Raw genomic sequence first — 56,265 nt, 5'->3', positions numbered from 1 at the left:
AGAACCATGAGGTCCTGGACCGCGATCTGATCCATAAGCCGGACGCGATCGGAGCCGGCGACAGCGATGCCGCGACGTTTCAGGGCCGCAACCATAGGCACCGCGAATGGCATGCGCTTGCGCACGAGGATCAGAATATCGCCTGGCGTGATCGGCCTATTCTCGGATTGCAAGCGCTCTTTGTTAGCGATCCAGGTTTTGATCGTATCCGCGATACGGTCCGCCAGGCGGTTCGCCGGGGACTGCTCCTTCACGTCAGACAGCGGCTGCCAAGGATCCGCGTCAGGGGCGTCCTCGAACTTCTCGGTCTCCCAGATCTCGACCAGTCCCGCATGTCCGATACGATTGGCAACATGGCCTACAGCGGAATTGTCAGCGGTCAATCCGGGTGCTCGCGTCGGATCGCGGAAGACGAGATCGACAGCGGAGAGAACCGGGGCGACGGTGCGGAACGACAGGGTGAGCGGGATGCGCTTCCAGGTTCGCTCAGCCTGCATGGCGAGTTCGGCGAAGGTCTGTCCCATCTTCGCGAACATCTCAGGCGCGGCGCCCTGGAAGGAATAGATCGATTGCTTCTCATCGCCGACGGCAAAGACCGTGCGTGTCATCGCGCCGGCGCCGACATCGGAAAAAAATTCCTTCGCAAGGGCAGCCACGATCTCCCATTGCTCGGGGCTGGTATCCTGCGCTTCGTCGACGAGGATATGATCGAGCCCGCCATCGAGCTTGAACAGCACCCATTTCGTCTGGCCGTTCTCGCTCGTGAGAAGATCGCGGGTCTTTAGAATGAGGTCATCGAAATCGAGCGCACCGGCGGCGTTGCGGGCAGCAGCGTAGTGCCGAAGCACGTGACCTGCGACCTGATAAAGCGCAAGAGAGGCTTCAACGAGCGCTAGCGCTCGCAACTCCTGGGTGAGTTCGAAGAAGTTTTCTTGTGCGCGCTGGCAGCGATCATGGAGCCCCGGCTTCGACTGTGCGAGCGCCTTCGCCAGCAGGCTCTTACGTTTTGCTTCGCCTTTCTCGATCAGGAAGTAGTCTGCAAGAAGCTCGGCTTTGCGGCGATGGTCGGTTTCTGCCAACGCTTGCGCGAGTTTTGTGCCGTGGCCATTGTCAACGCTGCCGCCGGTAGCGAGAAGTTCGCAAAGCTCACGAAGTTCTGCTGCCGATAGAACACCGGCACATTCGCTATGAAGATCGGATGCTGCGACGCCGGAACGAACCCGCAATTCACGCCGCAAAAAGGCATCCATTGCACGCAGTTCTTCAACGAACTGGGGCGATCGCCCGTGCGCTGCAGCCTCGAGCCATTTGCGCTCTTCGACGGCTTTGGAGATGAGCTGATCGAACTGCGAGTCAGCCGCGTAGCGAATGATGACGTTCAGCGCTTCACCTAGAGGCGACATGGGATTGGCCGTTGCTCGCGTCAGCACGGCTTCTATGGCGTCGGCCTTCAGATCGCCGGCAGCGACGTCGTCAAGGATTTTGAAATCTGGAGCTACGCCTGCTTCGATCGGAAACCGTTGGAGGAGACGCTCAGCGAAGGCGTGAATGGTTTGTACTTTCAGGCCTCCCGGCGTTTCGATGGCATGGGCGAAGAGCGTGCGTGCGCGCGCGAGCAAGTCGCCGGATGGTTCGCTGGCGGTTACCGTTCGAAGATCGGCGCGCAGGGCTTCGTCATTCATCGTGACCCAGCTTGCGAGCCGATCGAAGACGCGCTTCGACATCTCGGCTGCCGCGGCCTTGGTGAACGTGAGGCAAAGAATGCGCTCGGGGCGGGTTCCGGCAAGCAGCAGCCGCAAGACCCGCAGAGTCAGAACGTGCGTTTTGCCGGTGCCCGCGTTCGCGGCAACCCAAGCGGAATTCTCAGGATGTGATGCGGCGTTCTGGTTTGCGTTGGTATCGAGACGAATCTCGTCGATCGTTATTCTTTTTACTTCGAGGTTCATGTCGAAACCTCATCTTCGACGTGGGCTGACCATTCCGCCACGCGGGCGAGATGAGCGTAAGCGTCATAGTCGTAGCGATAGCCAGGTCGCCGGATGGCGCGGTAGGGCGTTTCGGGATCGTCGAAGCTTGCGATCAGCTGCGCAAGACCTTGCTGGGATTGCTCGGCTAACGCGGCCACGTCGTCGACTTTCACGATGCGCTCTTCGCCCGGTGGTTCGCTGCCCGACGCGCGGATGTAGCGAAGCGCGTCGATCGTGCGGCCGGCAAGGTGCGGGAATCCTGAATCGCCGAGCGCAATCGCGGCTTCCAGCGGCAACTGGGGCGAACTGCCGGATTTGACCGCGGCATCGCTTGGTGCTGCGCCCGTCTTATAGTCCGTGATGATGATTGATCCGCCCTTGTCGTCGATCCGGTCAGCGCGCGCCGTTAGCCGAAATGGCCCGCCCGGAGCATCGAGCACGAGACTACCGGATGTCTCGGCAATAACGCTCCTCACGCCATGCCGGCGCGCGGCCTCGGTGAGCGCGAACCAGTCGAGAAAGCGCTTGAGGCGTGGCACCCAGAAGGCCGCAATACGCGCTTGACCCGTAAAACGCTGAAGGACGGTCGTCGCGATTTGTTCGAGTTCGGCTGAGGGATTGTTGGGAAGATCCGAAGGAAATTTCTTCGCAAAGTCCGACATCACCTTATGAACGAGGCCGCCTCGGAGACTTGCGTCCGGCGCAGCGCCAAGTTCTGGGAGCGGGTCCACCTTCAGTATGTGCCGCGCGAAGATGGCGTAAGGATTGCTCGTCCAGCGTTCGATTTCGGTGACGCTCATCTTTCGCGGGCGAACAGAGACGGGAGGTCGAGGTTCGGGAGCGAGAATGGTTCGTCTCTTGGCCGGATCAATGTGATCGCGTGCCCGCGCCCATGCGAGCCAAGGTTTTTTCGCATCGAGAACGTGCTGCAAGTCCATTCCTTCGAGGAGGGCGGCGATGCGCATCAGCCAGCGCGATGGAACTGTTGGCACGCCGTCGATTTTTTCAGCGCGCGTGAGATAGACGGTGTCGGCGCCAAGCAGAGAGACGAAGTCATGAGCGGCGCGGCCCGTTTCCTCTTCCGGTGAAGGAAGTCCGAGTTCGCTTCGCATCGGGCGATTGAGCCAGGCTCCTGGCTCAGCGGCTTCGGGCCAAGTGCCTTCGTTCAATGAGCCGACCACGAGAACGTCGGGCTGCTGCAATCGCGCTTCGAACGGGCCCCAGATCGCGATACGTGGGTGGACAGGTCTTCGTTCGCGGACATTCTCCCGCGCGAGGAGGGTGGCATAGAGATCGGCATAATCAGAAGCCTGGATCTCGATGTTCGGCGTCTCCGGTTTCAGAAGGTCGGCGAAAAAGCGGGAAGCAACATCACCGGCTTCGCCCTGCCAAAGCGGATTTGCTTCGGCCGGACCATCACTTTCGTTCTCGGCGGGTAATGATGCCAGCGCTTCAGCGGTCGCGGCATGCGCGCGGGCGAGATCGGCGAGGCGATGTTTGGCATCGATTTCATAGAGGTCGTTCAAAGGCTGGAACGCTTCGGTCATTTTCGTAATGACGGCACGGGCGCCCTGGATATCTTCTGGCCACAGCCGTTCGGCTGCCCTGTGTTTGCGGTGATCTTCGTCCAGATCCGCATTCTCCAGCCCGGCCAGGATACCTTCGATGCCGCGGCCAAGATACGGCCGCCGAAAAGCGCTGATTTCCAAGGCGCGCGCAAAGCGGCGAATATCGAACGTCGCAAAGCCCATGCGGCACAACGGATGGCGAAGCAGCGCCATCGTCTCGGCAGGTGCAAATCTCGAAACCACGGCGTTGATCACCAACGCAAGGAAAGCGCCGGGGACAGTCTTGGCGAACGGGCGGCCGGCGCTGTCATCGACGCGAATACCCCAAGCTTCCAGACGTATGGCAACGCGACGCGCGAGCAGGCGATCTGGGGAAACGAGCGCGGCTGTCCGGCCGGGCGTTTCGATAGCTTCTCGCAAAATGAGTGCAATTAATTCGGCTTCGTCTTGAGCGGACGGGGCGTTGATCCGAGATACGGATGATAATGCGCGAGAGAGTGCAGCGCGATCGACGTGGCTCGTGAAGTCATGCCAACGATGCGTGGTTGCGGACGGACGCATTGCTTCGCTGAAGAAGACAGATCGCGTTCGGCGTTCGGCGTCGATAGCTATGCCCGCAAGATCCTGGACGTCGCTCCGATCGATTGCGAGTTCGTCGAGCAGCTTTTTCAATCCGAATTGCGGGTGCTCCGGATGAGTGGGCCTGATGGCGTTCCAACTCTCGATGTCGAGCGTTTTGTCCAGCGCGGGCAGAACGACCGCACCGGAGGCGTGGGTGGAAACTGCGCGCATCAGCTCTACGGTCGCGGGAATAGACCCGGTGACGCCCGCGACGATAACGACATCGGTTGGCTTCAGCTTCGAAATGCGCTGCGTTTCGGCGAGGATCGCCGCATTTCGGCGGGCCTCGGGCGAAGTCAAACCGTTTTGTCCCAAATAGGTGGGCCAGAATTCGGTGACGATTTTCAGGAAGTCGACCGTCTTCTTCCAATGTTCGGAATAGGTTTCCGGGACGAGCGCTTGAATTCCTGAAAGAGAAACGTTCTCGCGTTCGATATCGTCCATCAACTTCGCAAGCTCGGCGGCGAGTTGGGCGGCCTGGGCAGGCGTTGAACCCAAAGACGTCTTGTTCGTAGCAGACTCAGCGCCGGCGAGCGTTTTGCGCCAATGGGCGACAAGCTGCATCAGAACCAGCATCCGATCGAGCGCACTGATCGCGGGGATCTGCTCCAATGCATCGATCCCTGATGGCCCCAGTTCGACGAGGTTCGAGATCAGCGAGCTGTCGCCGTCACTTTCTGAGATCGGGCGGATGCGGGGCATTACCAGTGCGCGCGTTTCGGCGACCGAAAGGAATGCTTCGCGCGCCGCACGCGCGGCACGGCGGGTCGGCAACAACAACGTAATCTTCGGCAGTGTAAGGACATCCGGCCGTTTGCCACCGGCTTGCGGCAGATCGCCGTTTAAAATCGCACGCGCCAGCGCTTCGAGAAAGGGCACGCCGAGCGGAAGGGTGAAGACGTTGGGTGACATCAATCGGAGCTCGTCGTCAGCGGCTCGGTCAGAGTAGCTTCAGCTTCCGCGAGCGCGTCCGGAGTGCCGACATGCATCCAGATGCCTTCGAGGCGAAGACCAAACAATCTTCCCCGATCAATCGCCTTGTCCCACAGCTTGTTCAGGGAAAACGCGCCCGTGGGTGCGCCATCAAACAAGCGCGGATGGGCGATCGAAACGCCTGCGAACACGAACGGCGCCATCTTCGGTCCCGTCTGTCGCGTCAGCCGTCCTGCCGGATCCATTTGGAAATCGCCGAGCCCATCGTAGCCGATGCTTGCTGCAAGTGGAGCCACAAGCATCAGACTATCCATCGCGTCCGGATCCCATGTGCAGAGAAGCCGGTCGAGATTGGACCCTAAGCCCTCGATCCAAACGGAATCTGAATTGTGGATGACGAACGGCCCAGCTCCGAGCTTTGGCAACGCGTGAATTACGCCGCCACCAGTATCGAGCAAACGCTTTCGCTCATCCGAAAAAACGATCTTTGGTTTCGTCCGCTTCGAGAGATGGGATTCGATTTTATCCGCCAGATAGTGGACGTTGACGACCACCTTTTTGATGCCAGCGGCTGAGAGCCGATCCAGGACGTGATCGATCAGCGGCTTACCGCCCAAGGCGACGAGAGGCTTTGGAATAGTGTTCGTCAGGGGGCGCATTCGCTGCCCCATACCGGCAGCAAGCACGAACGCGCTGGTCGGGGGAGGGGGCGAAGTCATTAGCGATACGCTCCGAAAATCGATTTATATACTCAAGGCTTCCCGGCGTAGGTTCCGAGGCAGGTTCGCGTCATACCACGCCCGGAGCGGCGCGAGAGCCTCATGCTGAAGGTCGCGTTCGAGATACCCCCAGATCCGTGGCATATGCGCCAAATATTGGCGTTTGCCGTCACGCATCGCGAGGCGCGCGAAGATCCCAAGGATCTTGGTATTCCGCTGTGCGCCGAGAGCGGCATATCCGAATAAGAATTCTTCTTTGTCGAAGGCTGGATCCCGCACGGACATCGCGGCCAGATAGCGATCGAGGAGTCGCTTTTCCAAACTATCCGAAACGTCGACACGCGCATCCTGCAGGAGGGAGACGAGATCGTAGGCGGCCGGGCCGATCATCGCGTCCTGAAAATCGATGATTCCGACGTCTTGCGGCGGGTTTCGATCGTCGAGCGCGATAAGATTGGGCGAGTGGTAATCGCGGAGCAGCCAGGTCTTGGGCTGCTTCAGCACACGATCGAAGACTGGTTGCCATAACCGCTTGAATTCGGTGCGGGCGTGTTCGGGTGCGGGGCTCGTTCGAAGCGCAGGCCAATACCAGTCCAGCAGCAATTCCGTCTCGATTTCGAGGACATCGGTGTCCGCCAATGGGAGTTCGAATATCGTATCGTCAGTCACAGGGAGGCGTGCCGGCGGTGGCGAAGCTTGTACCGCGAGCAGCGCATCGACGCCGCGTCTCCAAAGATCTTCTTGGTTGCGCCCCTGCCTCACTTCGGACCCGAATACCTTGTCGCCGAAGTCTTCGATCAACAGCAGGCCATTGCCAAGATCTTCAGCGAGAATGTGCGGCACCGAAAGTCCGGCCGCTTCGAGCGTTCGATCGATGGCGACGAAGGCATCGACACTTTCCGCAAGGTGGGCGATAGCGCTGTAGGATTTGCCTCCGCGGATGGCTGGTCCGTCCGGCCGCTGAGGCGAGTCCATCAGAATGGCGCGCGTCCCATCGCCTTTGATAAGTCGAGCGTAGCGGCGCGGCGAGGCATCGCCCTGGAGATAGCTGAAGGCGGTCGATGCACCACCCCAGCCCGCGCGGTCGAGAAATCCATGAATTGCCGCGAAGCGATCCAAGCGCGTGGCAAACTCGCCGTTGAAGCTCATCGAAATGTTGCGGCGGTCGATTTCGGATGCTTCGTCCAGTCTGAGCGTTACCCTCTCTAGCGGAATGCGTCCCTCCGCTCGGGAAGGCCACTCGATGAGTGCAATCCCGCGCGCCAACGCGGCATCGAGGCCGAGTTCGTCGATTTCGTTCGGGTCTGACAAGCGATAGAGATCGAAATGCGCTATCTCGAAGCGCGCGGTCTCATAAGATTGCACGAGCGTGAAAGTTGGGCTTGGGATCTCCAGTTCGGAATTGCCGGCTATCGCGCGAATAAGGGCGCGGGCAAACGTCGATTTGCCAGCGCCGAGATCTCCCTCGAGAGCAAGCGTGTCGCCTGGCTGGAGAAGAAAGGCGACCTCCTGCGCGAGGCGGCAAACGTCATCTTCCGTCAGTTCAGTGAATGAATATCCAGTCTGTGTCATCGCGCCCGTATTTACGCTGCGCGCGCGCCGCCCGCCAGCCGGTTAGCGTTGTTTTTCGTGCCATCCCGCGCCTTGACAACCGGCTGTTCGGGGATGCGAACGATGACGCGGGTGCCACGTCCTTCCTCAGACGTTATTTCGATGGTGCCGCCATGAAGCTCCACGAGGCTTTTGGCAATTGAAAGGCCGAGCCCCGCGCCGCGGTGTTCGGACCCGCGGCTGCGGCTCTCGAACCGCTGGAACACGCGCCCGATCTGATCCTTCGGAATGCCGATGCCTTCGTCGTCGATCCGAAAGTTGATCGTGCCGTTGTCGCGCCAGCAGGCGAGGTGCACTGTGCCGTTGACCTTCGAAAAACCCACGGCGTTGGAAAGGAGATTGTACAGCACCTGACGCATGCGCGCCTCGTCGACCATGATTTCCGTAACATCGTCGGCGACGGCAATATCGATCGTAAGGCGCGAGCGTATCGCACGCTCCCGAATGCCGAGGATGGCGGCGTCAATGATGGCGCGGACACCCGCAGGTGCGAGTTTCAACTCCAAGCCGCCCGCCTCGATTGTGGTCAAGTCCAAGATGTCGTCGATGATGGCGAGCAATGTCTTCGACGAGAACATGATATCCGCGAGGTACTCGCGTTGCTTGGCGTTAAGCTCGCCCAACGCCGGGCTTGAGAGCATATCCGAGAAGCCGATGATCGTCGTCAGCGGCGTCCTCAGCTCATACGAGATATGGCCAATGAAGTTTGTCTTCAGCCGGTCGGCGGCAACGAGCGCTTCGTTGCGTTCAACAAGCGCACGCTCGGCAAGCTTGGCGCCCGTGACGTCGGCGAACGTGAGCAGTGTTGCGCCATCCGGAAGTGGCATCAGGGCATAGTCGACGACCAGGTTGTCAGTGCGATCCATCTGGCCCGAAAGCGTTTCGCGTTCGTCCTGGAATGCGGTGACAGCGCGCCCAATGCGAAGCCAAGTGCCCGCATCTGGAAACAAAGTCTGAACGGCGGCGATGATCTCTCCGATGTGGGGAAGCTCCCCGAGCTTACGCGGCGGGATTTGCCAGATATCGCAAAAGGCCCGATTGAAAAGCTTCAGACGTCCATCGGTGCCAAACACTGCGACCGCCTCTTTTAGGCTGTCCAGAGTTTCACTCTGCACGTCGATGAGTGCGTTATAGCGGCCCTCGAGCGCGATACGGTCGGTCTCGTCGGCGAACAGATAGGTGACGCCGCCGTCGGCCCGCTGCTCGGCGATGACTTTTACAATCCGGTCGTCGGTCAAATGCCATGTGTCTTCAAGGGGCGTTCCTGCTCTCGAGCTCGCGAGGACCTGCGCTTTCCAATCGCGATGGCTGACGACGGGTGGGAGAACGCCGATTTCACGAAGCCTGTCGAGAATTTCGCTGTCCGTCGGGCGTGCGGCAAGCCACTCCGGATCGAGGGACCAAAGATTAGAGAAGGCTGCGTTGTGGAATACCAGCCGCCGGTCGCGGTCAAAGAGTGCGACCGCTGTTTCAACGCGGTCCAGAGTGCGGTCGTAAGCTGCGACTTGGCGATCAAGTTCTCCTTGCGCCGTTTCGATGTCCGTCACGTCGACCGCCGCGCCAGCCGTCATTCCGTCAACGGGGAGAATGACGATTTCGTGCGGCTTGCGCTGGCCGCCGGCTATGAGATGAACACGGGCCTTATAACTCTCGCCAGCTGCCACCGCTTTGGCGATATGCCTGCGTTGGCGCGTCTCGAGCAATTCGATCTGGCGTTCGAGGACGTCAAGCTCGCTTTCGGACTCCACGGCTTTGACGTAGGCGGAATTGACCCAAACGAGGCGGCCTGCGGAATCGCGAAGCCAGACTGGCATCGGAAGTGTTTCGAGAAGGGCGCGGCTCGAACGAATGTCGCGCGCCAGGGCCGCGTGTTGCTCATCGATGCGCGCAATCTCGGCCTTGTAGGTCGACACATCCTTGAAGCGCAGGACCGCGCGGCCGCCTGCCGCCCGTCCCTCGGCTTCGACCCGGCCACCGGCCTGGGTTTTCACGATGACGTTGAACGTGCGCCCGTTGGCGAAGAGCTTGTCGAGCGAGTTTTTCAGGGCGTCGGCGGATTCGGGCTCGAGCCATTGCCCAAACCGCAGGATTTCCGCGTGCTGATCAGGCAGGCCAAGAATGCCCGTGAGCGTGTGAGACACAATGCGGACGGCCTGGCCCTGCTCCCAGAAAATCAGCACCTGCGGCTCGGCGCGTATGATGGCCTCGGCGGCGGCGAGGTTGCGGCGGAGTTGCTGGCTTTCCGCCTTCGCGCGCCGGGCCTCCTTTCGCGCCACACCCGCCATATGCCAGGTAAGGAGGCCGGCGATGAAAATCGCTCCGGCGACGAGACCACCGGTCGCCAGTTGCCGGGCGTTCAAAACTCCCGGCTCGACGTCGCGGCCGCCCACAAAGATGGCGAGCAACGCCGCGACGCAGCCCATGGCAGCGAAGAGGAGAAGTGCCAATTGGAGCTTGGTCGTCGAGCGTCGACCAGGTGTAGGCGTGCCGGGCATCGCATTCCATGTCTGTGAGTTCGTCGGCATGACCGCCACGCGGAGGCGCCAACCCGCTTCGCGCGCCTTCCATGCGAATCACCTGTGAGTATGGGGTGCGCCAACGCTGGCCGCTACCGCACTTGGCCGATGCAAAATGAAACGGCGCCAGGGTGTTCCCCTGACGCCGCGAATGGCACTGATTCGTTGGGCCCGACTATCAATAGCGATAGTGGTCGGACTTGAAGGGGCCTTCCGGCTTCACGCCGATGTAAGACGCTTGATCAGGACGAAGCTTCGTCAGATTCGCACCGATCTTGGCGAGGTGAAGCATCGCAACCTTCTCATCGAGATGCTTCGGCAACGTGTAAACCTTCTTGTGGTACTTGCCTTGGTTCGTGAAGAGCTCGATCTGGGCCAGCGTCTGGTTCGTGAATGATGCCGACATGACGAACGAGGGATGCCCCATCGCGTTGCCGAGGTTCACGAGGCGACCTTCGGACAGCAGGATGATGCGGCGGCCCGTTGGGAATTCAATCTCGTCGACCTGTGGCTTGATGTTGTTCCATTTGAAATTCTTAAGCCCGGCGACCTGAATCTCGTTGTCGAAGTGACCGATGTTGCAGACGATCGCCCGATCCTTCATGGCACGCATGTGATCGACGGTGATGATGTCTTTGTTGCCGGTTGCCGTAACGAAGATATCGGCGCGCGGAGCAGCATCTTCCATGGTCACGACTTCGTAGCCTTCCATCGCCGCCTGCAGCGCGCAGATCGGATCGATTTCCGAGACCATGACGCGGCAGCCAGCATTGCGGAGCGAAGCCGCGGAGCCTTTGCCGACATCGCCGAAGCCGGCGACCATGGCGACCTTGCCGGCCATCATGACGTCTGTGCCGCGGCGAATACCATCGACGAGGCTTTCACGGCAGCCGTAGAGGTTGTCGAATTTCGATTTGGTGACGCTGTCGTTGACGTTGATCGCTGGGAACAGCAGCGAGCCGTTCTTCTGCATTTCATAGAGGCGGTGAACGCCCGTCGTCGTCTCTTCGGAGACGCCCTTGATGCTCGTCGCGATCGTCGCGAACCAGCCTTTCGGCTTCTCCTTGAGCGTCTTCTTGATGAGGGCGAAGAAGACTTCTTCTTCCTCCGAACCCGGCTTGTCGAGGAATGCCGTATCCCCGTTCTCGGCGCGAAGACCAAGGTGGACGAACATCGTCGCATCGCCACCGTCGTCGAGGATCAAGTTGGGAACGCCGCCGTCACCCCACTCGAATAGCTTGCGGGTGTAATCCCAATAGTCGACGAGGCTTTCGCCCTTCCAAGCAAAGACGGGAATGCCGGCTGCGGCAATCGCTGCGGCGGCGTGGTCCTGGGTCGAATAGATGTTGCAGGATACCCAGCGGATATCGGCGCCGAGGGCTGCCAGCGTTTCGATCAGCACCGCCGTTTGGATCGTCATATGCAACGATCCGGCGATGCGCGCGCCTTTGAGCGGCTTCGACGAACCGTATTCCTCCCGGGTCGCCATGAGGCCCGGCATCTCGGTTTCGGCGATCGCAATCTCTTTGCGGCCCCATTCCGCGAGACCCAGATCCTTGACGATGTAATCGGAAAATTTCGTGCTCATGCGGCTCCGTTCCTCTTGTGCGCCGTGCCCCGCAATTGTGATCGGCGAGGCCGCCTTCGGCCGTCTGGGCTCTAGCCGCGGACGGTGATTCCGGCCGCAGCTATAGCGAAGTCGGCAGTCTGACGCAATAAGATATAAACAACTCTTTATGTCTCGACCGTCTCGCCAGCGGTCGTTCGCAAATCGGGGGCATAGCCGGAAGCAAGGTAAAAAATAAGTAAATGTTCTGGTATTACTTTGTCTCTTTCTGTTAAACTTGTCTTAATCTCGCTATCAATTAAAACTTATCAGATTAAATTCTTTTAAATCTCTGGGCCCGCAAGTTCATCGTGAGTATTTCTCCGTGGAGCGGGAAAATGGGTATTGCGTCTGTGTTGTCTCGCGGCTTTCGCGCGCGGTCGCCGGGTCTTCCTTCGGCCGCTGGGGCGTTCAGGGCCGCAAAGTTGCAGGCTTTCGCCGGGGATACGCGAGGCAGCGTCGCGATTATTTTCGGTCTCGCGATCTTCGTGCTTTTCATGATGATCGGCGTCGCGGTGGACTACGCGCGCTTCGTAAACGCCCGCAATCAGACGATTGAAGCCACGGACGCCGCCGTTTTGGCCGGAGCACGAGCGTTGCAGGTCAACGGCGGCAATCAGACTGCGGCTCAAAACGTCGCCTCGATCTACTACCAGCAAGCCATCAAAAATCGCATCCCGGTCACCACGGATACGATCCAATTCCAGGTCACCGACAACGGGACCGCCATGATCGCGCAAGGCAATGCGCAGATCTCAACTCCGTTCATGCACCTTGGCTTTATCGGCACCAATACCTTGGCAACGCTGCCGTTGCTTCGTTCCAATGGTGCGGATTACTCGAAAGCGGTTCTTGCGGTTGGTGGTAACGGACAGACCAACCTCGAAGTCGCGATGATGCTCGATATCACCGGCTCGATGGCTGGTCAGAAGCTCACGGACATGAAGTCTGCCGCGAGCGATCTGGTGAACATCGTCGTTTGGCAGGATCAGAGCCAATACACTTCAAAGATTGCGATCGTGCCATTCGCGTACGATGTTCGGTTGCCGACGTCGGGCTCAAATCCATTCAAGCTGGCATCAGGAAACACATCGACCAAAAATCCGTGCGTCGTCGAGCGCACGGGCTCTCAGAAATACACCGATGCTGCACCGAAGGCCGGCCAGTATGTCATGGTGCACAGTTCATCCAGCAGTTCTGTTTCGCCAACATGCAACTTGCCAGTCGCGGCGGAGGCGCTGCCGCTCACAAGCGACAAGACAAGCTTGTTAACGAAGATTTCCGGCCTGCAGACAGCGGGCAGTACTGCAGGGCACATTGGTACTGCCTGGGCTTGGTATATGCTCTCGCCCAATTGGTCCTCGCTCTGGCCGAATTCGGCGGCGGCGGCTTACGGTACCCCTAAGCTTAAGAAGATTGCCGTGCTCATGACGGACGGTGAATATAATACGTCCTACACCTCCATGGGCTACGCGGTGAGCGAGACCTTAAGCGGCACGAAAGTGACCTGCAAAAATAGCGCAAACGTCGACTGTTCTCCGGCCCAAGCTGTTGCGCAATGCACGGCCATGAAGAACGCAGGCATAGAAATCTATACCGTTGGCTTCCAACTCGGTGGCAGCCAACTCGCGATCAATACGCTGTCAAGCTGCGCAACGGATGCGAACCACTTCTACAACTCGACGACGGGCGATGCCTTGAAGGCCGCATTCCGCGATATCGCGTTGAAGATTTCGACGCTCTATCTTTCGCAATAGCGGGCGCAGAATGCGGGGCGACGCGTCAGGCGTCGCCGATGCATTCCTCGTGGAAGCCTGCCTCGACCAGCTGCACGAGAGCCTGCAGGGCCTCCGGGCCTTGTGGGCCTTCCGCAACGATGTGCAGTTCCGAACCTGGGCCCGCCGCCAGCATCATCAAACCCATGATGGAGGTGCCGCCGACGGAACTGCCGTGATGGGTAACGGTGACCGTTGCGTCAAAGCTTTCGGCACACTTGACGAACTTTGCCGATGCGCGGGCGTGAAGGCCCTTGATGTTGCGAATAATAACGACTGCTTCCGGCTTCAGACTATTGGCCAGTTCGGGCATCTCTCGCTCTCAGCCGCCGGAAAGTTCTTGGCTAGCAACCTTGATGTACTTCTTGCCGGCGTCGCGAGCCATAATGACAGCTTGTTCGAGCGGTGTCTCGCCGCGGATGCTCGCGAGTTTCACCAGGATCGGCAAGCTGATGCCGGCAATAACTTCGGCCTTCGTTTCGTCCATTACCGAAATGGCGAGATTGGAAGGTGTGCCCCCGAACATGTCGGTCAGGATGATCACGCCTTTGCCGCTATCGACAGTCTGCACGGCGTTTAAGATTTCGAGCCGCCGCGCGTCCATGTCGTCGTCGGGACCGATGGCGATCGTTTCAAGTGAAGCTTGCTTCCCAACGACGTGTTCAAGCGCGTTGCGAAATTCCTGCGCAAGCCCCCCATGCGTGACGATGACAAGTCCGATCATGAGCGATGGGCCATTTCATTACTATCCGGCGGGCCAGACTGCGGCTTCGCCGTGGCGCGGAAAGTGGCAAGTGTTGGGCGCCTGTGCAAGGGGTTTCTGGATGGGGTTCAGGCCTTTGATGGGGCACGTGGCAAGGGCGCCATCCGAATGGCCGTTACAAGTTTCAGGGCGCTGGAACCTTCAAATGGCCTGACGCGAAGCAGGGGTACGTCGAAGTTCTTAATGCGAGCCACCGGCCATGGATCGGGGTATCTCTCGATCGCGCCCTCATTGACGAGATCGGCGATCAGGACGAGTTCCGCCTGTGGAACGGCATCAACCTCCAGTATGCCTACCCCACGAACCTCGATTTTTCCAAACAAAGTGGGTGGTGCTCGCGCGATGAGAGCCGTGCCCTCCTGATTTAGTATTACCTGATCGTCGGAAACTAGCTTCACGGGGTCGGGGACGAGGGGTGACGCCGCCAATCCCAAGCAACGAAAGGCGAGATCGGATTTTCCTGAGCCGGAAGGTCCCCTCAGCAGCACCGCCCGGTTGCCGACGGCAACCGCAGTGCCGTGGACGCGATCAGCTTCGCCAGACAAGTCCTGTTACCGCCGTAGGTGAGATCGGAAAACGCACGGTGAAACGCGCCCCCTTGCGGATGTTGTCGTCGTCCGGTGGGCGATTTTCAGCAAAGATTTCGCCGTTATGGCTGACGACGATCTCTCGCGAAATGGAGAGGCCGAGGCCGGAATTCTTGCCGCGCTTGGCATCGGTCAGAGGCCGATCGCTATAGAAGCGATCGAATATCTGCCCGAGCTTATCGGGAGGTATGCCCGGCCCCTCATCCTCGACAGTGATTTCCACCTTGTTGCCATTAGGCTTGGCGCGAACCGTCACCATGGCGCCTTCTGGCGAGAACGACAGCGCATTATCGATCAGGTTGGTGAAGACCTGCCCTAGCCTGCTGTCATTGCCGCGAACCATGTATGAGGCCGCAGGTGCAGGCTCAATGAACATCCGCAGCTTGCGGCTATCATCGGCCAGCATATCGAGAAAGAGGCTGTTGATGCTTTCGAGAACCGTGCGGATGTCGATCGACTGCATCTCCTGACGCGCAAGTTCAGCGTCAAGACGGGAGGTGCTGGAGATATCGTTGATGAGACGGTTGAGGCGTTTCAGCTCGGCCTGAATCTCCTGCACAAGAGCAGCGCGGTCCGCATCCGATTTGGCGTAGGCCATGGCTTCCGCCGTGGAACGCGCAGCAGCCAGCGGATTTTTCAGTTCGTGAGCGACGTCGGCCGCGAATTTCTCGCTGGCCTCGATCCGCCGATAGAGCGCGTTGGTCATCGCGACGAAGGCGCGGCCCGTCCGGCCGACTTCGTCGCGTCGTGCCGTGAGATCTGGCAACTGCTCGCGCGCAGAAATATTTTGCGTGACGCGGTTGGCAGCATCCGAGAGACGGCGCATGGGACCGGCAACCGTTCGCTCCAGAACAAGAGAGCTGCCGATTGCAACGAGAAGAGCCATCGCCGCAATCTGGAGGATCAGCCAACGCTCATCCCACAAGATGTCGTCGATGTCGCCGGGGTTCGTGGAGATTAGAAGGACGCCAAGAATCTTGTTTCCGCGCTTGATCGGCTCTGCCATCGAGACGATCTGCTGACCGTGCTTGTTGAGGAGCAGGATCGGAGTTTCGATGCCATTGAGCGCGGCGTTGCGGACCTCGGGGTAAAGAAAGCCGTTCGCGGTGCCGAGTTCGCGATAAACCTTGAGCTCTTTGTTGATCACCCAGTAATGCAGCCGCGTCCAGAAGTTCTTGAGGCGCGGGGTCGGGTCATTGGCATCGACAACGACCTCGGGTTCGTCGTCGCCATTCGAGAAAAGCGTGTCGCCGTTCAGGATCAGAGTGCCCTTGGCGGAATAGATACGCGCCTTGAGGTCGGCAGGGCCGACCAGTTTCCGCAGAATGATCGCGGCTTGATGCGGATCGATAGGCAACTCGAGAGCTGCGAATGCGTCGTCGCGCTGGGCGCGCGGGGTCGTCTTCTCCGGGATGCGATTGGGATCGAAAATTGCGCGCTCGTTCACGGCGCGGTACGCGATCGCCTCGGCCGTGATGCGCGACACAGTCTTTACGACGTCAACCTTCGCATCAAGCAGCCAGCCGTGATGCAGGCTGAGGTACAGCATCGCGCCGAGAAGGCCCGCCAATCCGAGAAGATTGGCAAGTAGAATACGCCGCCGCAGGTTCTTTCCTATGGCGCGCGCAATCCAGCCTTTCGCAATCCAGCCGCCGACGCCGTTCGCAGCCCGCAATAGGGCTCCGCGCAGATCGAGCTTCGGACGCGGCTTGACGGCTTCCGGCGCAGCGACGTCGCTCGCGGGGGTATTGAGCGCTGTCGCCGACACGATGTCGTTGCTGTCTAATGCCATCCCGTCCCCGGTGGCAGTTCGGCCGCCTATTCCTTGAAGCGGTAGCCGACGCCATAAAGTGTTTCGATCACGTCGAAATCGTCATCGACCTGCTTGAACTTCTTGCGCAGCCGCTTGATGTGGCTGTCGATCGTGCGGTCATCGACGTAAACCTGATCGTCGTATGCCGCGTCCATAAGCGCGTCGCGTGTTTTTACAACGCCTGGACGGGTTGCGAGTGCCTGAAGGATCAGGAACTCGGTGACGGTCAGCGTCACAGCCTTATTATCCCAGTGGCACGTGTGGCGCTCCGGGTCGAGTTTCAGCTTGCCGCGCTCCAACACGCGCTTGGCCTCATCCTCTGTCGTGGTGCCGTCCTTTGGGGCGACACGGCGCAACACAGCTTTGACGCGTTCGACGATCAAGCGCTGCGAAAAAGGCTTGGCGATGTAATCGTCGGCGCCCATCTTGAGGCCGAACAATTCATCGATTTCCTCATCCTTCGAGGTCAGGAAGATCACCGGCATGGCGGACTGCTGGCGCACGCGCCGCAGAAGTTCCATGCCATCCATGCGGGGCATCTTGATGTCGAAGATGCCGAGATCGGCCGGCTCCTCGGTCAAGGCTTCGAGCGCGGAAACCCCGTCTCCGTAAGTGCGAACCTTGTACCCCTCGGCTTCCAACGCCATCCGCAACGAGGTCAGAATATTACGCTCGTCGTCGACGAGTGCGATGGTGCTCTTTTCCTTCATCTTTTCCTCTTCTGCCCCTCAGCCGCGGCGGGATGCACACCGCGCTCTTTTTGCGCATATGGCGGCATGGTGTAGCAATTGTGGCGCTCCGACCAGATGGGCTCCGGAGGCTGAATACCACCTGAATAGGCGACCCCGCCCCTGACGGCAAGCAAAGTGGGCGATTTGGATGCTCACAAGTACACATTTCCGCTTGTTTGGCACGAATATTGAACCCATGCTCCGTACGAAGACGACTCTGCGGAATGCCTCGACGATACATAGTGTTACCGGATTTTGCGTGTTCTTACCGCTCTCTAGGACCATTGAACAGCTTGAGTTTGGGATAGCGGTCGTCCACTGCGGGGCAGGCCCTCCTGAAGCGGCCAGAATTGTGCGGCACAAAGGGGCGAGCCGTGCGTTTCTCGCCTTGTGCTGCTGAGATCTCGTGCGTGCACGTCAGCGCTTTTGCCAAAGGCAACCATCAATGACCGAGCTGTTTCCGACCCAGCCTTCGCAGAAAGTTCACCGCAATCTTCTTGAGCCAGAGCTGATGGAGTTCATCATCAGGCGCGGCGAAGGCAAGCTGGCGCAGAGCGGGGCGGTGGCCGTCGAGACCGGTCAACACACGGGACGTTCCGCGGAAGACAAGTACATCGTCAGAGACGCCGATACCGACGCCTCCATCTGGTGGGACAATGCCAAAGAAATGTCGGAAGAACAGTTCGATCGTCTGTTCGCCGACTTCATCAGCTATGCGCGGCACAAAGAGATCTTCGTGCAGGATCTTTACGCCGGCGCGGATGCGGATCATCGCCTCAATACTCGCATCATCACTGAACATGCTTGGCAATCGCTTTTCATCCGGCACCTCCTGCGCCGGCCTGATGGGAGCGAGCTTTCATCCTTCGTGCCGGACTTCACCGTGGTCGATTTGCCGAGCTTCCGTGCGGCTCCGCTCTATCACGGCACCCGCAGCGAGACCGTAATCGCCTGCAATTTTTCGAAACGCATCGTTCTTATCGGCGGCACAAGCTATGCCGGCGAAATAAAAAAGAGCGTTTTCTCATATCTCAATTACGTGCTTCCGGCGAAGAACGTCATGCCGATGCACTGCTCGGCCAACGTCGGCAAGGATGGCGCATCGGCGGTTTTCTTCGGTCTTTCAGGAACTGGGAAGACGACGCTTTCGGCCGATCCAGCGCGCGAACTTTTGGGTGATGACGAGCACGGCTGGTCAGAAAAGGGCATCTTCAATTTCGAGGGCGGCTGCTACGCGAAAACGATCCGGCTTTCGAGGTCGGCCGAGCCGCAGATTTGGGATGCCTCGAACCGCTTCGCCACGGTACTCGAGAACGTCGTGATCGATCCGAAGTCGCGTGTCCCGAATTTCGATGACAACCGGCTGGCTGAGAATTCACGCTCGGCCTACCCACTGGACGCAATCGCCAACGCCAGCCCTACTGGAACGGCGGGTCACCCGCGTAACATCGTGATGCTGACAGCCGACGCCTTTGGCGTGCTGCCGCCGATCGCGAAGCTGACGCCGAGTCAGGCGATGTACCACTTCCTCTCAGGATTTACCGCGAAGGTCGCCGGCACAGAGAAGGGTATGGGTTCGGACCCGAAACCAACGTTTTCTACCTGCTTCGGCGCGCCGTTCATGCCACGGCACCCAAGCGTTTACGGCAACCTTCTGCGCAAGCTCATTGCGGAGCACGGGGTCGACTGCTGGCTCGTCAACACCGGCTGGACTGGCGGGAAGTACGGCGAGGGTACGCGTATGCCGATCAAGGTTACTCGTGGCATGCTCAATGCGGCGCTCTCGGGGACGCTCAAGGCCCTGCCGATGCGCATCGACCCCGTTTTCGGTTTCGCGGTGCCCGTAGCTATGGACGGTATTGATCAGACGATTCTCAATCCGCGGGAAACATGGAGCGATCCGAAAGCCTACGACGCCATGGCAGCGAAGCTTGCGCAGATGTTCCACGATAACTTCGCCAAGTTTGCCGCTTACGTCGATGCGGACGTGTTGAAGGCGAGCCCAGCCGTCGATCGCGGCATCGCGGCAGAGTGAATCTCATCCATCGTCCGGGGCGAGCGTGGTGCGTCGCCTAGGGTGTTGATCATCTTCCCGTGCCTGCCTAGAAAAGCCCCGCCGGCTTAATCTGGAGCGTCAGCTATGGGCACCCGCATTCCTTTCACTCGTCCCGACGGGAAAGAAGCCGAGGGTTATCTTTCACTAGCGGGTAAGGCGAACGCGCCCGGTGTCGTCGTCGTTCAGGAGTGGTGGGGTCTGCAAGACCAGATCAAGGGGCTCTGCGATCGCTTCGCCCTTCTGGGTTATGACGCTCTTGCGCCGGATCTCTACGCCGGAACCGTCATTCCCTACCACGATAGCGATGCCGCGCTGCGCGAGATGCAGTCACTCAACTTCCTCGACGCCTGCGATCAGGTCGTGCGCGGGGCGGCGCAGTTTCTGCTGAAGTCCAGTCCGAAGGTGGCCGTTGCGGGCTTCTGCATGGGTGGCGCGGTTGCCTGTCTTGCAGCCTGCCGCGTTCCGGAGTTTTCAGCCGCAGTCCCGTTTTACGGTCTGCCGCCCGATGCGGTGGCGAAGCCCGCGGACGTAAAAATTCCGCTGCAAGGGCATTTCGCCAACAGCGATGATTTCGTCACTCCGGAAAACGTCGATGCGTTCGAAGCTGGCCTCAAAGCAGCAGCAAAATCGTTCGAGTTCTATCGTTATGACGCGAGCCACGCGTTCATGAACGAACAGCGCACCGTGCATGATCGGCACTGCGCGGAGCTTGCCTGGGAGCGCACAAGCGCATTCCTGAAGAAACATCTCTGGTAATTGACCTGCCGCGCTCTGACGCGCCTATGCTCTGAAATCGGCGAGCGTTAGCAGCGGCTCGAATTTAAGGCCAGCGGCAGCAAAGGTTTCGGATGCGCCGTCCAGTCGGTCAACGATCGTAATAACGCGCACGATCTCGGCGCCGGCGGCTTTCAACGCTTCGGCCGCCTTCAAGGCAGAGCCGCCTGTGGTCGTGACGTCCTCGACCACCACGATTTTTTTGCCCGCCATGCTTTCGCCCTTCGCCAGTCCCTCGACGAGCGATTGCGTGCCGTGCTCCTTGGCTTGCTTGCGGACAAAGAATGCCGAAAGTTTACGCCCTTCGGTGAAAGCAACTGCGGCCACGCTTGAAGCAATTGGTACGGCGCCCATTTCAAGGCCGCCCACGAGATCCGCGTCGACGTCATCGAGCTGATCCAATATTAAAGACGCGACGAGATAAGCGCCCTCGCTGTCAAGCATCGTAGGCTTCATATTGAAGTAAAATGTCGATGTTTTACCTGATGCGAGCTTGAATTCGGGGCCTTCCTGAAAAGATCGGGCCTTGATGAGTTCGATCAGGCGTGCCCTTCGGGCGGCGCGATCAGCCGATTTTCCTGGCATGCGGACGTAGGCCCTTGCGTTTTGGCGTTCGGATGCGCAAACAGCCGACTTCCGAAAGCATGTCAAGTTTCGAGGGAGCATTAGTGGTGGAGCGCCAGCGCACGTTGTGGAGCGGTTGGGCGGATTTAGCCGCCGAGCCGTGGAGAACCACCCTCGCGCTTCTCGCGCTGTGCGCCGTCGTCTATCTGCCGGGTGTGGTGCGCCTGCCAGCCGTCGATCGGACGGAAATCATCTGGGCGGAAACGACGCGGGACATGGTCGCTCGCGGCGACTGGACGGATCCGCGCTATGGAGACACCGTCCATCAATACCGGCCGATCGGAACGTTCTGGGCACAAGGCGTGTCGCGCTGGATTGCGGGAGACGCCCATGACCGCGATATCGTCGTCTATCGCATCCCCTCGTTCCTCGCCGTCACTCTTGCTGTGCTGGCGCTATTTTGGCTTGGGCGAGGTCTCGTTAGTCCGGAAACGGCGCTTGTCGCCTCGGTATTGTTTGCGGTCGCGCCTCTGACCGTTCTCGTCTCGCAACTGGCGATCGCAGAGGGGCTGTCGCTCTTGCCGGCGACGGTCGCGATGCTTGCACTCGCTCGCATATATTCCAACGATGAGGAGCCAATCGGAACGGTACTGCTGTTCTGGGCGGCGGTCGGCGTCGGTATGCTGATCAATGCGCTGCTGGTGCCGATCCTCGTTCTTGCGACCGTCATCGCGCTTTATATTTTCGATCGCGATTGGTGTTGGCTCAAGCGGCTCAACCCGGTCATCGGCGTTCCCATTGCGCTCTTGATCGCGTCGCCCTGGATATACGTTCGCGTCCATCAGGATGGCACGGCGTTTTCCGGATTGAGCATGCGGGAAGTCTTGGCTGCGCTCGGGGGCGCTCAGGACATGAAGCTTCGCGCATTTCCCGGCACTTTCGTGCTTGCGCTGCTCCTCGGGTTCATTCCTGGCACGATGCTTATCGGCACCGCGTTCAAGCGCTTCTGGGCGGAGCGCGATCAGCGCCTGCAGCGTTTTCTGATCGCATGGGTGATCGGATATCTCATCTATCTCGAATTGCTGTCGTCGAAGCCCGGGACGTACATGGTGCAGACGATGTTTCCGGCGCTCGCTCTCGGCGTGGCGATCATTGTCACGCGCGAGCATGGCGCAGGCAAAAAGCCCGAATGGAGCGGCTTCTGGATCTGGCCCACTGCGCTTTCCGCTTTGCCGCTGGCTTTGTTCGCTGCGGTCTATCTGTTCGTCGGTCAACTTCCGAGCATTCCGGCCCTGGTGCTGATCGCTGTGATCGCCTCGCTCTTTATCTGGACTGGGCAGCTTGGCCGTGAAGGCCAATTGCGCCGCTGGGCTGCGGTCGGGACCGCAGCCGTCGGCCTCCTCGGGTTGACACTTCTCGGCGTCGTGCTGCCGGGCATCGATAAGATATGGCCGGCGCAAATGATCGCCCGTGCCATCGCGGCGTGTCCAAAGGATCGAGCGGTTTTGGTCGGATTTCGTGAACCTTCAGGCCGGTTTCTGCTTTCCATTCCGCCAGAGCGGCAGACGCCGGAAGCGCTTGCGGCCGATGTCACGGCGAAGAGGCCGGGGCTCGCCATAGTGGAAGATCGCTGGGCAAAACGCACGAACTGGACGTTGCAATCGAAATCTCAAGATCGCATGCCGCAGCCGACGGGATGCGTTTCCGGATATAATGTGATGCGAGGTTGCTCAGTGCATTTCCGGATCTATTCGCCGAACCCCGCTGAGCCGTGTGCTATTCCGGCGGAGTTTGCGTGCTCAGAGAAGACGGCGCCGATCGGCTTCGAAAAATCAGCCAGCTGCGACTGAAGCCCGACAAAGGGAACGCTCTGCGCGCCAGGGCGTCCCGTGCTATAGGTGAGAAAATTACCTCAGGATCATTTGCACATGTTCAATCCCGAACGGCCTCCCGAAATCATCGCGCAGCGCTGGCTCAATTCCGATACCAAGCGCACGCTCAAAGCGGAAAAGGGGAAAGTCGTCGTCGTCGCGGTATGGCAACTCCTCTGCCCCGGCTCGCAGAAATTCGGCTTGCCACAAGCGATGCGTCTCCGGGGCGCTTTCGACGAAAGCGAAGTGGCGGTGTTCGGGCTGCACATGCCTTTTGAGCGCCTTGAGGAGCAAACGCCCGAGAAGGTCGAGGCATACCTGCAAGAGAACGGTGTCACAATTCCGGTCGCGCTCGACAAGCCGAATGGGACGGAATTGCCGGAGACGATGAAGGCCTATGAACTTCAGGGCACGCCGGCGCTGCTGCTGTTCGACCGTCAGGGCAGGTTGCGCCGCCATTATCTCGGCGCGGTCGATGACTTCCGGCTCGGCGCGGAGGTCATGGGGCTGCTGATCGAAGACAAGGATAGTCCGCGCGAAATGTCGATCGCGATCGAGCGCAAACTCGCTGCTGCACTCGTCGATCCGGAAGCGCATCACCATCATGATCACGGCGATGGGTGCGGTTGCGGGCACGACCACAGCCATGATCATGGGCATGATCATCACGATCACCACCACGATCACGGGCATGACCATGGCATCGCCCACGGTCTTCCGGGACACGTGCACGGTCCGGACTGCAAGCACTGATGGCGAAGCCGCCGAAAGACGAGGTGGAAACCGCGCAGGACGAGCAGTCTGCCAAGGGTTCGAGTACTTCGCCAGGCTCCGGGCTCAGCCGGAAAGAAAAGCAGCAGGTTCGCGAGGGCGTCCGCCATCGCCCGGCGGTCGTCTACGAAATCATTCGCGTGCAGGGCGAGATCGAGCTGCGGCGTCCGTTGTCGGCGCTGTGGTGGTCAGGCGTCGCGGCCGGGATATCGATTGGTTTTTCGTTTTTGACGGAAGCGGCGATTGCTTCGCATCTGCCCGATGGCGGGTGGTCGCCGATCCTCGCAAAACTCGGCTATTCCGTCGGGTTCCTGATCGTCATTCTTGGTCACCAGCAGCTTTTTACCGAAAACGTTCTCACCGCGGTGCTGCCGGTGATGGCGCGAAAGCAGGTTAACTGGTTCTTGCGCATGGTTCGGCTCTGGGGGATCGTGCTCGCGTCGAACCTCGTCGGCTGCCTGATCTTTGCGATGGCGCTGGCCTTTCTGCCGGTGATCCCGGCGGACGTGGTGCCAGAACTGTCGAAGATCGTCGGACGGGTGATGATCAATTCACCGGGCGAAATGTTCGCCAAAGGAATTGGAGCCGGTTGGCTGATCGCGGCGCTCGTCTGGATATTGGCGTCGACCGATAATGTCGAGTTCCTGATCATCACGCTGCTGACGTATCTCATCGCGCTGTTCGGCTTTACGCACATCGTCGCCGGCAGCGTCGAAGCGATCTATGGTGTCCTGACGGGCGGCGTAACCGTGGAGACGGCGATCTTCCATTTCTTTATGCCAACGCTGGCAGGCAACGTTTTCGGCGGCACGGTGCTGTTCTCGGTCTTGAGTTACGCCCAGGTTCGCGAGGAAATCTACGCCGATCCCGACGCCAAGTAGGCGCTTCGACTTCCTTGCGCCACGCGAATCACGCTTCCTTCCGCTCTACAAGTCGAGAGCGGAGAGAAGCTCATGGTCGAGCGGGTGAAGTCCTTGGATGTCGCGGCCGATTCGGCGGCGCGGAGCCGGACGGGTGCGCCGGAAGATCATCGCCCGGCCGCGCGTTCGCGACGCAAAGCGCGGGCTGCGGCCGCTGCGGCGGGCGACAAGAAAACCATCGCGCTCGTCTACGATTTCGACGGCACGCTGTCGCCGAAGCCGATGCAGGAATACGCGTTCCTGCCCAAACTCGGAATCGAGCCGAAAGAGTTCTGGGCTGAGTGCGGCCGCGTTGCCAAGGCGGAGCGGGCCGATGCGCTGATCACCTACATGCACCTTCTCTACAAGAAGGCGAAGGAGAAGGGCGTGCGCATCGACCGCGCCGATCTCGTTGCGCAGGGAAAGAAGGTCGAGCTTTATCCTGGCGTCGAGGCTTGGTTTGACGCGATGCACGCCTACGTCAAGAAGCAGTCGGGCGATGCGGGCATCACGGTGAAGCACTATCTCGTGTCGTCGGGGCTCACCGAGATCATCGAGGGTACCAAGATCTACCGGCATTTCGCCAACGTCTTCGCCAGCGAATACTGGTTCGAAGCCTACGATTTACCGTTTCCGAAGCGGGTCATTTCCGACACCGGCAAGACGCAGTTCCTGTTCCGCATCAACAAGGGGATCGAGGATCTCGGCAGCAGCATCAACGCGCATATGCCCGAAGATGACCGGCCGATCCCATTTTCGAATTTCATCTATTTCGGCGACGGCGATACGGACGTGCCGTCGATGGCGCTGTTGAAGAAAAACGGCGGCCACGCGATCGCGGTGCACGGGCCGGCCGAGAGCGAGACGAAGTGCATCGAGCTATTCAAGGCCGGCCGGTGCGATTTCTACGCCGGCGCGGACTATCGCAAGGGCTCGGACTTGTGGAAGCGCACGTGCCTGCTGCTCGACAGGATCATCGCGGATGTGAAGGTGCGAGACGAAGCGCGGGGGTTGGGGTGATTTGGTTCGAAGTGCGAGCCAAGACGAACAAGATGGATCAGCGCCCCTCGATCTTGATGCCGGGCAGATCTACACGGACCTTCGTTTGGTTGGCGTCCCAGAGGAGATAGCCGAGCACGACGACAGCGACGAAGAGCACGCCGATAATTGCCGACTTGATGTCCATCGCAGTCTCTCCAGATCTTTGATTTTCGACGTCGGCGCATCAATCGCCAGCGGGTGATGCGAAGTCAAGGCCAGGAGCTTCCCGAGGCGCGGCTCGCACTGATGTTCGCTTCATCGACGCGCAAAAAAGCAACGGCCCCGCGCTGAGCAGGGCCGTCGGATGATTTCGGGAGCTTGCGCTCTAGGTCTTAGTAGCAAACCCAGACGAAGCGGTCATAGTACGGCGACCAGCGCCAGCAGGAACCTACGCCGTAGGCCCACCAGCGGCCATGCCAGTAGCGGCGATGTCCGCGCCAGTGACCACGGCCCCAGTGGCGTCCGCCGCGCCAATGACGTCCGCCGCCCCAATGCCGTCCACCGCCCCAGTGACGACCGCCGCGAAAATGATGACCGCCGCGGAAGCCGCGGTGTCCGCCGAAGTGGTGGCCGCCGCCGCGGTGCCCACCAAAGTGATGACCGCCGCCGTGGTGGCCGCCTCCGTGTCTCGCTTCGGCAATGACCGGCATCGCAAGTGCCGTCATCATCGCCATCACGAATACGATTATGCGTTTCATTGTGGCTCCTTGAATTGTTTTTGTCGGGGTAAATCGAGGCGTCGTGTGCCAACACGACCGGTACCCGCTCAACGGCGTTCACTCGCCGCGGTTCCACCAGAACCCCCACCGCATGAACTAATGGCTAATTCCCCCAGAGAATTGCCATTTCTCGCGACGGATCAGTGATGGCTGTTCGTTATGCAACCCTGGTCGGCGATAGTCGTCACCGCCTTTGCCCTGAGCGATCGCGACCGGCGCCGAGACATTCGGGAAAAAATTCTGGCTGGCCTATCAAAGACAGTCTGCGCAGCCCGCCCATCGCCGACCCTCCTCGTAAAATCTTATTCAAATCCAGTCTCTTGATTTAGCTCAGCACGAGCGGACCGCGTGCGAGGCATGAAGAGTGCGCGGCGGCACGCCCGTCGCGAACAGGGGGAGGGCGTCTGAGGGAGGAAAAGGAATTGGCTCATGATTTCGGCCTCATCATTCGTCCCTACTGCCTTCGCCACCTCTGCACGGCATTGCCGCGGCATGGCGGCGTTTCTCGCGGCAGCATTCGCCTCGGTCCAGCTCGCACACGCGGATCCACAATGCACGCCGGCTGATCCGCGTGAGATATCGCGCGTATTCGAGAGCTGGGGTGATGCAATCGTTTCAGGCAGCGTCCTGCGGGTGGTGGAATTTTATGCCGACGATGCGACGCTCGTGCCGGAGAAAGGTGGCGCACCCTTGCGCGGCAAGCAGGCGATCCGGGACTACTATGCCGGTCTGCTCGCGCGTCATCCGCAACCGGTCATCGTGTCGAGCGAAATCGTGCCCGGCTGTAGTTCCGCCGTGGTCAGCGGTTTCATACTTTATCGCGTGACGGGAGCGCGCAAAGGCACGCGCGATCTTCTCGGCGGCCGCTTCACCACGGATTTCGCGCAGGTGAATGGTGCGTGGCGCATCGTCAGGCACTCGCTCGGCGGCGACGAACGCAAGCTCGACCAGCCATTTGCCAGTTCGCAGCTCTGATGCGCTGGTGATCTCAGCTGGGCGGTTTTGAGAGAAGCCGGTTCACGTGGCCCATCTTGCGGCCAGGGCGGGCTTCCTTCTTTCCGTAGTGGTGAAAGAAAGCGCCTGGCTCGGCTGCGATCTTCTCCCAGGCAAGAATGTCGTCACCGATGAGGTTGATCATCTCGGCGCCGCCGGCCTTCTGCGCGGACGAACCAAGCGGCCAACCTGCGACGGCGCGAATGTGCTGCTCGAACTGCGAGGTTAGCGCACCGTCCATCGTCCAGTGCCCGGAGTTGTGAACGCGAGGGGCCATCTCATTGACGAACAGGCGGTCGCGGCCATTGTCGGGCACGAGGAAGAACTCGATTGCGAAGACGCCGACGTAGTCGAGATTTTCAGCGATTTTCTGGGCAATCGCGATCGCTTCGCTGGCGACGTCTGGCGCAACTGCGGCAGGCGCAACGGAGCGGTGAAGGATGTGGTTGCGGTGCTCGTTTTCGGTGACGTCGAAGGCCCGGAATGTCCCGTCGACGGCCCGCGCGGCAACAACGGAAACCTCGGCGCGGAAGTTCACGAAGCTTTCGAGAATTGAAGGCTGCCCGCGCATCGCGGTCCAGGCCGCTTCGGCGTCCCCCCGCTTGAGGATCTTCGCTTGGCCTTTGCCGTCATAGCCAAAGCGGCGGGTCTTCAGCACGGCCGGAATGGCAAAGCCGGAGTCGAGCGCCTTCGCGAGATCGTCGAGCCCATCGATGGCGACGAAGTCGGCGGTCATCGCGCCCAATGCACGCGCCAGCGTCTTTTCGTTCATGCGGTCTTGAGCGCAGGCAAGGGCTTTGGCCCCTGGGCGAACGGGCACGCGCGCGCTGAGAAACTCGACGGTTGCGACCGGGATATTTTCGAATTCATAGGTGGCGACATCGATCGCGGCGGCGAAACGCGCCAGCTGCTCTTCGTCTTCGTATGCTGCGATCGTGTGGGCGGCCGCGACTTCGAAGGCGGGGCTATCGGCGTCCGGTGCATAGATGTGAGATCTGAGGCCGAGGCGGGCCGCTGCCAGTGCCAGCATCCGGCCCAGCTGTCCGCCGCCCAGAATGCCAATCGTCGAGCCGGGAGGTACTGCCGTCATCGCGGTGTCGTCAGCTATCGGCCGGTGTCTCGGCGACGTCCGCCGAATGCTGCTTGCGCCATGCTTCCAGCCGTTCGGCCAGCGCCTCATCGGAGAGGGCAAGGATTTCTGCGGCGAAGAGGCCGGCATTCTTGGCGCCCGCCTCACCGATGGCGAGAGTGCCGACAGGCACGCCAGCCGGCATCTGGACGATCGAGTAGAGGCTGTCCTGGCCCTTCAGTGCCTTTGACTCGACCGGCACGCCCAGAACCGGGAGCGTCGTCATGGAGGCTGTCATGCCTGGTAGGTGGGCCGCGCCGCCAGCGCCGGCGATGATGACCTTAAGGCCGGCGGCCTTCGCGCCCTTGGCGTAGGAATAGAGCCGCTCCGGCGTGCGGTGCGCCGATACGATCTTGGTCTCGAAGGGTACGCCCAGCTCGGCCAGAATGTCGGCGGCGTGGTGCATCGTCGGCCAGTCCGACTGGCTGCCCATGATAATACCGACGTGCGGCTTGCTGCGGCCCATGATGGCGTTCAAATGCCCCAAAACGGAAACCGCGTCGGTACAGGAGCGGGCCGCGGTTTACAAGGGTTTCTGGCTCCAGGGCTCGGGGAATTCAGGGCAAAACGTCGCCTCGGAGCGCTAAAGGTGGCTTGTCGATGCGCGGGGGCCGTCAGCAAGGCCTTCACGGGGCTAGCGTGCCGATCCGACGAGGTACCCTAGCGACTGGAAGAATGTGTCTGCGGCCACGTAGCCTGGTATGCGCCCTATCTCGTGACCCGACCGCACGACAAGGAAGGTCGGAACCATGGTTATTTCCGACGTCAAATCGATGGGCCCAGCGTCGAGGGTGTTGATGTCAATGAAATGCACCGGCATTTTCGCGGCCTGTTCAGAGGCTTCGTAGGCCGGCAGAAGCTCGCGCCGGAACTGTTGGCAGTAGATGCAGCCCTCAGCCTCGACGACCACGAGTTCCAAGCCCGAGTCAGAACCTTCAGCAGGGCTTTTGGCACTCACACCGGAGACGGCCAGCGGTGCGGAGAGCAGCGCGACAGAACAGAGGGTACGCAGGGCGCGAAGCATTGGGTGATCCCGCGAGCAGGGAAGGGACCCCTCCTTCTAAGACAACGGCCGGGTACCGCCGGGCTAAACCTTTCCGGCTAGTTAATTTTCGTCTTTTAGCGGGACACTCAGAGCTTTTTGCAGCTGACGGCTATCGTTTTGTAGGAGCCGAAACCGACGGCGCCGGCGCCGAACTGCTGAGCCATCGCCGCGCCGAGCTTCTTGGCCTGCTCATCCTGTTTTTCGGCGTCCGGATCGAGAACGGTCGCCGTACAGCCGGTCGGGGCAGACGCGAGCTTAACGGCGTCTGTCTTCTCCGGTTCGAAATCGATGAAGTACGAGGGATCGAACACCGCAAAGGTCAGCCCCTCGGCATCTGCCAGGACTGGCTTGGCGAGCGGCAAGTGGAACGTGAGGTGCAGGACGCCATTGGTATAGTCGAGGTGCGCGTTCGTCGGCGGGAGGAAATTCAGCTGCTCTTCGCCAAGCTTCGCGACGGTGAAATAATTGAACTCCTTCAGGCCATCCATGTTGACTTTCAGAAGGGGTTCCAACTCGTGTTGGTCGTATTTGCCATCGTTGTTGGTATCGAGACCTTCGAGCGCCATGGCGGCATAGGCATCGTCGAAGCTCCAGACGTGGTCGACGCCCGTGACAGTGCCCTTGTCGTAGGTGACGGTCATCTCGTAGGTCACCCACATGTGCGGATGCGCCAAGGCAGGTGCCCCGGCGAGCCCAAGCAGGATGGTGGCTGTGATACAGCGGATTGCCGTCAGGTACTTCTGCAAGGGCGCCTCGAAGCTTAGTGCGTATTGCCGGAAAGATTCCCGGACCTCGGATCAAGGAAACGCACACCGAAGGTGGCGACATTGCGACGTCAGCGGTCAGCCGAGCGATATAGGCATACTCAAGGTTGGTTGCCCCTTGTTCTGTTTAGTTATATTATACGGTTTCATTTATTAAAGGTGACCTGATGACACGCGCTTTGCTCAGCAAAATGAGCGCATTTCTCGTTCTGACGTTTATGTCACTTCCCGTCCGTGCAGGGGAAGCGCCCAAGGTGGTCGTGACGATCAAGCCTATCCACTCGCTCGTAGCGCGGCTCATCGCCGGGATAGGCCAGCCGCAGCTGATTGTCGACGGTTCGGCGTCGCCGCACACCTTCACCCTCAAGCCGTCTACCGCCCGGGCCATCAACGAAGCCGACGTTTTCATTCGCGTGTCCGATACGCTAGAGCCGTTTACGCGCAAGATCGTGTCGTCGTTGCCTTCGGCTGTGACCGTCGTGACACTCATAGATGCTCAAGGCGTCAAGCTTTTCGATCAGAGGCATGGCGGCACGTTCGAAAAGCATGTGCATGGTCACGAGGAGGCGAACGCCGAAGGTCACGCGGAGGAGGCGGAGGACCACGACGAAGACGGAAAGGACGGTCACATCTGGCTGGATCCCGTCAATGCGAAGGCCATTGTTGCGGCGTCGGCAAAAGCGATCGCGAAGCGCTATCCGGAATACGCGGAAAAGCTTCGCCAGAACGAAGCTGCAATCGATGCCGATCTGGATGCGCTCGATCGAGAGATTGCAACCGAGCTCAAGCCGGTTCGCGATAAACCATTCATCGTATTTCACGATGCCACGCAGTATTTCGAGCGGCATTACGGGTTGCAGGCGGCCGGCTCGATTACGGTTAGCCCCGATGTTGCGCCGAGCGCGAAGCGCCTCACGGAAGTCAGAGGTAAGATCGCGGCGCTGGGTGCGGTTTGCGTCTTCACCGAACCGGACTTCCAGCCCAACCTCGTCGCTGCGGTGACGGAGGGATCGCGGTCCCGAGCGGGTACGCTGGATGCGGAAGGGCAGCTCTTGACGTCAGGACCTGACCTCTATGACGTCCTGCTTCGCGGCCTGGCGCACAACCTCGCGGCCTGCCTCACGGCTCCCAGCTGACCGAATGCGTATGTGGAGGCCTCGTTAGGCCTGAGCTTCCGCTTCGCGGCCGTCGAAGACGTATCCAGCACCGCGAACCGTGCGGATCGGATCACTCTCGTTGCCGCGGATGAGCGATTTGCGAAGGCGGCCGATGTGGACGTCGACTGTCCGCTCGTCCACTTCGGAGGACTGGCCCCAAACGCGGTCGAGCAGCTGACTGCGGGAGAGCACGCGGCGTGGGCTTTCCATGAAAACTTCGAGCATCCGGTATTCGGTTGGTCCGAGACGAACCTCGCGAACGCCACGCGTCACTTTGTGGGCGCCCCGGTCCATCGTGATTTCGCCGGAGACAAGGATGTCGCTCATACGTTCGGGCGATGCGCGGCGAAGCAGAGCTTTGACGCGGGCCATCAGCTCCTGCACGGAGAATGGCTTCGTCACGTAATCGTCGGCGCCGGTGGTCAGGCCGCGCACGCGGTCGGTTTCCTCGCCGCGGGCGGTTAGAAGAATAATCGGCAAGCTCTGCGTGTCGGGCCGATTGCGGAGGCGCCGACACAACTCGATCCCGGATATTTTGGGGATCATCCAATCCAGTATCGCCAGATCGAAGCTTTGCTCGGAAAGCAAAAGCTCGGCTTCTTCGCCATCGCCGGCTGGAACGACGTCATAGCCTTCGGACTGAAGATTGTACTTCAGCAGTTCGGCAAGAGGTGCCTCGTCTTCAACAACGATAATCTTGGCTGGCATGATACCGGATCGGAGCTTTGTTCTTAGAGTGGTGTTTTGATCAGCGCGGCGTGATCAAGGTGGACGAGGTCTTGTCGCCCTTCGGCCGATCGTCCGCGATCGGAACGCCGTGAACGAGGTAGTAAACGTTCTCGGCGATGTTCGTGGTGTGGTCGCCGATGCGCTCGATGTTCTTGGCGCCGAACAGGAAGTGCGTGCAGATGCCGATGTTGCGCGGATCTTCCATCATGTAGGTCAGAAGTTCGCGGAACAGCGAGTTATACATGGCGTCGACCTGCTGGTCGTTGCGCCACACCTCCATCGCCTTCTCGGCGTCAAGGGAGGTCAGGGCGTCGAGGACGTCCTTGAGCTGGCCTTGCACCATTTCCGTCATGTGGCGCATGCCGGTCATCAGGGGCTTGGGATAAGCTTCGCCGGCGATCGTGAGCGCGCGCTTGGCGATATTCTTCGCGAGATCGCCAATACGCTCGAGGTCTCCTGCGATCTTCACGACGGTCATGATGTGACGAAGGTCGTTTGCAAGCGGCTGGCGGCGGGCGATCATCACGATCACCTGGTCCTGCAGCTCGCGCTCGAGCTGGTCGACCATGACGTCGTCCGAAACCGCCTTTTCGGCGAGCTTGGGGTCACGGCGCTCGAGTGAATCCATAGCTTGAACAAGAAGCTTTTCAGCGTAGCCGCCCATCTGGGCGATCCGGCGGTCGAGAAGCTTTAGTTCGTCTTCGTACGACTTAACGGTATGTTCGTTCATCGTCTTTGATCCTGAAATCGATTGGCCTCAACGCCACCACTAGCCAAAGCGGCCGGTGATGTAGTCTTGCGTCCGACTATCCGTTGGGTTTGTGAAAAGCTTTTTGGTGTCGCCGAATTCGACCAACTCACCGAGATACATGAATGCGGTGCGCTGAGAGACGCGGGCGGCCTGCTGCATGTTGTGCGTCACGATCGCGATCGTGAACTCGTGCTTCAGTTCATCGATCAGCTCTTCGACTTTCGCGGTCGAGATCGGATCGAGCGCGGAGCAGGGTTCGTCGAACAGAATGACTTCCGGACGAATGGCGACGGTGCGGGCGATGCAGAGGCGCTGCTGTTGACCACCAGAGAGTGAGAGGCCGCTCGCGTGGAGCTTGTCCTTCACTTCCTTCCAGAGCGCAGCCTTCTCCAACGCGGATTCGACGCGGGCGTCGACTTCCGATTTCGGCAGGCGCTCATAGAGCCGCAGACCGAACGCGATGTTTTCATAGATCGTCATCGGGAAGGGCGTCGGCTTCTGGAACACCATGCCGACACGCGAGCGAAGGAGGTTCAGATCCTTCATGTCGAGAATGTTTTCGCCGTCGAACATGATCTTACCCTCGGCACGCTGGCCGGGATAAAGATCGTACATGCGGTTCAACACGCGCAGGAGCGTAGACTTGCCGCAACCGGATGGACCGATGAACGCCGTCACCTGCCGCTCGAACAGCGGCATGGAGATGCCTTTGAGGGCCAAGGACGACCCGTAATAGAACTTCAGGTCTTGGACCGAGATCTTTTCGGTCAAGCCAGTGTCGACGTCTTTTGACATTACGTTCATTTGGGGGTCCTCGACGTACCAAGATAACGTGCCGCAATGCTAAGCGAGAGCACCGCTGCGGTGATGAGCAAAGCGCCAGTCCAAGCGAGGCGTTGCCAGTCCTCATAGGGGCTGAGAGCATATTGGAAGATGACAACAGGCAAGCTCGCCATCGGAGCATTCACATCGGTGCTCCAGAACTGATTGTTTAGAGCCGTGAAGAGCAGCGGAGCGGTCTCGCCGCTGACGCGGGCAATCGCGAGAAGAACGCCTGTGATCATGCCGGCGCGGGCAGCCTTGTAAGCGATCTTACGAATGACCAGCGACTGAGGCAAGCCGAGCGCGGAGGAAGCCTCTCGCAGCTGGTTCGGCACCAGCACCAGCATGTTTTCCGTGGTGCGCACGACGGTCGGGATCACGAGAACCGCCAGCGCGGCCGCGCCGGCGATGGCGGAGAAGTGGCCCATCGGACGAACGAGGACTTCGTAGACGAAGAGGCCCGTGACGATCGAAGGAGCGCTGAGCAGAATGTCGTTGATGAAGCGGATCACCGACGAGACCTTGCTGTAGCGTCCGTACTCGGCGAGATATGTGCCGGCGAGGATGCCGATCGGTGTGCCGATAAGCACGCCGAAGAACGTCATCAGCAAGCTGCCGGCGATCGCGTTCAGGAGACCGCCGTCGCTGCCCGGAGGCGGTGTCATCTCGGTAAAGACTTTGAGGTTGAGACCCGCGAAGCCTTTGAAGACAAGTGTGGCAAGGATAACAGCCAGGATGGTCAAGCCCAGGCCTGAAGCTGCCCAGCAGAGCGAAACCGTGATCGTGCTGCGTAGCCGGCGGCGGCGATATTTTGCGAGGTCAAGGGCCATCGTTATACTCCTGCCTTCTTCTCAATGCGCATCAGCATGAAGCGCGCGAGAGCAAGGACGACGAACGTGATGAAGAAGAGGATGAGGCCGAGTGCGATCAGCGACGATGTATAGATGTCGCCGACAGCTTCGGTAAATTCGTTGGCGATGGTGGCGGAGATCGTCGTTCCGGGCGCCAGGATCGATTCCGAAATACGGTGAGCGTTGCCGATCACGAATGTCACGGCCATCGTTTCACCGAGAGCGCGGCCAAGGCCCAACATGACACCGCCGATGATGCCGACGCGCGTATAGGGAATGACGACGTTGCCGACCACTTCGCGGGTCGTCCATCCCATGCCGTAAGCGGCCTCCTTGAGGACCGGTGGTACCGTCTCAAAGACGTCGCGACAGACGGCCGTGATGAAGGGCAGCACCATCATCGCAAGAATGAGGGCCGATGTCAGGATGCCGATGCCGTAGGGAGGACCGGCGAAAAGTCCGTTGAGCACCGGGATCGGCTTGAAGAATGCGATCAGCTCGGGCTGCACATATTGCTGGAGCATGGGTGCGAAGAAGAACAGGCCCCAAATGCCATAGATGATGCTCGGAACGCCGGCGAGCAGTTCGATGGCGATGCCGATGGGCCGGCGAAGCGGCATCGGGCAGAGTTCGGTGAGGAACACCGCAATCCCGATCGAGATGGGCACAGCAACGATCATGGCAATCGCGGATGTCACGATCGTTCCGTAAATCGGGGCGAGAGCGCCGAACTGTTCGGTGACGGGATTCCAAACTTCGGTCGTCAGGAAGTTCAAGCCGAAAGTCTGGAACGCGAGCGAACCACCCATCACGAGCGACACGAAGATCGCGCCGAGGAGAATAAGGACAAGATAGGCGGACGAGTGTGTCAGCAGGCGGAAGAAATTGTCTGTCGTCTTGAGACCTTCGAGAACTTTGCGTCTGGCCGCCGCCGCGGCCATCGCTTGAGAATTGGCGTCTGTCATGAAGGTCAAGTTTCCGCTCCCCACCGATGAAAAGGCATCAATAGAATAAAGAGACCAAGAGGCGCCCGCACTGCGGACGCCTCCCGATCTTGCAAAGACTTAGTTGGAGAAGACCGGCTTGTTGTCTTCGCCGACGACTTCGCCCCAGCTCTTCTTAACGAGAGCGACGACGCTGTCGGGAAGGGGAACGTAGTCGAGTTCTTCAGCGGCTTTGCCACCCTTGGCGTAGGCCCAATCGAAGAACTTCAGTGCGTCCTTCACAGCGGCGACATCCTTCGGCTTCTTGTGGATCAGGATGAACGTTGCGCTGGTCAGCGGCCAGGTGGTGTCGCCGGGCTGGTCGGCCAGGATCACGCCAAGGCCCGGAGCGGAATTCCAGTCGGCGCCAGAAGCTGCTGCCTGGAAGGATTCGATCGAGGGCTCAACCGCTTTGCCAGCCTTGTTGACGAGCTTCGTGTGCGAGAGCTTGTTCTGCTTGGCGTAGGCGTATTCGACGTAGCCAATCGAACCCTTCGTCTGCTTCACGTTGTTGGCAACGCCTTCGTTGCCCTTCGCGCCGATGCCCGTCGGGAACTGAACCGAGGCGTTTGCACCGATCTTCGACTTGAAGTCAGGGCTGACGGCCGAGAGGTAGTTCGTCCAGTTGAACGTCGTGCCCGACCCGTCCGAGCGGAAAACGACCGCGATGGCATCGGAAGGAAGCTTCGCATCCGGGTTCAGCTTCTTGATTGCCGGGTCGTCCCAGGTCTTGATGTCGCCGAGGTAGATCTTGGCGATCGTCGGGCCGTCGAGGACGAGTTGTCCTGCCGAGATGCCATCGATGTTGACGACGGGAACGATGCCGCCGATGACGGTCGGGAACTGGACCAGGCCGTTCTTGTCGAGCTCGTCGCCCTTCAGCGGCTTGTCGGTCGCGCCGAAGGTGACCGTGTTGGCTTCGATCTGCTTGATGCCGCCGCCGGAACCGATGGACTGGTAGTTCAGACCAACGCCGGTCTCTTTCTTGTAGGTGTCAGCCCACTTTGCATAGATCGGATACGGGAACGTGGCACCCGCGCCGGAAATGTCGGCTTTGACGGGAGCGGTCGCAGCGGCTGTCGCCGCAAACGCCGCTAAAAGCGCCAGAATAGACTGTTTCACTCGTGGTCTCCTTGTTGAACGGGGGCTTGAGGCCTCGCCACTCCATCTGCCGGGCGAACCCGGCAGCAACTCTCTAGTCCAGTTAGTTCACGCCTTTGTGAAACGTTAACGCATTGATTCCGTTTGGAATTTAATTCCAGCGTTAATGTATCGATCTCGTGCGATGCTCTTTTTGAGAACATTCGCGGGTAATCCGCGCTCCCCACCGGCGCATTTTCGGCAAACGACTTAGGTGATCTGGCTTAGGCCAAGCCAAGCGGTTGGCAGTCATCGCACTGTCATCATTCACGTGTCCGTTCTAGCGGGTCCACGCAATGGAAATGTGACAGTTCAACTATCTGATTTTATTGTCTTTATCTGTATGCAGGCAAAACGACTTTAAAGTTTGTGCCCTTTCCGACGACAGATTGGACGGTCAACTCACCTTCGTGTCGGCTGAGTACGTGTTTGACGATGGCCAGTCCCAATCCCGTGCCGCCGATCCGGCGGCTGTGCTCGGTGCTGACGCGGTAAAAACGTTCCGTAAGACGGGGCAAATGCTCGGGCGCGATGCCCGGACCGTTATCGGAAATAGACACAAAAGCACGCGCGGGAAATTTGTCGTCGCGCGGCCCGATTTTCTTCGAGATCGAGATTTTGACCTCACCGCCATCGCGACCGTATTTCACGGCATTCTCGACCAGGTTGTGAAAAACCTGGAAGATCTCGTCGCGGTCACCCATGGCGACAATCTGTGAATCGTCTGGTGCTTCAACGTCGATTGTAATGTTGCGTCCTTCGGCAAAAACCGAGAGCGACCGCGTCACGTCCTCCATGAGATCATTGAGGTCCACCCGGCCTGTCGGCTTCAGGTTGGCTTTCTCTTCAACACGGCTGAGCAACAACAAATCATCGATGAGGCGTGTCATACGCTCCGCCTGATCGGCCATGATGGCGAGAAATCGCTCGCGCGCCTTCTCGTCGTTTCGCGCTGGACCCTGCAGTGTTTCAATGAATCCGCGAACGGATGCGAGCGGCGTTCGCAGTTCATGGCTGGCGTTGGCGATGAAGTCGGTGCGCATTTCAAGCAGACGATGCTGCTCGGATTCATCGTGGATCGTGATCAAAGCGGCGATGGGCGCGCGATGTGTGGCGGCGCCGAGAGGCGCGACAGTGGCGATAAGACGCTGGCCGGCGACGCCGCGAGGCACAAGGCGCGCGGTGCCTTTCTCGCCGTTCTGCAGTGCCTCTGATACCGCGGTGATGAGTTCGGGATCGCGATTGACGTGCTCGAGCGGCACGCCGGGACGCAGCCGATCGAAGAGGCTGTTGGCCGCCGCGTTGTAATTCAACACGACGGAGGATTCGTCGAGAACGATCGCCGGATCGGGCATCGCAGCAGCGAGGTCGATCCAGGTCAGGTTCTTGTCAGAGCTTGAGCCGATGCCAGTCATGTCACTCGCTTTCTGATCAAGCGTAGCGCGTGGCCATGCCAATAGAATTGCGGCAGCCGCAAACAATCCACAAGCGAAGAAAATTCCGTCGCGGAGTGGCCCGATCGCCCACACTGATATGGAAGCGAGCACGAGAAATACGGTGGCGCAAAGTGCGGCCAAGATGAGCCGGGTCTTCGCAGGGATCATCGGCGATGCAGTAATCCCGATCAAAGACATAAGCTAGCCGCCAGCCTCAGCCTCGCCGCGAGCCCCGAGCCACCGGCTTTTTGCTGCGGACTTTGCCACCGTGGTCGCTTTCTCCGTTGGGTTCCGTCTCGGTAATGCCCATCGGCGATTTCACCGCAAGTTCCGCTAGGGTGTGTTGATCCAGAACGGAGATGAATGCCATCAGGGCGTCGTCGAACATAGCATTGATGTTGCCCGGGCTTGCGGATGTCCGGCCACTACTGCCGCCGCCCTCGACCGTGACCCGAGTGACCTCGATGGCCCGCACCACGTCGCCAATTTTGATCGTGGTGGCAGGTTTGGCAAGGCGGACGCCGCCGTTCGGACCTCTGACCGCCGACAGAAAGCCAGCGTGGGACAGGATATGAACTATCTTGAAGACATTCTGCTTGGTAACGCCAAGCCGGTCTGAAACATCCGCGACCTTAACGAGCTGATCTTTGGCAAGAGCGCACTCGATCAGAATGCGGATCGCGTGGCCAGTCTGCTTCGTCAAGCGCATGCTGTGAATTACCCGGGTCGCGCGCCCGCGACGGAAAAAAACCTAGTCCCTGCTTGTTTCACAAATCTTGACCGGGTGGCAAGGGGCGGGAGTGGCCCGGAGTTCACTTGACAGTCAGAGTGCCGCGCATTCTATACCTTCCCGGTAAATATTCGGGGTCGGCAGTCCGCTCGAGGCTCTTGCGGATGCCTAATGGTCATCGTCACGGAGAGGCAGAATGTCGAAACTTTCACCCGCGCGCCGGCGCGCTGTTCAACTCGTGTTTTTGGCGGCGCTGGCGACGAGCGCCGCGGCCAATCCAGTGATGGCGGCTCCGCCGGCGACCAAGGACATCATGAAGAATTACGGCGACATGGCGGAGGCGATGTACTCCGACGCCCTCGCCAAGGCCAAGGACCTCGACAAGTCGATTGATGCCTTCCTTGCGGCACCAAGCACGGAGACGCTCGCGGCGGCCCGCGACGCCTGGAAAGCTTCGCGTGTTCCCTACATGCAGACCGAAGGCTTCCGTTTCGGTAATAAGGTCGTCGATGATTGGGAGGGAGAGGTGAACTCCTGGCCGCTCGACGAAGGCTTGATCGATTACGTCGATAAGGCGAGCTACGGCGACTCGAAGGAAGAAAATCCCCTCTACACCGCGAATATCATTGCGCACAAGAAGATCCGCCTCGGGCCGAAGATGCTCGACGCAAGCAAGATCGACAAGAAGGTCATCGCCAAGCTCAACAGCGCGCTCGACGTCGAAGCGAACGTCGGCACGGGATATCACGCGATCGAGTTCCTGCTGTGGGGGCAAGATCTGCACGGAACGGGACCCGGTGCGGGCGAGCGTCCGGCCAGCGACTACGATCTGAAAAATTGCACGCACGAAAACTGCGATCGTCGGCGCGACTACCTGAAGGCTGCGTCGGGTCTTTTGGTCGATGATCTCGAAGAGATGGCCGGTGATTGGAAGCCGGACGGCAAGGCTCGCAAGGCGCTGGCTGCCGGCGATGACAGCGCCCAGCTCTCGACCATTCTGACGGGCCTCGGCTCGCTGTCATACGGCGAACTTGCCGGCGAGCGCATGAAGCTTGGTGTGCTTCTGCACGATCCTGAAGAAGAGCACGATTGCTTCTCGGACAACACGCACAACAGCCATTATTACGACCAGGTCGGCATGATGGAGATCTGGAACGGCAAATACGACGGCCCCACGGCGGTCAGCGGCCCCAGCATCGCCGCACTCGCACGCGAGAAGGCGCCAGATGCCGCCAAGCGTGTCGACGACGCGATGGCCAATACGCTCGAGAAGGTCAAGGCGATCAAAGCCAAGGCCGATTCAGGCGAAATGGCTTACGACCAGATGCTGGCGGCCGGAAACGAGGCAGGCAACAAGTTGGTGCTTGATGCGGTCGACGCCCTTGTGGCACAGGCGCGGGCGATTGAAGCGGTCGTCGCCGCTTTGAACCTCAAGGTCAAGATTGAAGGCTCCGACAGTCTCGATGATCCCGATAAGGTCGCGACCAAGAAGTAATTGCGGCTCGTCTCTGACGATATCGCTTCGTGCCGACGAGCTATCTCGATGGTAACACGCCGCGACCTCATGTTCGGGGCCGCGGCGTTCGCGGGAAGCGCGGGCGCGGGCTTTCTGTCCGTCGGCCGGCCCGTTGCAGCCCGCGAGGTGATCGCCGAGCCCATTGCTCACGGCGTAAAGTCGATCGCATTCGATCTTGCCGAGAGACCAACATCGTTGCCGTGCTTCAACGGCCGGACGCTGCCGCTATGGACGTTCGAGCTCGCGACGACGTTTCCGATCGTGCGCGTGAAGCTCGGCGAACGTCTGGATACCGTTTTTCGGAACAACCTGCCGCGCGAGGGCGAAGTCGCCTCCATTCATTGGCACGGGCTGCGAATTCCCAATACTCAGGATGGCGTGCCGTACATGACTCAGCAGCCTATCCCGCCTGGCGGTGAGGGGCGCTACTCATTCGTGCCGCCGGACACCGGCTCGTTCTTTTTTCACACGCACTGCAATTCGGTCGAACACTTTGGCCGCGGGCTGATGGGAACGCTCATCGTCGAGGGTGACGAGATCACTCCTGCCGACGGCGAAATCGTTCTGATGATGAAGGACTGGCGCATCGGCCCCGACGGCAAATTCCTTCCGTTTTCCACCGACGAAGGCGCTGCCAAGAGCGGAACAGCCGGAACCGTCCGCTCGGTCAATGGCGCGACGTCGCCTGTCATATCCGTCCCGTCGGCGGCGAACGTTCGCATTCGCTTCTACAACCTCGATCCCATGCGCATTTCGGAAATCGGGTTCGAAGACGCGCAGGCCGCCATCATCGCGCTCGACGGAAACGGCGTGCCGCCGATGCCGCTCGAATCCTGGCGGCTTGGAACGGCGATGCGCGTGGACATCCTGCTGCGGACGGCAGCACCGGGAGGTTCGATCAAGCTCTACGATTACTTTTCGGCGGAGCCGTTCGTGCTCGCTGAATTCAAATCGGAAGGCCCGCCCAAGCGCACGGATGCATTCGTACCGACGCCGCTCAAGGTCATGCCATTCGCGAAGCTTGACGAAGCGAACGCGCAGCTCATTCCGTTCGAGTTTTCCGCGACGCCGACCGGCGCGGCAGTGGCAGCAATCGGCGCCGGACCTGGTATTGAGATCGGCCCGCTGTGTCTTGCCAAGCGTACCTTCTGGGCCATCAACAAGCAGGCTTGGCCGGGACGCGATCATCGGGATCTCGGGCCGCCTCTTGCGGTGCTAAAAGCCGGTCAAAGCTATATCTTCGAACTCAACAACACGACACCGCGCGCGCATCCCATTCATATTCACGGACACACGTTCGAGGTTTTGAATTCGAGCAAGCGCGATCTGCCACGTTTTCGCTGCGACACCATTCTCCTCATTCCAAATGAGCGCATTCAAGTCGGACTAGTGGCCGGAGAACCCGGCAAGTGGATGTTTCATTGCCACATCCTGGAGCACCAGGAAGCCGGCATGATGGGTTACATCGAGGTCGTGTGAGAATGCTCGCCCGGGCATCGATCGTATTGGTGATGTTAGCCGCCATCTTCTCGAAGAGCGTCGGCGCTGATCCGCTCGACGCGGCGCTCGGCAAAGCCCTGTTCGACCGGCAATGGATCCCGGCGCCTTCGTCAACGAACGGCACGGACGGGCTCGGCCCGCTTTTCGTTTCGAGGTCGTGCGCCGGCTGTCATGCAAAAGGCGCTGGGGCTCACGTGGTGAAGCGGGAGGACGGGACTGACGACATCGTCGGCGCCGTCGTGCGCTTTGGCGCGAAGGACGGCGCGACGGACCCGTATTATGGACTTGAGCTGCAGACGAATGCGGTGCCCGGGCTCGAGCCTGAGGGCACGGCGCGCTATCTCCCGAAACTCCAATACAACCTCAATGGACCCGAGCTGGGCGAGGGGGTTCGCGCGGGAGTTCGGCTTGCGCCGCCGTTGGTTGGGAAAGCGGCCTTCGAGGACGTTGCCGATGTGAACATCATCGAGCGTGTCGTCGCCAACGCCCGGGCTGGTGGACCCGTCAGAGGACGCGCGAATGTCACCGACCGGGGCATAGGACGTTACGGCTGGAAAGCATCGCACGTTTCGCTGCGCGAGCAGGTAGGCCACGCTTTTGCGTTCGATATCGGCCTCTCAAGTCCAGACTTTCCCCTGCCCTACGGCGACTGCACGGCGAAAGAAGCGGCGTGCCTGGCCCTGCCCAACGGAGAAAGTCCTCACTTTGAGGGCCGCGAGCTTTCGTCCGCGATGATCGGTGTCGTCGCGAGCTTCCTAAAGACATTGCGTTCAGGGCCCGCTCAAGCTTCCGACCTATTTGCCGGCGCCGGGTGCGCGGCATGCCATGCGCCAACTCTAAAGACGAAGGATGGCCGGGAAATTGCCGCGTTCACCGACCTGCTCCTTCACGATATGGGTCCTGGGCTTGACGACGGCGTGGGTGAGCCGGGGGTCCGATCCTCCGAATGGCGAACCGCGCCGCTGATTGGCATCAATATCAACCGCGATGCCCGACGCTATCTTCATGACGGCTCGGCGGAGAGTGTCGAACAGGCCGTCGAGCGGCATGGCGGCGAGGCTGAGCACAGCCGTATTCTTTTCGAGGCCTTGACGGCCGACGACAGGAAGCGGCTGGTCGAATATGTGAATGGACTATGATGTCAGTTCGGAAGGTCATTTCAGCGTTGTTCGCCGCTGTGGGATTTGCTGCTCACGCAGCCAGCGCCGATCTACCGCCGCCGGAACCCGTCAGCCACGCGGCGATGGTGAAGGCATCGATTGAGAAGTACATCATTCCACACGTCGATGCGCTCAAGGTTTCGGCCGCTCAATTGCCCGCTGCGGTAAACGCCGTTTGCACCACCGGGTCGCCGGCGGCCTCGAAGGCGCTCCAAGATCAATTCGATAAAGTGGTGCTTGCCTATGCGGGCGTCGATTTTCTGCGCTTTGGTCCGATGCTCGAGCAGGGGCGCCGGGAGCAGATCTCGTTTTGGCCCGATCCACGGGGATTCGTCGGCCGTCAGCTGCGCCTTCTGCTGCTGAGCAAGGACGATAAAATTGCGGAGCCGGGCGCGCTCGGCAAGCAAAGCGCTGCGGTGCAGGGGCTTCCAGCGCTTGAAACGCTCATGCACGACCAGGACGCGCCTCTCGGTCCCGGCGAAACCGCGCGCTATCGCTGCGTGGTCGCGCGTGCGATTGCGGCGAATATCGTTCGACTTACGACGGAAGTTGCTGACGGTTGGGAAAAGCCAGGGGGCTGGGCGGACAAGCTTCTTAATCCCGGCCCGAGCAACGATACCTACAAGAGCGCGAGCGAATCCGCTGTGGAGATCGTCAAGGCGCTGATCGTGGGCGTATCGCTGACGTCGGATCTGCAGGTGAAGCCGCAAGTTGATCCAAAGGTCAAACTCGCGCCGCCGTATCAGAAGTCAGGATTGCAGAAGCCGTACTATGCGGCGAGCGTCGGATCGCTGCATCAACTCTACGATACGCTCTCGTTAGAGACTTGGCTGCCTCCCGACCGGCTTTGGATGAAGGATTGGGTTTCGGGGACGTGGCGGACGCTCGAGTCGAGCGATGGCTATGGCGGCTCTGCGGATCATGCCAAGCGCGAGGACCCCGCGACGCCGCGTGAGCTTTTCGATCGCATGAACGGCTTGCGCAATATGATCGCGAACAGGCTTTCCGTCGCGGCCAAACTTACGGTGGGATTCAATGAGCTTGATGGCGATTGACCGTAGACATCTGCTTTTGGGCACGCTGGCGTTTGTAGGCGCAACGTCTCTCCGCTCAACCGTGTCGCTCGGCGCCGGCAGCGATGTGGCCTATGTTACTGCGGCGCGGCTGGCGAACGGTTCTTACGGCATTCTCCTGCTTAACTCAGGAGGCAAGATCCTTCGCGAAGTGCCCCTATCTGCGCGCGGACACGACATCGCTATCAACCCGCGCTCAGGTCGCGTTGTCGTATTCGCGCGACGGCCGGGCGCGTTTGCTGTCGCATTCGAGATGAACAGGGAGAGTGCTCCGCAGGTGTTCACGCCGGGCGAAGGTCGCCATTACTTCGGTCATGGGACATTCTCGCGGGATGGACGCCTGCTCTACGCCTCCGAGAACGACATTGCGACCGGAATGGGCGTGATCGGCATTTACGATGTCGGACGCAATTTCAAGAAGATCGGCGAGCACTCGACGTTCGGCATGGGACCGCACGAGATCATGCTTCTGGCCGACGGCAAGACGATCGCCGCGGGCAATGGTGGGCTCGATACGACGCCGGAAGCTGGACGCGAGAACTTAAATACCGAGACGATGCAACCATCGCTGGCTTTCGTCGGCGCCGAAAGCGGAAACCTTATCGCGAAGCACGAGATGTCTGGCGCTCTTCAGTCTCTCTCGCTCCGGCATGTCACCCAGGACGCACATGGCGTCGTTTGGTTCGGCGGCCAGTGGGAGGGAAGCCCAAGCGAAACGCCTCCGCAGATCGTTGGTAGCGTCGGCATCGACCGGCGCTTGAAGCTGATCGAGCCGTTCGCCAAAGGCGGTGACGATCTTAAGGGCTACATCGGTGCGATGGCTGCGAGCAACGATGGCCGCTTCATCGCTGCGAGCGCGCCGAAGGCCGGGCACGTCGTCTATGTCGATACGCAAACGTCGAAGGTCGTGGGCATCAGTGATTTGAAGGACGTGTGCGGATTGGCGCCGGAGGGCGAGACGGATTTCGCGGCATCGTCCGGCTTTGGCATCATCCGCTATGAGACGGCTCGCGCGAGCGTCATTTCAGAGCAAGCCCTCCAGGACATAGCATTCGACAATCACTTGCGTCGGGTTTCCTGACTTCCTGCACGGAATGCTGCCAAATCCGTGCGCGTGTCGATATCGGCGAACGCGCCATCGCTTGCGCATGCGATCGGACGCCAAAGACTGCGGTGCTCGGCGAGGATCGCTTTGCCGCCCGTGTCTCCTGAAACATTAATGAGATCGGCAAAGAGCGATTTTGGCCAGAGGATGGGATGGCCACGGCGGCCATCGGTGGAGACGGGAAAAACGATCGAGCTGCGGCTTTCGGCGAAGGCCGAAATGACAGCGTCGACCAGCGGTGTCGTGATGCCGGGCATATCCGCGAGCGCGACGAGCAGGCCGTCGGCATCCGCCGCGATATTCTGAACTGCAATGCGCAAGGACGTCGATAGGCCGTCGTATGCGGTCTGGTTTTCGACGATGCGCCAGCGCCCATTTCCTGCCGCCTTCGCAACGGGGCCGTCGGCTTCTGACGTGACAAGAAGGATTTCACTGGCGTCCGATGCCGCCAGCGCTTTGCACACGATGCGCACGATCGGCTTGCCGTCGATTTCGGCCAGTAGTTTATGTCCATCCTCAAAGCGGGAGGAACTGCCGGCTGCGAGGATGGCGGCGGAGACCTTCACGCTGCTGCTGGTTCCTTTCGGAACGCTGCAATGATTTGCGCCAGGATAGATGTGGCGATCTCTCCGGCCGTCACGGCTTCTATGGGCATGCCGACAGGCGCGTGAATGCGAGCGATATCCGCGTCGGTGAAGCCTGCTGCCTTCAAGCGTTCAACACGTTTTGCGTGCGTCCGGCGCGAGCCCAGAGAGCCAATGTAGCGACATGGCGATTTCAACGCGATCGTCAGTGCCTCATCGTCGATGTGATCGACGTGCGTCAGGGTGACGACTGCGGAGAAAGGATCGGCGGTAAGTTTCTTGAAGCATTCCTCCGGCCATCCGGCGATGAGTTGAGATGGGTTGAAGCGCGTCGGATTGGCGAAGGCGGTGCGCGGGTCGATCACCTTCACGTCGTAGCCGGATGCGGTCGCCATCGTCGCCAGATGCTGACCGATATGGGTTGCGCCGACGATGACGATGCGGGGGGGCGGCGTCAGGGCATGGACGAAATTCTGGCCATCCTTGTCGACGCCGCTCTGTGCGCGTCGGACCGCTTCGGTGATGACCGGATCGACCGACGCCGTTCCGTCGTGGATTTCTCGATGACCGTCGGCAAGCCGGGTCGTGACGACGATGGGCTTGCGGGCAGCGGCCGCCTTATCGAGCTCGTCGAGGAACGTGAGGTCGGACTGAGGATCGAGTTTGGCGATGTGGACGCGGATCTTGCCGCCACAAGCGAGGCCTGCGCGCCAGGCCGTCTCATCCGCAATCCCGAAGCTCAGGATTTCGGGTTTGCCGGTGTCGATCACGTCGATGGCGGCAGCGATAACGTCGGCCTCGACGCAGCCGCCTGAGACCGAGCCCTGGAACTCCTCGACGTCAGCGATGGCCATCTGCCCGCCGGTCCGGACCGTAGCTGACCCCCAGGTGTCGATCACGGTCGCCATAGCAACCGGGCGTCCGGCCTCCAGCCAAGCGCGGGCGGCGGCGCGAGGATTGGTTATCGGAGCGTCGGATTTTTCAAGCGGTTCGGTGGCTTGGAGATCGGTCACGGCTTTGTCTTTGCTGGCTGCCACAGTGTCGCGATTGCGCTTCGGCAGGTCCGAAGCTAGAAGGCCGAAGATGGCGAGACCCGCAGTCAAGATCAAGGCTAAGACAAGTGCAAAGGTTCGGCGGCTGGCGCAGGGCGCCAGCACAGCGTCCGCGCGTGCGCCGAAGGTCGGGTTCGTATCCCTTGGCTGTCCCAAAGCTCTGGTCGACAGCGAGCGCATCATTACCAAGCTTCGCTCCGAAGGCTATGCGATCGCGCGCGAGTATTCGGGCGCCGACGTGGTCGTCGTAAACACCTGCGGATTTCTCGATTCTGCAAAGCAGGAAAGCTTGGATGCCATCGGCGAAGCGATGAACGGCAACGGCCGTGTCATCGTGACGGGCTGCTTCGGCGTCGAGGAAGGCCGGATCCGGGAGGCGCATCCGGGCGTGCTGGCCGTAACGGGCCCCCATCAATACGAACAGGTGGTCGAAGCTGTCCACGATGCCGTGCCGCCGCTTCACGACCCCTACATCGATCTGGTTCCGCCCGAGGGCCTGCGGCTGACGCCGCGCCATTACGCGTATCTGAAGATTTCGGAAGGCTGCAACAACCGCTGCACGTTTTGTATCATTCCGTCGTTGCGCGGCGATCTGGCCAGCCGTCCGGCCAATCACGTGATGACGGAAGCGGAGCGGCTCGTCGCTGCTGGCGTAAAGGAATTGCTCGTCATCAGCCAGGATACGAGTGCCTATGGTCTCGATCTCAAGTACGCGGAGAGCGCGTGGAAGGGCGCCCAGCTCAAGGCCCGCTTCCTTGATCTATCGCGCGCGCTTGGCGACCTCGGCGCGTGGGTGAGGATGCACTACGTGTATCCGTATCCCCACGTCGACGAGGTCATTCCGCTGATGGCGGAGGGCAAAATCCTTCCCTATCTGGACATTCCGTTTCAGCATGCTTCCCCGCGGGTGCTGAAGGCGATGCGACGTCCGGCATCGCAGGAGAAAACTGCCGAGCGCATCAGGCGGTGGCGGGATGTCTGTCCGGATCTCGCTATTCGCTCGACGTTCATCGTCGGCTTTCCGGGAGAGACCGAAGAAGATTTTCAGTTCCTGCTCGCATGGTTGAAGGAAGCGAAGATCAATCGGGCGGGATGTTTCAAGTACGAGGCGGTCGAGGGGGCGACGGCGAACGCTCTCGAAGGCGCCGTGCCGGAAGAGGTGAAAGAAGAGCGCTGGCATCGCTTCATGGAAGCGCAGAAAGACGTCAGCGCTGGACTCCTCGGCAGCCGCGTCGACGCGACGATCGATGTCATCATCGATGAAGTCGATGAAGATGGCGCGATCGGGCGATCGAAATGGGATGCGCCAGAAATCGATGGCAACGTGTTTCTCAACGGCGAAACAGCCGTGCAGCCCGGCGATATCGTTCAGGCGAAGGTAATCGCAGCCGACGAATACGACCTATGGGCGGAGCGGCCGGCCTGATCCTCGATGCTCGTCCTGCTGACGAGCTGAGGACGGCATTGCATCAGAGCGGTACCGCGCCGGAGTCCTCCGGCTTGGCCTTATGGTCGGGCTCGACGTGGATGACCACTTCCGAGCCTTCGATGTTTGTTTCGATCGAATCTTCGAGGCGGTCACAAATGGCGTGCGCCTCGTCGACGGTCATCGAACCCGGCACGACAAGATGGAATTCAATAAAGAGCGCACGGCCGGCTTGACGCGTACGGATGTCGTGGGCCTGCAAGGCGCCCATGCCATTTGCCTCGATCGCACCGCGAATGCGGGCTTCCATATCGGGGCTAGCGGCCTGATCCATGAGGCGTGACATTGAATCGATGGCGATCTTGTATCCCATCATCAGGATGTTGACGGCCACGACGGCCGCGATAAGCGGATCGAGGATGCTCCAGCCGCTGATTACGGCGAAGATCAAGCCGATGACGACGCCGACAGAGGTAATGACGTCGGTAAAAAGGTGCTGGCCGTCGGCGACAAGCGCGGGAGATCTCCAAGCCGTGCCCCAGCGGATCATTGCAGCCGCCCAAGCGGCGTTGATGGCGGACGCGAAACCGTTGATCGTGAGGCCGAGTGTGGAATGCTCCAGTGTGACGCCTTCGGTCAGACCGGTATAGGCCTTGATCATGATGAGAACAGCGGCGACAGCGATCATGGCGCCCTCGAACATCGCGGCCAGGAATTCAGCCTTATGGTGACCGAAGGGATGGTCGGAGTCGGGCGGTACGGCACTGAGGCGGATGGCGCCGTAGGCGGCGATCGCAGTCATGACGTTGACGACGCTTTCCAGCGCGTCGGAATAAAGCGCGATCGACCCCGACATGACGTAGGCAACGTACTTCAGGGTGATCACCACCAGCGCCACAACGATGTTAGCGGCAGCGACGCGTGTGGTCAGGCTGTTTTGATCGGTTTTGGTCGACATACAACAATCTTGCTCAATGGCTGTTCGGCCTAGGTCGCACATTCTTCCATCAGGCACCACCGACACGGTGCAGCATGCTCCGAGAACTCTAACAGTCCTTATCCACACGCGTGCGCCGGCGGTCCCTCGCCGCCGCAATGCGAATCTGATGCTGCATTAGAAGATCAGCGACTTCTTCGATTCGGCGTGGAAGCCGAAATGCGGTTTTGGAGCGCCCATGGCAAATTTCACCACACACATCGCGATCGGTACCGTCGTTTCGGGCGCACTGGCAACGCTCACGCTTGCCGCCGATGTGGTTGCGCCTCAGAATCTCGTAGCGGTAACGCTCGCGGGCGCTCTGGGCTCCGTGCTTCCCGATATCGACCTCAAAGATTCCCGTCCGAGCCGGGCGATGTTCGCCGGACTGGCGATTTTCGCGTCGTTCGCCGTCCTCTTCAACGCCGCGACAAAGTTTTCGATCGCCGAGCTGTGGCTGCTCTGGCTCGGGACGTTGCTACTGGTGCGCTATGGGCTGCATACGATCTTCCATCGGATGTCAGTCCACCGTGGTATCTGGCATTCCATTCTGGCGGCCGTTTTCTGTTCGGTCGCGACGGCGATCGTGTTCCGCCATCTTCTGGATAAGCCTGACGGCGTCTCGTGGCTCGCAGCCGCGTTCATGTTCGTCGGCTACATCACGCATCTGACGCTCGACGAGATCTACTCGGTCGACGTCATGGATACGCGCATCAAATCGTCGTTCGGCACGGCGCTGAAGCTCTTCGACAAGCGTCACATCTACGCGTCAATCGGAATGGCAGCCGCGACGGCGCTCGTCATCGTGCTGTCGCCGCAGACGACGACCTTCGTTCAGGGATTGAGTTCGCATGATATGTGGTCGGGTCTGCATCAGCGGCTGCTGCCGACCGACAAGTGGTTCGGACTCGTTGAGACGCCGCATTTCGCTTCCCGCAGACAGGAAGCCGACAACGCGATGACGACCGGATCGATTCCGGGCCATTCGACTGCGGGCGCTGCCGCGCCGAATGCACCTGCGCCAACCGAGGCTGGCAGCAAAACGACGTCACCGGCCATGTTGCCGACGCCGTCGCCTATGCCTGTCCCAACCGCTACGCCGTCGCGTGAACCGAACGGCAGCGCAGGCCCTTGAGGAATGTGGATGTTAGTTCCTTGGCATACGTCTGAGCCGTGGCCGGAGTGATGTAGACACCTTTTTCCGTGGCTGCCAAAGCGCAGATGCCGTTCAGTCCGGCAAGGAAAGCGCGTGCCGTCGTATCGATGTCCTCGGTAGGCAATTTTGGAGCCACTTGCGCCAGCGAATCCTTGACGATCTGCGCCAGCGTTGTGGTGTAGTCGAAAAACGGCGCCGGGACAGTTTTGCCTGGCGGCAGGCTGTGCGCGAGGAAGAGGTTCCACATCCGGCGATTGACGAGTGCGAAGTCCACGTAAGCCTGGGCTAGGTCTTCGATATTCTTCTCGCCGTCCGAACCTTGCGGAACATGTTTCAGATGTTCGACGGTACGGCCCATCAATTGGACCTGTAGTGTCAGCAGGACATCGTCGAGGTTCTCGAAGATATTGTAGAGAGTGCCTGGCGAATAGCCGATCATGCGAGCAATTTCGCGAGCCGAAAGCCCAGTAATTCCATTTCGTTCTACAATAGTCTGAGACGCATCCAGGATGAGTTGTCTCAGTTCTTCCGGCGAGTGAACGGATCTCCGTCCCATAGGTTGTCACCACCCAAAACAATGTTGTTCAGTTAGCAGTTTTGACTGTACCCATGGTTTATTACAGCACAAGGAAATATTGAACTCCGAGTTTGAAACCGGGCGTTCCGCTTTACTTTTAGGAACTAAAGTTGCGCTTCACTCATCGACCGGAGCGAATTTTTTTCAGGTCAGACGGACCGCGGCGCGTCTATTTTTCCGTACAATGACGATTTGGGAATAGAAAACTTAAAACACACGATCAAGAATATTTATGCGTTGGGGCAGACAATCGTTTTCACGTTCGCGTTGTCATTCCAGTCGGCGCCGTTGTTGAGGCCCGGGCGAAACAAAACGGATGGCACATCGCGCGGAGCCATCACCATGGTGTCCGTCCACGTCATTTGATGGACGAATTGCGGCAGCAGGTTTGCGAAGAGCGGTGTGTACGTGTAGCTCGCCTCGACGAAAACAGCACGCCCACCGCCCGGCAAAACGTTTTGATCGATCGTTTTGGTTATGGCGGTGGCGTTTCCGCAGCTCGTCGGAAAAGTTCCGTTAGCCCAATTATAGCTATAGCGCCACTCGAGCTTGGTCTGGATTGCGTTCGTTGGATTGGCCCAAACTTGATAGACGGTGATGGAGAGCGGCGACGTCGTGTAGGGGCGCATCGCGTGTGCAGCCGCCGTCATCATCCCGTTCAGGGTCTGCACGGACTCGTTTTGATAATGCGCATAATTCGCTGGGACTTTGGGATCCGGAGCATTGGGATCGTCATTCTCGGCGGTCGGCCACAACTGGACTTCCCGCGTAACGAGATCGCCGACCATTGACGCTGCGCGCTGAAAGCGCTTGTGGATGATGAGCGCGCGCGAAAGCTCGATCGTGCCGAACGTCATCAGCAGCAAGAGAGGGGCGAGCAACGCGAATTCAACCGCGGCGACCCCCTTGGTGTCGGTCCAAAGTTGGCTCACGCGAGAAAGCATCGAAGTAGCGCGCGACGTGACCATCCTAGCTACCGGCTCCGGGAAGTGGCTCGGTGCGAAACGCCGTCGACGACTGCAGCATCATCGAACCACTCTGCATCGTCTGGAAGTGCATGAACGGAATCTGCGAGGCGAAGCTCCACGGGTAGCAGACCGTCACGATGACGACGTCGCTCGCCGAACCGGCCTGCTGAGCAATCTTGCTGCTATAGTTTGCGTTGCCGAGGACCGTTTCGTTAGTGCCGAGACAATTGTGCACGCCGTCGGATTGCACATCGGAAAGTCCACTGTTGCTGATGTCTGACCAGTTGTCGTAGGGCTGCGTCCAGACTTGCAGCTTCGTGCAATCGAACCACCCGCCGGCTTGCTGACAGATGGTGGTGCGGAACTGGTCGACGGTCATACCCTGCGCGACGGCTTGACCTGTACGGATGAGGCGGCTGGCGTCATCCATGCCCTTCTCAAGCGAGCTCACCATGAAAAAGTAAAGTGAGCAGCCAATGAAGCACATCAAGAAGATGAAGAACGGGATGGAGACCAGAGCAAACTCGATCGCAGTCGCGCCGCGATCGTCTCGACCAAAGCGATGCCAAAGGGGCAATCTCGATCCCGGCCGCCGGACGGCCATATCGAGTTCCGCAGATGACATACTATTCGCTCCGGCTACTGACGAAATGGGTCACTCACTTCGAGATACATTTCGAAGATTAAAAGCGCATTTATTGAAAGACCGTTGTTTTGCGTCGGTTTAGAAAGCGTTAAACGCGGCCGAGACTTCGGCTGCTACTGGGCGTTGTTAGAGGCTGTGCCTTTGTCCGACGTTCCGGTCGAGAAGCCGATCTTGTCGGAGTTCGCCTGCTTCACGGTCTTGAAGAAATCGGGGTCGTCGCCGATCGTCAGTGTCGGTTCGCAGTTCGGCGTACAGGCGTAAGTAAAGCGCAGGCTGCCTTTGTGGAGATTGACGACCCGGCGATCATCGCGTTCGACCATGACCCGCTGATCCTGGATGACATTATGTTGGGCATCCAGGGCAATGACATTGGTGATGCCGAAGGTCTTGCCTGTCACCACAAGAAGGTTGCCGTCCTGCAGGACGACATCGGCGATTGAAGGGTTGCCGACGATGATCTCGGAGGCGGGACGAGGCAAACGCAAGAGCTGCGATTGGTCGTAGCGAACGACCAAATCGGCGGCTTCTCCCGGTGAGACGAGAAGCGCCAGGGCGCCGATGAACGCAAACGCTCTCATCCTTTCGTAGGAGAAGGCGGCGTTGTGGGCTGGTCTCATCATCTTGGCAGATCCGGAATCGCTCTATGCCGGCCCATTAGCTCAGGAAATGGTGAATGATCTGCAAACGCCTGTCCCGAGGCGATGCACCGGAAGCGGGAAAAGGTCTCTGCTCGATAAGCGAATGCAGCCTGCAAAGGGGACAAAGCGAGGGATCTGCTCCGTATACGCAGAGATTCTCCCGACCCACTCGCAATGTCCGCAAGGTACACGGCACTGGCTCCTCCGCCCAAAAAAGCGTTGTAGCGATCTTAAAGCGCGCAGTTGCTTGCGCTGCGGCGTGTTGCTCACAGTATTATAGAAGTAATATTTCTAGATTTGACCCGGATTTTGGTGAATTCGCATAATATTAACCTTGGTATTCACCTGTATTTTGATTTTATACTTGATGACGTCTCAATGATTAAAATGGATAATTTGCATTAATACACTTTGACGGGATGAGATCTGGGCATTTTACTCGGGATTAATTTTTCGGGCTTACTGTCTGCGAAGTTTCCAAGGGGCGTAGACCCTGACGGGAACAAGGATCGGATTAGCGTAAGTTTTGAGTTGGAGAATTCGAATGACCATCTTTTCTCGTTTCGTAAAGGACGAGTCGGGTGCTACCGCGATCGAATACGGCCTCATCGCCGCTATCGTCAGCGTCGGCATCATCGCTGCCCTCGGTAAGGTCAGCGGCAGCTTGCAGACGACGTTCAACAACGTCTCTAACTCGCTCAACACCGCGAAGTAATTTCGCCGGACGCCGTCTGGAAAAACGCTCGGTGAACGATCTTCGGGCCTTCTTCTCGATAGCGACCGGGAAACCAACTCGTCGGTGTACTTAATTTCCGCTCGGAAATTAGGGAGCGCTGCTCCGGCTCAATCAACTCCGGAGTTCCGGGTGCAAGCCCGGGGTAAATGGATAAATCTCTTTTGAGTGGGAGAGTTTGGAATGACCATCTTTTCTCGTTTTCTGAATGACGAGTCTGGCGCCACCGCAATCGAATACGGCCTCATTGCCGCTATCGTCAGCGTCGGCATCATCGCTGCTCTGACCCAAGTCAGCGGCAGCCTGCAGACGACCTTCAATAACGTTTCGAATTCGCTGAACACCGCGAAGTAAGTTCGAGCGCATGCAGTTCAAGAAAAAGCGCTCGGGGAGAGATCTCTGGGCGCTTTTTCTTTGTTCGCTCGGCGCGAATATCGTTCTAGCACCCGTTGTTAAGTAGTTTCGGTGCATATTCTCAGCTTGTGAGCAAGAGCGAGGGGGCTGTCGTGAGAACTATGATGCTGGCGTTTATTCGCGATGAGAGTGGCGCCACCGCGATCGAATATGGAATCATCGCGAGCATGGTGTGCATCGCCATCATTGCCAGTCTCTCGAGCGTATCAACCGCCCTCCAGGGCCTCTTCAATAAAGTGGCCGCCGCGTTTCCGTGATCTTGGGACCTCTTAGGCGAGCCTTTACCGCCTGCGCGCAGAGTAGCTAACGGCGCGGCACGAATTCGGATCACTTCCCATGACGATGATCGCCTCCTTGGCGTTGATGGTTTTTCCGGTGGCGATGGCCTTTGCCGCCGCCAATGACCTCTTCACGATGAAGATCCCCAACAGGATTCCGCTGGCGCTCGTCTGCAGCTTCGTTGTCGTTGCAATGCTGGTGCGCATGCCGCTCGAACTGTTCGGGATGCACCTGGCGGTCGGCTTCGCAATTCTCGCTGTTACCTTCACGCTCTTCGCCTTCAACCTGTTCGGCGGGGGCGATGCCAAGCTCATCGCGGCTGGCGCGGTCTGGATGGGGCCGGATCACATTATCGATTATCTTCTCTTTATAACTCTGTTCGGCGGCGCGCTCTCGCTGCTGATCCTGGGCTACCGGAACTGGGTGCCTGCCGGCGCGCTGCCCTTGCCGGGCTGGGCGCAGCGCTTGCATGCGAATAAGGGGCCCATTCCCTACGGAATTGCGATTGCAGCCGGGGCGCTTGTGGTGTTCCCGGCCACGACCCTCTTCCTGTCGCTGATGTCCTGATTCCTGCGTAGGCGGACGATTCGTCTTTATTTTTTCTTAACTGTCTGTGCAACTCTTCTCCCGTCCAGTCGCACAACGGGACGGCAGTTAACTACAAATTGACGATTGGCCTGCATCGTCCAGTTCAAAGATCGCAATTGATCTCATTGGAATGCGGGCGAAATGAAGCGGGCTCAACTCATCGGATTCTCGGTGGCGATCGTTGCTGCCGGCCTCGCGTATTATGTCGCGAGCGCTCTCGTGCGCCCGCCGGAGCCCATCACGGTCGAGAAGAAGATCGACAGCACCGACGTGCTCGTCGCCGCGACCGATATCCCTGTCGGCGATATCGTCAACGAGGGCAGTTTCCGTTGGATGGCGTGGCCGACAGAAGCCGTATCTCCAGCCTATATCTCGAAGAATAACGGCGGCGGACAGACAGTGCACAAGCTGTCGGGCTCGATTGCGCGGGCGCCGATGCTGGCTGGTGAACCGATCACCGAAAGCAAACTCATCAAAGCCGGGCAAGGCGGGGTCTTGGCGGCCATCCTGCCTCAAGGCATGCGCGCGATCTCGACGAAGATCCGCTCCGAGACGGCGGCTGGCAGCCTCATTCTTCCGAACGACCACGTCGACGTCATTCTCATTCGCCATGTGCGCGACCGCGCCGGCAATGATCAGAACGTCGTCGACACGCTGTTTCGCAACGTACGGGTTATGGCGATTGGGCAGCAGATCCAAACCAAGGAAGGCAAGAAGGCTGCGGACATTTCGGCCACGACGGCGACGCTCGAGTTGACGCCGCGGCAGGCCGAGATGATGGCGCTCGCGAATTCGATGGGCGACATCACGCTCTCTCTGCGGAGCGTTGCCGACTTAACTTCCGATCCGGCCCGTGCCGGCGGTCTCGACTTCAAAGTTAAAGACAATTCCGTGCGTGTTGTCCGTTACGGCGCAAAGTCGCGTGTGTATGGCGTGAACTGAGTCATCGTTATCAGTGGTCGTCATAGGGCATTGACCTCATGCACTGTCATTCTAGTTTCTCATGGCGAGCAATGGTGCGCGCCACCATGCTGCTTATGGGCATCGGCGTACTCATCTCGACTGCGGCCGCACAACCGCAGCGATCGGTGGATGAGGTTTATGGCGATGACGGCGATTCCACCAAACATCAATCGCTGATCCGGATCCAGGATACCGGCGGGCCGATCCGCAAAAGCATCAAGCTCGGTCTGGGCAAGTCCGTGCTGTTGGAATTCCCGCGCGACGTTCGCGATGTCATGGTTTCGAATCCCGCCGTCATCGATGCGGTCGTTCTGAGTTCGAACCGGGTGTTCCTGCTCTCCAAGGGCGGCATCGGTGAAGCGAACGCCTTTTTCTTCGACACCAACGGGCGCCAGTTCGCAACGATGGAGATGTACGTCGAGCGAGAGACGGCCGGCCTTGAGTCGCTGCTAAACCGCATCATCACGGGAGCGCGG

The 56,265-nt window shown here is 59.7% G+C and carries 55 protein-coding genes (2 of these 55 running past the window's edge); 22 read left to right on the top strand and 33 right to left on the bottom strand.

The features are described from left to right. The 6 genes from addA to ahcY all read right to left on the bottom strand — a co-directional run. Positions 1-1,946: the 5' portion of a double-strand break repair helicase AddA gene (gene addA / locus EKK30_RS04960; RefSeq protein ID WP_290981155.1), read on the bottom strand. It extends 1,639 nt beyond the left edge of the window; the window shows 1,946 of its 3,585 coding nt (coding positions 1-1,946); it begins with the start codon at positions 1,944-1,946; its stop codon lies beyond the left edge, outside the window. Then, positions 1,943-5,068, bottom strand: coding sequence for a double-strand break repair protein AddB (gene addB, locus EKK30_RS04955; RefSeq protein WP_290981152.1), 3,126 nt, complete (start codon positions 5,066-5,068; stop codon positions 1,943-1,945). Before addB ends, addA begins: the two co-directional genes overlap by 4 nt. Beyond that, positions 5,068-5,808 carry a nucleotidyltransferase family protein gene (locus EKK30_RS04950; RefSeq protein WP_290981148.1) on the bottom strand — a complete coding sequence of 247 codons (741 nt, stop codon included), beginning with the start codon at positions 5,806-5,808 and terminating at the stop codon, positions 5,068-5,070. Before EKK30_RS04950 ends, addB begins: the two co-directional genes overlap by 1 nt. 24 nt (positions 5,809-5,832) lie before the next feature. After that, a complete protein-coding gene (gene tsaE / locus EKK30_RS04945; RefSeq protein ID WP_290981145.1) occupies positions 5,833-7,380 on the bottom strand; it encodes a tRNA (adenosine(37)-N6)-threonylcarbamoyltransferase complex ATPase subunit type 1 TsaE in 1,548 nt (515 codons plus the stop codon). Positions 7,381-7,391: 11 nt separating this feature from the next. Further along, positions 7,392-9,944, bottom strand: coding sequence for an ATP-binding protein (locus EKK30_RS04940; protein ID WP_290981142.1), 2,553 nt, complete (start codon positions 9,942-9,944; stop codon positions 7,392-7,394). Between the two features lie 169 nt (positions 9,945-10,113). Continuing rightward, a complete protein-coding gene (gene ahcY / locus EKK30_RS04935; protein WP_290981139.1) occupies positions 10,114-11,523 on the bottom strand; it encodes an adenosylhomocysteinase in 1,410 nt (469 codons plus the stop codon). Between the two features lie 356 nt (positions 11,524-11,879). Between ahcY and EKK30_RS04930 the strand changes: the two genes are divergently transcribed. Next, a complete protein-coding gene (locus EKK30_RS04930) occupies positions 11,880-13,298 on the top strand; it encodes a pilus assembly protein (protein ID WP_290981136.1) in 1,419 nt (472 codons plus the stop codon). A gap of 25 nt (positions 13,299-13,323) precedes the next feature. Here the strand turns inward: EKK30_RS04930 and EKK30_RS04925 are convergent, their stop codons facing one another. From EKK30_RS04925 to EKK30_RS04905, 5 genes are all read right to left on the bottom strand, one after another. Next, positions 13,324-13,629, bottom strand: a complete 306-nt coding sequence (locus EKK30_RS04925) for an HPr family phosphocarrier protein (RefSeq protein ID WP_290981133.1) — start codon at positions 13,627-13,629, stop codon at positions 13,324-13,326. Positions 13,630-13,638: 9 nt separating this feature from the next. After that, a complete protein-coding gene (locus tag EKK30_RS04920) occupies positions 13,639-14,040 on the bottom strand; it encodes a PTS sugar transporter subunit IIA (protein ID WP_290981130.1) in 402 nt (133 codons plus the stop codon). 107 nt (positions 14,041-14,147) lie between these two features. Beyond that, positions 14,148-14,624, bottom strand: coding sequence for an HPr kinase/phosphorylase (locus EKK30_RS04915; RefSeq protein ID WP_290981128.1), 477 nt, complete (start codon positions 14,622-14,624; stop codon positions 14,148-14,150). After that, a complete protein-coding gene (locus EKK30_RS04910; RefSeq protein ID WP_290981125.1) occupies positions 14,608-16,458 on the bottom strand; it encodes a stimulus-sensing domain-containing protein in 1,851 nt (616 codons plus the stop codon). The genes EKK30_RS04915 and EKK30_RS04910 overlap by 17 nt, the downstream gene beginning before the upstream one ends. Positions 16,459-16,484: 26 nt before the next feature. Then, a complete protein-coding gene (locus tag EKK30_RS04905) occupies positions 16,485-17,189 on the bottom strand; it encodes a response regulator transcription factor (protein WP_290981122.1) in 705 nt (234 codons plus the stop codon). Between the two features lie 466 nt (positions 17,190-17,655). On the opposite strand from EKK30_RS04905, the gene EKK30_RS04900 reads away from it, so the two are divergent. Together EKK30_RS04900 and EKK30_RS04895 are read left to right on the top strand one after the other, a co-directional pair. Next, positions 17,656-19,245 carry a phosphoenolpyruvate carboxykinase gene (locus tag EKK30_RS04900; RefSeq protein ID WP_290981119.1) on the top strand — a complete coding sequence of 530 codons (1,590 nt, stop codon included), beginning with the start codon at positions 17,656-17,658 and terminating at the stop codon, positions 19,243-19,245. Positions 19,246-19,350: 105 nt separating this feature from the next. Then, positions 19,351-20,022, top strand: a complete 672-nt coding sequence (locus EKK30_RS04895) for a dienelactone hydrolase family protein (RefSeq protein WP_290981116.1) — start codon at positions 19,351-19,353, stop codon at positions 20,020-20,022. Positions 20,023-20,046: 24 nt separating this feature from the next. On the opposite strand, the gene pyrE is transcribed toward EKK30_RS04895, so the two are convergent. Continuing rightward, positions 20,047-20,625, bottom strand: a complete 579-nt coding sequence (gene pyrE, locus EKK30_RS04890; protein ID WP_290981113.1) for an orotate phosphoribosyltransferase — start codon at positions 20,623-20,625, stop codon at positions 20,047-20,049. Positions 20,626-20,684: 59 nt separating this feature from the next. On the opposite strand from pyrE, the gene EKK30_RS04885 reads away from it, so the two are divergent. From EKK30_RS04885 to EKK30_RS04870, 4 genes are all read left to right on the top strand, one after another. Further along, positions 20,685-22,454 (top strand): glycosyltransferase family 39 protein, encoded by a 1,770-nt coding sequence (locus EKK30_RS04885; RefSeq protein ID WP_290981110.1) that lies wholly within the window; start codon positions 20,685-20,687, stop codon positions 22,452-22,454. A 78-nt stretch (positions 22,455-22,532) separates the two neighbouring features. Further along, complete coding sequence (locus EKK30_RS04880; RefSeq protein WP_290981107.1) at positions 22,533-23,228, top strand: TlpA disulfide reductase family protein; 696 nt, start codon at positions 22,533-22,535, stop codon at positions 23,226-23,228. Next, complete coding sequence (locus EKK30_RS04875; protein ID WP_290981104.1) at positions 23,228-24,127, top strand: formate/nitrite transporter family protein; 900 nt, start codon at positions 23,228-23,230, stop codon at positions 24,125-24,127. The genes EKK30_RS04880 and EKK30_RS04875 overlap by 1 nt, the downstream gene beginning before the upstream one ends. Positions 24,128-24,199: 72 nt before the next feature. Continuing rightward, complete coding sequence (locus tag EKK30_RS04870) at positions 24,200-25,165, top strand: HAD family hydrolase (RefSeq protein ID WP_290981100.1); 966 nt, start codon at positions 24,200-24,202, stop codon at positions 25,163-25,165. Between the two features lie 37 nt (positions 25,166-25,202). Here the strand turns inward: EKK30_RS04870 and EKK30_RS04865 are convergent, their stop codons facing one another. Beyond that, positions 25,203-25,331, bottom strand: a complete 129-nt coding sequence (locus EKK30_RS04865; RefSeq protein WP_290981097.1) for a hypothetical protein — start codon at positions 25,329-25,331, stop codon at positions 25,203-25,205. A 187-nt stretch (positions 25,332-25,518) separates the two neighbouring features. Then, a complete protein-coding gene (locus EKK30_RS04860; protein WP_290981094.1) occupies positions 25,519-25,884 on the bottom strand; it encodes a hypothetical protein in 366 nt (121 codons plus the stop codon). 450 nt (positions 25,885-26,334) lie between these two features. Here EKK30_RS04860 and EKK30_RS04855 point away from each other — a divergent pair, with 450 nt between their 5' ends. Next, positions 26,335-26,880 carry a DUF4440 domain-containing protein gene (locus EKK30_RS04855; protein WP_290981091.1) on the top strand — a complete coding sequence of 182 codons (546 nt, stop codon included), beginning with the start codon at positions 26,335-26,337 and terminating at the stop codon, positions 26,878-26,880. A gap of 13 nt (positions 26,881-26,893) precedes the next feature. On the opposite strand, the gene EKK30_RS04850 is transcribed toward EKK30_RS04855, so the two are convergent. The 4 genes from EKK30_RS04850 to EKK30_RS04835 form a co-directional block, all read right to left on the bottom strand. Beyond that, positions 26,894-27,988 carry a 5-(carboxyamino)imidazole ribonucleotide synthase gene (locus EKK30_RS04850; protein ID WP_290981088.1) on the bottom strand — a complete coding sequence of 365 codons (1,095 nt, stop codon included), beginning with the start codon at positions 27,986-27,988 and terminating at the stop codon, positions 26,894-26,896. A gap of 10 nt (positions 27,989-27,998) precedes the next feature. Continuing rightward, positions 27,999-28,493 carry a 5-(carboxyamino)imidazole ribonucleotide mutase gene (gene purE / locus EKK30_RS04845; RefSeq protein WP_290981085.1) on the bottom strand — a complete coding sequence of 165 codons (495 nt, stop codon included), beginning with the start codon at positions 28,491-28,493 and terminating at the stop codon, positions 27,999-28,001. Positions 28,494-28,661: 168 nt separating this feature from the next. Further along, on the bottom strand, positions 28,662-29,051 hold the full coding sequence (locus tag EKK30_RS04840) for a thioredoxin fold domain-containing protein (RefSeq protein WP_290981082.1): 390 nt from the start codon (positions 29,049-29,051) through the stop codon (positions 28,662-28,664). Between the two features lie 107 nt (positions 29,052-29,158). Beyond that, positions 29,159-29,818 (bottom strand): DUF1007 family protein, encoded by a 660-nt coding sequence (locus tag EKK30_RS04835; RefSeq protein WP_290981079.1) that lies wholly within the window; start codon positions 29,816-29,818, stop codon positions 29,159-29,161. A gap of 185 nt (positions 29,819-30,003) precedes the next feature. Between EKK30_RS04835 and EKK30_RS04830 the strand changes: the two genes are divergently transcribed. Beyond that, positions 30,004-30,972, top strand: coding sequence for a zinc ABC transporter substrate-binding protein (locus tag EKK30_RS04830; RefSeq protein ID WP_290981076.1), 969 nt, complete (start codon positions 30,004-30,006; stop codon positions 30,970-30,972). Positions 30,973-30,996: 24 nt separating this feature from the next. On the opposite strand, the gene phoB is transcribed toward EKK30_RS04830, so the two are convergent. The 8 genes from phoB to EKK30_RS04790 form a co-directional block, all read right to left on the bottom strand. Further along, positions 30,997-31,701, bottom strand: a complete 705-nt coding sequence (phoB, locus tag EKK30_RS04825) for a phosphate regulon transcriptional regulator PhoB (RefSeq protein WP_290981072.1) — start codon at positions 31,699-31,701, stop codon at positions 30,997-30,999. 40 nt (positions 31,702-31,741) lie between these two features. Further along, entirely contained in the window at positions 31,742-32,452 is a 711-nt protein-coding gene (phoU, locus tag EKK30_RS04820; RefSeq protein ID WP_290981069.1) for a phosphate signaling complex protein PhoU, read from the bottom strand. A gap of 39 nt (positions 32,453-32,491) precedes the next feature. Further along, positions 32,492-33,277, bottom strand: coding sequence for a phosphate ABC transporter ATP-binding protein PstB (pstB, locus tag EKK30_RS04815; RefSeq protein ID WP_290981067.1), 786 nt, complete (start codon positions 33,275-33,277; stop codon positions 32,492-32,494). Next, the gene (gene pstA, locus EKK30_RS04810; RefSeq protein ID WP_290981065.1) at positions 33,274-34,125 is read right to left on the bottom strand and encodes a phosphate ABC transporter permease PstA; all 852 of its coding nucleotides are present in this window, start codon (positions 34,123-34,125) and stop codon (positions 33,274-33,276) included. The genes pstB and pstA overlap by 4 nt, the downstream gene beginning before the upstream one ends. A gap of 2 nt (positions 34,126-34,127) precedes the next feature. Further along, the gene (gene pstC / locus EKK30_RS04805) at positions 34,128-35,087 is read right to left on the bottom strand and encodes a phosphate ABC transporter permease subunit PstC (RefSeq protein ID WP_290981331.1); all 960 of its coding nucleotides are present in this window, start codon (positions 35,085-35,087) and stop codon (positions 34,128-34,130) included. A 123-nt stretch (positions 35,088-35,210) separates the two neighbouring features. Beyond that, a complete protein-coding gene (gene pstS / locus EKK30_RS04800) occupies positions 35,211-36,239 on the bottom strand; it encodes a phosphate ABC transporter substrate-binding protein PstS (protein WP_290981328.1) in 1,029 nt (342 codons plus the stop codon). A 365-nt stretch (positions 36,240-36,604) separates the two neighbouring features. Next, a complete protein-coding gene (locus EKK30_RS04795) occupies positions 36,605-37,903 on the bottom strand; it encodes an ATP-binding protein (RefSeq protein ID WP_290981062.1) in 1,299 nt (432 codons plus the stop codon). A gap of 16 nt (positions 37,904-37,919) precedes the next feature. Then, positions 37,920-38,414, bottom strand: a complete 495-nt coding sequence (locus EKK30_RS04790; protein ID WP_290981059.1) for an Rrf2 family transcriptional regulator — start codon at positions 38,412-38,414, stop codon at positions 37,920-37,922. Between the two features lie 217 nt (positions 38,415-38,631). Here EKK30_RS04790 and EKK30_RS04785 point away from each other — a divergent pair, with 217 nt between their 5' ends. From EKK30_RS04785 to EKK30_RS04765, 5 genes are read left to right on the top strand one after another with little or no spacing between them, the layout of a single operon-like run. Then, on the top strand, positions 38,632-39,930 hold the full coding sequence (locus EKK30_RS04785) for an imelysin family protein (protein WP_290981056.1): 1,299 nt from the start codon (positions 38,632-38,634) through the stop codon (positions 39,928-39,930). A 48-nt stretch (positions 39,931-39,978) separates the two neighbouring features. After that, positions 39,979-41,430, top strand: a complete 1,452-nt coding sequence (locus tag EKK30_RS04780) for a multicopper oxidase family protein (RefSeq protein ID WP_290981053.1) — start codon at positions 39,979-39,981, stop codon at positions 41,428-41,430. A 2-nt stretch (positions 41,431-41,432) separates the two neighbouring features. Continuing rightward, a complete protein-coding gene (locus EKK30_RS04775; RefSeq protein WP_290981051.1) occupies positions 41,433-42,590 on the top strand; it encodes a di-heme oxidoredictase family protein in 1,158 nt (385 codons plus the stop codon). Continuing rightward, positions 42,587-43,666: an imelysin family protein gene (locus EKK30_RS04770; protein ID WP_290981048.1), complete on the top strand. Its 1,080-nt coding sequence runs from the start codon at positions 42,587-42,589 to the stop codon at positions 43,664-43,666. The genes EKK30_RS04775 and EKK30_RS04770 overlap by 4 nt, the downstream gene beginning before the upstream one ends. After that, positions 43,647-44,765, top strand: a complete 1,119-nt coding sequence (locus EKK30_RS04765) for a DUF1513 domain-containing protein (protein WP_290981045.1) — start codon at positions 43,647-43,649, stop codon at positions 44,763-44,765. Before EKK30_RS04770 ends, EKK30_RS04765 begins: the two co-directional genes overlap by 20 nt. Here the strand turns inward: EKK30_RS04765 and EKK30_RS04760 are convergent. After that, on the bottom strand, positions 44,744-45,355 hold the full coding sequence (locus EKK30_RS04760; RefSeq protein ID WP_290981042.1) for a nucleotidyltransferase family protein: 612 nt from the start codon (positions 45,353-45,355) through the stop codon (positions 44,744-44,746). The two genes, EKK30_RS04765 and EKK30_RS04760, sit on opposite strands and share 22 nt — an antisense overlap. After that, positions 45,352-46,386 (bottom strand): XdhC family protein, encoded by a 1,035-nt coding sequence (locus tag EKK30_RS04755; RefSeq protein WP_290981039.1) that lies wholly within the window; start codon positions 46,384-46,386, stop codon positions 45,352-45,354. The genes EKK30_RS04760 and EKK30_RS04755 overlap by 4 nt, the downstream gene beginning before the upstream one ends. A 70-nt stretch (positions 46,387-46,456) precedes the next feature. On the opposite strand from EKK30_RS04755, the gene rimO reads away from it, so the two are divergent. Continuing rightward, complete coding sequence (gene rimO / locus EKK30_RS04750) at positions 46,457-47,851, top strand: 30S ribosomal protein S12 methylthiotransferase RimO (RefSeq protein WP_290981037.1); 1,395 nt, start codon at positions 46,457-46,459, stop codon at positions 47,849-47,851. Positions 47,852-47,894: 43 nt separating this feature from the next. Here rimO and EKK30_RS04745 read toward each other — a convergent pair whose 3' ends face one another. Then, complete coding sequence (locus tag EKK30_RS04745; RefSeq protein ID WP_290981034.1) at positions 47,895-48,809, bottom strand: cation diffusion facilitator family transporter; 915 nt, start codon at positions 48,807-48,809, stop codon at positions 47,895-47,897. Positions 48,810-49,026: 217 nt separating this feature from the next. On the opposite strand from EKK30_RS04745, the gene EKK30_RS04740 reads away from it, so the two are divergent. After that, the gene (locus EKK30_RS04740; RefSeq protein ID WP_290981031.1) at positions 49,027-49,962 is read left to right on the top strand and encodes a metal-dependent hydrolase; all 936 of its coding nucleotides are present in this window, start codon (positions 49,027-49,029) and stop codon (positions 49,960-49,962) included. Here EKK30_RS04740 and EKK30_RS04735 read toward each other — a convergent pair. The 4 genes from EKK30_RS04735 to EKK30_RS04720 all read right to left on the bottom strand — a co-directional run bounded on the left by EKK30_RS04735 (position 49,922) and on the right by EKK30_RS04720 (position 52,794). Then, the gene (locus tag EKK30_RS04735; RefSeq protein ID WP_290981028.1) at positions 49,922-50,539 is read right to left on the bottom strand and encodes a TetR/AcrR family transcriptional regulator; all 618 of its coding nucleotides are present in this window, start codon (positions 50,537-50,539) and stop codon (positions 49,922-49,924) included. The genes EKK30_RS04740 and EKK30_RS04735 overlap by 41 nt on opposite strands. A gap of 251 nt (positions 50,540-50,790) precedes the next feature. Then, positions 50,791-51,492, bottom strand: a complete 702-nt coding sequence (locus EKK30_RS04730) for a TadE/TadG family type IV pilus assembly protein (RefSeq protein ID WP_290981025.1) — start codon at positions 51,490-51,492, stop codon at positions 50,791-50,793. A 37-nt stretch (positions 51,493-51,529) separates the two neighbouring features. Next, positions 51,530-52,153, bottom strand: a complete 624-nt coding sequence (locus EKK30_RS04725; RefSeq protein WP_290981022.1) for a TadE/TadG family type IV pilus assembly protein — start codon at positions 52,151-52,153, stop codon at positions 51,530-51,532. 134 nt (positions 52,154-52,287) lie between these two features. Further along, positions 52,288-52,794 carry a pilus assembly protein N-terminal domain-containing protein gene (locus tag EKK30_RS04720; RefSeq protein WP_290981020.1) on the bottom strand — a complete coding sequence of 169 codons (507 nt, stop codon included), beginning with the start codon at positions 52,792-52,794 and terminating at the stop codon, positions 52,288-52,290. A 562-nt stretch (positions 52,795-53,356) separates the two neighbouring features. Here EKK30_RS04720 and EKK30_RS04715 point away from each other — a divergent pair. From EKK30_RS04715 to EKK30_RS04690, 6 genes are all read left to right on the top strand, one after another. Next, complete coding sequence (locus EKK30_RS04715) at positions 53,357-53,527, top strand: Flp family type IVb pilin (protein ID WP_290981017.1); 171 nt, start codon at positions 53,357-53,359, stop codon at positions 53,525-53,527. A 201-nt stretch (positions 53,528-53,728) separates the two neighbouring features. Further along, positions 53,729-53,899, top strand: coding sequence for a Flp family type IVb pilin (locus EKK30_RS04710; protein ID WP_290981014.1), 171 nt, complete (start codon positions 53,729-53,731; stop codon positions 53,897-53,899). Between the two features lie 161 nt (positions 53,900-54,060). Beyond that, complete coding sequence (locus EKK30_RS04705) at positions 54,061-54,216, top strand: Flp family type IVb pilin (RefSeq protein ID WP_366927321.1); 156 nt, start codon at positions 54,061-54,063, stop codon at positions 54,214-54,216. A gap of 79 nt (positions 54,217-54,295) precedes the next feature. Then, entirely contained in the window at positions 54,296-54,805 is a 510-nt protein-coding gene (locus EKK30_RS04700; RefSeq protein WP_290981009.1) for a prepilin peptidase, read from the top strand. A 162-nt stretch (positions 54,806-54,967) separates the two neighbouring features. After that, a complete protein-coding gene (gene cpaB, locus EKK30_RS04695; RefSeq protein WP_290981006.1) occupies positions 54,968-55,768 on the top strand; it encodes a Flp pilus assembly protein CpaB in 801 nt (266 codons plus the stop codon). Between the two features lie 71 nt (positions 55,769-55,839). Continuing rightward, positions 55,840-56,265, top strand: the 5' end (the start) of a protein-coding gene (locus tag EKK30_RS04690) for a type II and III secretion system protein family protein (protein WP_290981003.1). The gene runs 1,158 nt beyond the window's last position; the window shows 426 of its 1,584 coding nt (coding positions 1-426); its start codon is at positions 55,840-55,842; its stop codon lies beyond the right edge, outside the window.

It is taken from the genome of Hyphomicrobium sp. (assembly GCF_003987855.1).
Classification (GTDB): domain Bacteria; phylum Pseudomonadota; class Alphaproteobacteria; order Rhizobiales; family Hyphomicrobiaceae; genus Hyphomicrobium_B.
This window is presented reverse-complemented; position numbering and strand designations above follow the sequence as displayed.

What these genes read in the sequence shown, in the direction of transcription:
- EKK30_RS04710 (WP_290981014.1), top strand. Translation starts at nt 53,729, where the DNA reads ATGACCATCTTTTCTCGTTTTCTGAATGACGAGTCTGGCGCCACCGCA.
- EKK30_RS04950 (WP_290981148.1), bottom strand. Translation starts at nt 5,808, where the DNA reads ATGACTTCGCCCCCTCCCCCGACCAGCGCGTTCGTGCTTGCTGCCGGT.
- EKK30_RS04725 (WP_290981022.1), bottom strand. Translation starts at nt 52,153, where the DNA reads ATGTCATCTGCGGAACTCGATATGGCCGTCCGGCGGCCGGGATCGAGA.
- EKK30_RS04895 (WP_290981116.1), top strand. Translation starts at nt 19,351, where the DNA reads ATGGGCACCCGCATTCCTTTCACTCGTCCCGACGGGAAAGAAGCCGAG.
- EKK30_RS04920 (WP_290981130.1), bottom strand. Translation starts at nt 14,040, where the DNA reads ATGATCGGACTTGTCATCGTCACGCATGGGGGGCTTGCGCAGGAATTT.
- EKK30_RS04740 (WP_290981031.1), top strand. Translation starts at nt 49,027, where the DNA reads ATGGCAAATTTCACCACACACATCGCGATCGGTACCGTCGTTTCGGGC.
- pstA (WP_290981065.1), bottom strand. Translation starts at nt 34,125, where the DNA reads ATGGCCCTTGACCTCGCAAAATATCGCCGCCGCCGGCTACGCAGCACG.
- EKK30_RS04720 (WP_290981020.1), bottom strand. Translation starts at nt 52,794, where the DNA reads ATGATGAGACCAGCCCACAACGCCGCCTTCTCCTACGAAAGGATGAGA.
- EKK30_RS04790 (WP_290981059.1), bottom strand. Translation starts at nt 38,414, where the DNA reads ATGCGCTTGACGAAGCAGACTGGCCACGCGATCCGCATTCTGATCGAG.
- EKK30_RS04910 (WP_290981125.1), bottom strand. Translation starts at nt 16,458, where the DNA reads ATGGCATTAGACAGCAACGACATCGTGTCGGCGACAGCGCTCAATACC.
- phoU (WP_290981069.1), bottom strand. Translation starts at nt 32,452, where the DNA reads ATGAACGAACATACCGTTAAGTCGTACGAAGACGAACTAAAGCTTCTC.
- EKK30_RS04705 (WP_366927321.1), top strand. Translation starts at nt 54,061, where the DNA reads ATGATGCTGGCGTTTATTCGCGATGAGAGTGGCGCCACCGCGATCGAA.
- EKK30_RS04745 (WP_290981034.1), bottom strand. Translation starts at nt 48,809, where the DNA reads ATGTCGACCAAAACCGATCAAAACAGCCTGACCACACGCGTCGCTGCC.
- EKK30_RS04780 (WP_290981053.1), top strand. Translation starts at nt 39,979, where the DNA reads ATGGTAACACGCCGCGACCTCATGTTCGGGGCCGCGGCGTTCGCGGGA.
- EKK30_RS04795 (WP_290981062.1), bottom strand. Translation starts at nt 37,903, where the DNA reads ATGTCTTTGATCGGGATTACTGCATCGCCGATGATCCCTGCGAAGACC.
- EKK30_RS04855 (WP_290981091.1), top strand. Translation starts at nt 26,335, where the DNA reads ATGATTTCGGCCTCATCATTCGTCCCTACTGCCTTCGCCACCTCTGCA.
- addB (WP_290981152.1), bottom strand. Translation starts at nt 5,068, where the DNA reads ATGTCACCCAACGTCTTCACCCTTCCGCTCGGCGTGCCCTTTCTCGAA.
- ahcY (WP_290981139.1), bottom strand. Translation starts at nt 11,523, where the DNA reads ATGAGCACGAAATTTTCCGATTACATCGTCAAGGATCTGGGTCTCGCG.
- EKK30_RS04770 (WP_290981048.1), top strand. Translation starts at nt 42,587, where the DNA reads ATGATGTCAGTTCGGAAGGTCATTTCAGCGTTGTTCGCCGCTGTGGGA.
- cpaB (WP_290981006.1), top strand. Translation starts at nt 54,968, where the DNA reads ATGAAGCGGGCTCAACTCATCGGATTCTCGGTGGCGATCGTTGCTGCC.
- EKK30_RS04900 (WP_290981119.1), top strand. Translation starts at nt 17,656, where the DNA reads ATGACCGAGCTGTTTCCGACCCAGCCTTCGCAGAAAGTTCACCGCAAT.
- phoB (WP_290981072.1), bottom strand. Translation starts at nt 31,701, where the DNA reads ATGCCAGCCAAGATTATCGTTGTTGAAGACGAGGCACCTCTTGCCGAA.
- EKK30_RS04905 (WP_290981122.1), bottom strand. Translation starts at nt 17,189, where the DNA reads ATGAAGGAAAAGAGCACCATCGCACTCGTCGACGACGAGCGTAATATT.
- EKK30_RS04940 (WP_290981142.1), bottom strand. Translation starts at nt 9,944, where the DNA reads ATGCCGACGAACTCACAGACATGGAATGCGATGCCCGGCACGCCTACA.
- EKK30_RS04865 (WP_290981097.1), bottom strand. Translation starts at nt 25,331, where the DNA reads ATGGACATCAAGTCGGCAATTATCGGCGTGCTCTTCGTCGCTGTCGTC.
- pstB (WP_290981067.1), bottom strand. Translation starts at nt 33,277, where the DNA reads ATGAACGTAATGTCAAAAGACGTCGACACTGGCTTGACCGAAAAGATC.
- EKK30_RS04765 (WP_290981045.1), top strand. Translation starts at nt 43,647, where the DNA reads ATGAGCTTGATGGCGATTGACCGTAGACATCTGCTTTTGGGCACGCTG.
- EKK30_RS04840 (WP_290981082.1), bottom strand. Translation starts at nt 29,051, where the DNA reads ATGCTTCGCGCCCTGCGTACCCTCTGTTCTGTCGCGCTGCTCTCCGCA.
- EKK30_RS04870 (WP_290981100.1), top strand. Translation starts at nt 24,200, where the DNA reads ATGGTCGAGCGGGTGAAGTCCTTGGATGTCGCGGCCGATTCGGCGGCG.
- EKK30_RS04700 (WP_290981009.1), top strand. Translation starts at nt 54,296, where the DNA reads ATGACGATGATCGCCTCCTTGGCGTTGATGGTTTTTCCGGTGGCGATG.
- purE (WP_290981085.1), bottom strand. Translation starts at nt 28,493, where the DNA reads ATGGGCCGCAGCAAGCCGCACGTCGGTATTATCATGGGCAGCCAGTCG.
- pstC (WP_290981331.1), bottom strand. Translation starts at nt 35,087, where the DNA reads ATGGCCGCGGCGGCGGCCAGACGCAAAGTTCTCGAAGGTCTCAAGACG.
- EKK30_RS04930 (WP_290981136.1), top strand. Translation starts at nt 11,880, where the DNA reads ATGGGTATTGCGTCTGTGTTGTCTCGCGGCTTTCGCGCGCGGTCGCCG.
- EKK30_RS04715 (WP_290981017.1), top strand. Translation starts at nt 53,357, where the DNA reads ATGACCATCTTTTCTCGTTTCGTAAAGGACGAGTCGGGTGCTACCGCG.
- EKK30_RS04885 (WP_290981110.1), top strand. Translation starts at nt 20,685, where the DNA reads ATGTCAAGTTTCGAGGGAGCATTAGTGGTGGAGCGCCAGCGCACGTTG.
- EKK30_RS04830 (WP_290981076.1), top strand. Translation starts at nt 30,004, where the DNA reads ATGACACGCGCTTTGCTCAGCAAAATGAGCGCATTTCTCGTTCTGACG.
- EKK30_RS04735 (WP_290981028.1), bottom strand. Translation starts at nt 50,539, where the DNA reads ATGGGACGGAGATCCGTTCACTCGCCGGAAGAACTGAGACAACTCATC.
- tsaE (WP_290981145.1), bottom strand. Translation starts at nt 7,380, where the DNA reads ATGACACAGACTGGATATTCATTCACTGAACTGACGGAAGATGACGTT.
- EKK30_RS04880 (WP_290981107.1), top strand. Translation starts at nt 22,533, where the DNA reads ATGTTCAATCCCGAACGGCCTCCCGAAATCATCGCGCAGCGCTGGCTC.
- EKK30_RS04860 (WP_290981094.1), bottom strand. Translation starts at nt 25,884, where the DNA reads ATGAAACGCATAATCGTATTCGTGATGGCGATGATGACGGCACTTGCG.
- EKK30_RS04775 (WP_290981051.1), top strand. Translation starts at nt 41,433, where the DNA reads ATGCTCGCCCGGGCATCGATCGTATTGGTGATGTTAGCCGCCATCTTC.
- pyrE (WP_290981113.1), bottom strand. Translation starts at nt 20,625, where the DNA reads ATGCCAGGAAAATCGGCTGATCGCGCCGCCCGAAGGGCACGCCTGATC.
- EKK30_RS04785 (WP_290981056.1), top strand. Translation starts at nt 38,632, where the DNA reads ATGTCGAAACTTTCACCCGCGCGCCGGCGCGCTGTTCAACTCGTGTTT.
- EKK30_RS04875 (WP_290981104.1), top strand. Translation starts at nt 23,228, where the DNA reads ATGGCGAAGCCGCCGAAAGACGAGGTGGAAACCGCGCAGGACGAGCAG.
- rimO (WP_290981037.1), top strand. Translation starts at nt 46,457, where the DNA reads ATGGCGAGACCCGCAGTCAAGATCAAGGCTAAGACAAGTGCAAAGGTT.
- EKK30_RS04925 (WP_290981133.1), bottom strand. Translation starts at nt 13,629, where the DNA reads ATGCCCGAACTGGCCAATAGTCTGAAGCCGGAAGCAGTCGTTATTATT.
- EKK30_RS04850 (WP_290981088.1), bottom strand. Translation starts at nt 27,988, where the DNA reads ATGACGGCAGTACCTCCCGGCTCGACGATTGGCATTCTGGGCGGCGGA.